The sequence below is a fragment of the Actinoplanes sp. NPDC049265 genome (assembly GCF_043197135.1).
Taxonomy (GTDB): Bacteria; Actinomycetota; Actinomycetes; order Mycobacteriales; family Micromonosporaceae; genus Actinoplanes.
On the sequence record NZ_JBICSP010000005.1, the window covers coordinates 225,615 to 281,067 of the forward strand.

The following is a 55,453-nucleotide window of genomic DNA, read 5'->3' on the forward strand; positions in this document are numbered from 1 at the left end:
CTCGGCCAACTGCCGGGCCAGCCACTCGTTGCGTGCCTGCTCGAACTGCGCGTAGACCGCCCGCCCCTGTTCGGTGGGCGCCAGGATCACCTGGCGTCCGTCGGTGGGGTGGGGCGTACGCACGACGAGCCCTTGATCTTCCAGCTTGCCCACGATCTTGGTCATCGTGGGCGGCTGGACCCGCTCGACGTCGGCCAGTTCACGTGGCGTCAGCGCGCCGGCCAGCTGGAGACTGGTCAGTGCGGACAGCTGACTGAACGTGAGGTCGCCGACCGGGCGGGCTTGTCGGACCCGTCGTTGCAGCCGGGTAATGGCATCACGCAGTGTCGCAGCCAGGTCATCGGCTGTAGTGCGCTCTGTCGTCACCGACCGCTCCATCACGTTCTTTAGCCTAGCTAATGAGCTTGGCTAACGACATCGATCAGCGCGGTGACCTAGGACATGTTCTAGGTTCTGTCCCGTCGTCCCGCCCCGAGAAGCGAAACTGGAACATGTCCTAGAGCACCAGGCTTTCCAGGGGCCCGCGCAGGAAGTACAGGACGAAGATAGCGGCTACCCCGTAGAGCAACGGATGCACCTCCCGTGCCTTCCCCTTCGCCAGCTTGATCACCACGTACGAGATGATCCCAGCCCCGATCCCGTTGGAGATCGAGTACGTGAACGGCATCAGCGTGATGGCCAGGAACGCCGGGATCGCGATCTCGTAGTCGGTCCAGTCGATCTGCCGCACCGCCGACATCATCAGGAACCCGACCAGCACCAACGCGGTCGACGCGGCCTCGAACGGCACCACCTGCACCAGCGGAGCGAAGAACATGGCCAGCAGGAACAGGCCACCGGTGACCAGGCTGGCGACGCCGGTCCGGGCCCCCTCGGCGACGCCGGAGGCGCTCTCGATGTACGAGGTGTTGCTGGAGACGCTGGCCACGCCACCGGCGGCCGCGGCCACCGAGTCGACGATCAGGATCTCCCGGGTACGCGGCGGCATGCCCTCGGCGTCGAGCAGGCCACCCTCCTGACCGACCGCGACCATCGTGCCCATGGTGTCGAAGAAGTCGGTGATCAGCAGCGTGAAGATGAACATGATCACGACCAGGACGCCGGCCCGGCTCCACGAGTCGAATACGTTGAACTTGCCCAGCAGCGACAGGTCGGGCAGCCCCACCACCTGGTCCGGCAGCGCCGGCACGTTCAGCGACCAGCCGCCCGGGTTCGGCTTGCCGTCCACGAAGGACGGTCCGGCGCCGGCGATCGCCTCGACGATGATGGCCAGCACGGTGCTGCCGAGGATGCCGATCAGGATCGCGCCGCGCACCTTCTTGACGAACAGCACGATGGTGAACAGCAGCCCGACCACGAACACGAGCAGCGGCCAGCTGGCCAGCTTGCCGCCGATGCCCAGCTCGACCGGCACGGTGGTGTTGGCCGCGTCCGGGATCCGCCGGACGAACCCGGAATCGACCAAGCCGATGATCATCAGGAACAGGCCGATGCCGACGCCGATCGCGGTCTTCAGCTGGGTCGGCACCGCCTTGAAGACCAGCGTGCGCAGCCCCGTGAGCACCAGGATCAGGATCAGCACACCCTCGATGACGACCAGGCCCATCGCGTCGGCCCAGGTCATCTCGGGCGCGATCTCGAAGGCGACCAGCGCGTTGACGCCCAGCCCCGCCGCCAGCGCCAACGGGAACCGGGCCACCACACCCATCAGGATCGTCACCACGCCGGCCACCAGCGCGGTCGCCGCGGCCAGGGCGCCGATCGGCAGCGAGTTGCCGTCCGCGTCCACGCCGCCGCCGAGGATCAGCGGGTTGAGCACGACGATGTAGGCCATCGTGAAGAACGTCGCCAGCCCGCCGCGCACCTCCCGGCCGACCGTGGAGCCTCGCGCGGAGATCTCGAAAAACCGATCAAAACCGTTCTTAGGCGTACGCGATGCCGGAGCGTCCGCATCGTGCGAGGTCGTGGCCATGCGCGCATCGTCGCAGAACCACTGTGACGGTGGAAGATCACCGATGTTACGAACCGGCCACCGCGTACCCTGGTCGCGTGACGAAGCCCCGCCCCGATCCTCTGGACCCGCCGATGGTGCCGTTCGCGCTGGGCGGCATGGCCCTGTTCGCGGTCGCCCTGCTCGTGGTCTGGCTGGCCGGGGCGCCCGCCTACTGGCTCTGGACCTGCGTGGCCGGCTTCCTCTGGGGCATTCCCGGCCTGCTCACCATGATGCGACACGACGCCAACCGCCGCCGCCGTCGAGCCCTGTCACACCCCGAGTTCCAGGTGCACCCCTGACCGGCCCGGCACACGCCTAACTCCTCGCATGACCGCCCCGCCCCACACGACCTGATCCCGTGGTCGCGCACGGAGCCGCCTCACCCCGGTCGCGCCTGCCCGCCACCCACCGCGCCTGAGCGAAACGAAACAGTTTCGTTCACGCCAGCCGCCGCTGCACACGAGCGACCGAAACGAAACAGTTTCGTTCACCCGAGCCACCCACGCCGTCCACGGCTCCGCACGAGCCACCGAAACGAAACAGTTTCGTTCACCCAGCCGCCCACGCCGGGCGCTGCGGCTCCGCACGAGCCACCAAAACGAAACGGTCTCGTTCACCAGGCAGCGCCGCAAACAGGCCCACCGAAACGAAACAGTTTCGTTCACTCAAACAGCCCCCGCCGGACAGCGCCGTGCGTGGGCCGCCTCAGGAGTGGCCGTACTCCTCAGCGGGCTCGCCCGACTCGACCGACCCGTGCGGCCGGCTAACCGCAACCGCCTCGACCTCAGAGTCGTCGTAGACCGTGTTCAGCTCCTCGACCGGCACCTCGGCAGCGTTGCCCAGCAGAGCCTCGGAGTGCGCGCCGCAGCCGTGGTCGGCGCTGACCGCCCGGGCGTCGTCCGGCGCATAGAGGTTGCCGCACACCCCGAACATCCCGCGCATCACACCGGCCAGCGGCAGATAGAAGCCGCAGGACCCGCAGCGGGCGTTGCGCGGCGCCGCGGTCGCGATCGCCGCCTCCGGGCCGGACTCGCCGTCGTACCAGCGCTGGGCGGTCTCCATCCGCCCTTCCTGGGACATCACCCGGGACCGGCCCAGGCCCAGTTCCCAGGAGACCTCCTCGACCGCCGGGTCGTCGCTCAGCACGTAGCCCTGTGCGAGCCGGTCGTCATCCGGCGCGGTCGGCATCAGGTCGCCGACGCCGAGGTCACCGGGCTGCAGTCGCTCGTTCCAGGGCAGCCAGCCCGGGGCCAGGAGCGCGTCGGGGCCGGGCAGCAGGACGGTCTCGCACACGGTCACGTGCCGGCTGCGCGGCACCCGGGTCACGGTCACCGCCCACCGCCAGCCGCGGTAGCCGGCCAGATGCGACTCGAAGAAGTGCGTCACCAGCCGATCGCCCTCGGCGATCGCTTCGAGGTGTTCGCCGATGTCCTCGGGATCGACCTCGGTGATCGCTCCCCGGGCCACACCGACAGCGTCGGCACAGACCTGGTCGAGCTTGGCCGCACGGGTGGTGGTCCTGGTGGTCACGCGCCCCATTGTCCCCTACCGGGACTGCCCCGGCACACCGACTCCCCCGGATTCGGCTGCCTCGGGGCGCGACGATGTCGCCTCGATCCGTCAGGATGGTTCCATGCCGCTGCTTCCCACGCTCGGGCAGACGTTCGCGACTGGGGTTCGCGCCGTCCGCGCGCTGGTGCGCGGGTCGGTTCGCGGCGGGGCGTGGGCGACCCGCCGGGTGGGCGACGCCCGGGCCCGCGGCGCCAACAACGAGGCCGGCATGGTCCGCCTGTTCGACCTGCATGCCCTGTCCTGTGCCGGCGACACCCTGATCGCGATCGGCCTGGCCGGCACGATCTTCTTCGACGTTCCGCTGGGCGAGGCCCGCAGCAAGGTCGCGATCTACCTGCTGGTCACCATGGTCCCGTTCGCGCTGCTGGCCCCCGTGGTCGGCCCGCTGCTCGACCACTGGCGGCACGGCCGCCGCTACGCCCTGGCCACGACCATGCTGGGCCGCGCCTTCCTGGCCTATGTGATCTCCGACAACCTGCTCGGTTTCGGGTTGTATCCGGCCGCCTTCGGCGTTCTGGCCCTGTCGCGCGCCTACGGCGTGGCGCGGTCGGCTGCCGTCCCCCGCCTGCTGCCCGCGGGCGTCGGCCTGTCGCAGGTCGGTGCCAGAGCAAGCGTTTACGGTACGTTCGCCGGCGCGCTCGTGGCACCGATCGGCCTGGCCGCCTTCTGGTTCGGCCCGCAGTGGTCGCTGCGCGTGGCCAGTGTCATCTTCATCATCGGCATGGTCGTCGCCCTGCGCCTGCCGGCCAAGGCCGATTCCGACCCGCCCGAGGAGATGCCGCGCCCGTTGCGGACGGTCCTCCGCCTGCGTCGGGGCAACGACCGCCCGCTCTCCGGTGCTCTGGTCATCAACACTCTGATCGGCAGTGCCTGCCTGCGCCTGCTATACGGCTTCCTGCTCCTTTACTTCGCCTTCGCCATCAAGGCCGGCCAGTTGGAGACCAGCCTCCTGGGCCGCGAGATCGGCAGCCCCACCGCGGTCGCTCTGGTCGGCGGCGCCCTGGCCACCGGCACTTTCCTGTCCACCGCGATCGGCACCCGCCTGCAGATCCGCCGTCCCGCCGCCCTGCAGTCGGCCGGCCTGACCATCACCGCCGGTGTCGGCGTCCTGGCCCTGATTTTCTACAACCTGGGCATGGTCGCCCTCCTGGCCCTGGTCGCGGCGACGTTCAGCGGCATCTCCAAGCTGGCCATCGACGCCAGCATCCAGGAGCGCGTCCCCGAACGCCTCCGGGCCAGTGCCTTCGGCCATTCCGAAACAGTCTTGATGATCGCCTGGGTCTTGGGCGGCGCCATCGGCATCATCCCCCTCTCCGGCCGCCTGGGTGTGGCCCTGGCCGCCGCTATCGCCGTGGCCGCCGCCCTGCGCGCGGCCTGGGTGGCAACCCGTCTGCGCACCGAACGCCTGCACGGCCGGCCCGACGCGGCCCCCGACCCCGCCGCCCCGACGTCGCCCGCGGCGCCGGCACCATCTCCATCACCGGGACCGGCGGCCCCCGCACGGCGGCCGTCCTGGCCCGACAAGTCGGACACATCCCGTCGAACGACCCCCACCGACCCCTGGCCCACGGCTCCCACCGTCGCGCCCCGCCAGGACGGCGCAATCCCCAATCCCCGCGACCGGGGCACCGACCAAACCACCGTCCGCCACCCCTTGGCCGAGCCCAGCACCGAACTCAACCCCACGCTGGTGGACGAACCGAAGACAAAACGCCGCCCCTGGCAGCGCAAGCCGAAGCAGCCCCCCAAACCCCCCAGGTCATCCACCCCACCGCCCACCGAGCCGCCACCCCCCGCGCGCCCCGACCCGGCTGTGGCTCCTCCCGGTTTCCACGTCTACCGCCCGTCATCCGCCGACGGTCCCACCCCCAACGGCGACGCGAAGAACGACCGATGACCTTCCTGATCATCACCGCGGTCGAGCCCGAGGCCGCGGCCATCCGCCAGGCCGCCCCACCCGGCGTCGACGTCGTAGCCGTAGGCGCTGGGCCGGCCGCGGCCGCCGCGGGCACCGCCCGCCTTCTGACCACAAAGCATTACGAGGCAGTCATCTCCGCGGGCATAGCCGGCGCTTTCCCGCACCGAGCGGCCATAGCCGACACGGTCCTGGCCACCCGGAGCATCGCCGCCGACCTGGGCGCCGAGTCCTCCGAGGGCTTCCTCCCCATCGACACCCTGGGCTTCGGCACCAACACCCTCTCCGCCGACCCCACTCTCCTGAAAACGTTGCGGGCGGCCCTCCCTCAGGCGATCACCGGCGACATCCTCACGCTGGCCACAGTGACCGGCACCGCCGCAACAGCCGAACGACTGGCCACAGCACATCCCGAGGCCATAGCCGAGGCAATGGAAGGCCACGGCGTAGCGACAGCCGCGGCAGCGGCGGGCATCCCCTTCGCCGAACTACGTACCGTGTCGAACTTCATCGGCCCAAGGGACCGCAAGGCCTGGCGCCTCGAGGAAGCCCTGGAGGCCTTGTCCCAAGCCGCGGCCAACTTCCCCAGCGAAGCCGTGACCCGATGAGCATCCCCGGCCCCGAAATCCCCCACCACAATCATCAACCAGCCGTGAGTGTGGCGTTGTAGACAGACCCGGGAGATGCACCTGGGAGAGGACTACCGTCGCCACCGTGGCACTCTCGATGGCGGTCTCCCCCTGTCCGAACGACACGTTCGTGTTCAACGCGCTGGTCCACGGCCGAGTCCAGGGCGCCCCACCCATCGACCTGACTTTCGCCGACGTCGACGTAACCAACACGGCGGCCGAGAAGGGCGAGTACGACCTGGTCAAGGTGAGCTATGCGGCCTTGCCGTGGCTGCTCGACGACTACCAGCTGCTCCCCTGCGGCGGCGCCCTGGGCCGGGGCTGCGGCCCGCTGGTCCTGACCAACGGCCGTACGGATCTCGAAGGCGCCACGGTCGCCGTGCCCGGCGATCGCACCACCGCGTACCTGCTGTTCCGCCTGTGGTCGGCGAAGAACCCGCCGGCGAACATCGAGGTCGTGCCGTTCCACAAGATCATGCCCGGTGTGGCCGACGGCACCTACGACGCCGGCCTGGTCATCCACGAGGCGCGTTTCACCTATCCCCGTTACGGCCTCGAGGCGATCCAGGACCTGGGCGAGTGGTGGGAACGGGACACGGGTCTGCCGATCCCGCTGGGCGCGATCCTGGCCAAGCGCGGCGTCGTCGACCCGAACGAGGCCACCGAGTGGATCCGGCGCTCGGTCAGCATGGCCTGGGCCGATCCGGCCGCGAGCGAGGAGTTCGTCCTGGCCAACGCCCAGGAGATGGAGCCCGAGGTCGTCAAGCAGCACATCGACCTGTACGTGAACGAGTTCACCCTCGACCTGGGCGCAGAAGGATACGCCGCCGCCGACGCCCTGCTCGGGCGCGCGGCGGCGGCGGGTATCACTCCTGCGGTAAAGGGTCTAGCCCTCTAGCTCGTTGGCCACCGCGTGCACGAGCTGCGCGATCTTTTGCGCCGCACGCTTGTCCGGGTATCGCCCTCGGCGCAGGTCGGGCTGCACCTTCGCCTCGAGGATCTTGATCATGTCTTCGACCATGCCGTGCAGCTCGTCGGCGGGCCGGCGCCGCAGCTCGGCCATGGACGGTGGGGCGTCGAGCACTTTCACGCCCAGCGCCTGTGCGCCCTTGCGGCTGTCGACCACGCCGAACTCGATCCGCTGGCCGGTCCGCAACTCGACCACCCCGGCCGGGAGCGCGCCCTTGGGCAGGAACACGTCGCCGCCCTCATCGCTGGTGACGAAACCGAATCCCTTCGCCGCGTCGTACCACTTCACTCGACCCGTGGGCACCGCTGACCTCAACTCACATCGCAAAATCGCCGGGGGGAGAACTAGGACTCCAGGCTATCCAAGGTGCCCGGCCGACTCCCAACCGTTATCTCCCGCAGGAGGGCGGGCAGACCGGTGAGGTCGGACAGCACGTAGGAGGCGCCGGCAGTGCGGAGATCAGCGGCGGAGCACGGACCGGTCGCCACGCCGATGCCCGGAATGCCCGCTGTGCGAGCGGCGACCATGTCACCCGTGTGGTCACCGACATACCACCGGACGCCGTGTTCGGTCAGGGCCGCCGCTTTGCCCTCGGCGAAGAGGTCGCCGGCCAGCTCGTCGTAGGGCAGGCCGAGGTGGGCGAGGTGCAGCTCGGCGAGGCGGCCGAGCTTGGAGGTGACGACGACCACGCGAAGGCCGAGGGCGCGCACGGCGGTGACCGCGGCGACGGCTCCGGGGGTGGGCCCTGTCGGTTCGATGGCGTACGCGGGGTAGAGCGCGCGGTAGGTGGTGACCGCCTCTTCGACCTGCTCGGGCGGGAACCACTCGCGGATCTCGGTGCGCAGCGGCGGCCCGAGCCGGGTGACCGCGAGCTCGGCGTCGATGGGCACACCGGTCTGTGCGCTGAGCGCCCGATAGGCCGCCGCGATGCCGGGCCGGGAGTCGATCAGGGTCATGTCCAGGTCGAACCCGACCGCCCCGACCGGGCCCCCGGAGTGAGCGACGGGGTATAGGTCAGCTGGTCGACCGGCAGAGGCGTCCGTCACGGAGTCAGGGTCGGCCTGTAGGTCAGCTGGTCGACCGGCAGAGGCGTCCGTCACGGAGTCAGGGTCGGCCTGTAGGTCAGCTGGTCAACCGGCAGGGGGAAAGTCTGGTCGTCACCGAACGGCGAGGGCGCCGCCGCCTTGTCCGAGGTGATTTCGGAGATGGCCAGGTGACCGTCCTTGGGCGGCCGCGCCCGGCTCGGATTGGCGCCACCGTCGCGCACGCCGGTGCCCGGCACCTTGAGTTCCTCGGCCACTCCACTGCCCCCTGAAGGTCGATATCGAAACCCGGCCACGCCCGGGCCCGCCACCATCGTCCCACGGCCAGTAACTTGGGAAGGGATGGCCACGACATTCGCCGATCAACTCCGGTCCCTGCCCGACGAAGCCCTGGGGGCGCTGATTCAGCTGCGCCCCGATCTCGTCGTGCCGGTCCCCTCGGATGTGTCCGCTCTGGCTGTACGCGCGCAGTCCCGGGGTTCGGTGGCCCGGTGCCTGGACTCGCTGGACGAGTTCACCCTGGCCATCCTCGACGCGGCCCGGCTCACCCGTTCCTCGGAAACGGCTCTGACCTCGGCCGATGCGATCGTGGAGCTGGCTTCGGCGTCGTCCGCGAACGACGTGCGGGTGGCGATCGGCCGGTTGCGAGCCCGCTTCCTGCTGCACGGGCCGGAGGAAGCGCTGCAGGTCGTCGGCGCGGTCGACGAGGTGACGTCGCCATACCCGGCGGGGCTGGGCCGGCCCGCCGATTATCTGGACCCGTCCGCGGCCGCGCTCTGCGCCGACCGGGCCAAGCTGCGGCGGACCGTGATGGAGGCCACGCCGGACGCCCGCAAGGTGCTGGACCGGCTGGCCGCGGGACCGCCGATCGGGGCGTTGGGCGGTCGCACCGCCCATGACGGGATCGTGTCCGAGCCGGTGCGCTGGCTGATCGACCATCTCCTGCTGGTGCGGGTGTCCGAGGCGGGCCGGGCGCCACGCCCGGACGGCGAGCTGGTCGAGCTGCCGCGCGAGGTGGGCATGCTGCTGCGCCGGGAGACCGGGCCGCTGGGCCAGCTGCGGCCGCACCCGCCGGCTCCGGAAAATCCGGTACGGGACGTGAAGGTGGCCGACGCGGCGGGCGCGGGTCAGGCCCTGGAGGCGGTCAGCGTCACCGAGAACCTGCTCGAGGCCCTGGCCGCTGATCCGGCGCCGGTGCTGAAGGCGGGCGGCCTGGGCGTACGGGATCTGAAACGCCTGGCCCGCGAGGTGAACGTCGACGAGCGCACGGCGGCGCTGACGCTCGAGGTGGCGCACGCGACCGGCCTGCTCGGCGAGGCCGACCGTTCCGGCATCAGCCGCGGCACCGGGTCCACCGGCGACGAGATCTTCCTGCCCACCGGCGCGTACGACCTGTGGCGGGCGCAGAGCATCGCCCAGCGCTGGACCGCCCTGGCCCGGGCCTGGCTGATGATGACCCGGCAGCCGGGCCTGGTCGGTCAGCGCGACGAACGGGACCGCCCGATCACCCCGCTGTCCCCGGAGGCGGAACGGCCGGCGGCCCCGCAGGCGCGGCGGGAGGCGCTGATGGCCCTGGCGGCGCTGCCGACCGGCACCGCGCCGCCGGTCGAGGACGTGCTGGCGCTGCTGTTCTGGCAGGCGCCGCGGCGGGCCCGGGGCCGCGAGGCGGTGCACCGGGACGCTTTGGAGAGCGCGGCGCTGCTCGGGGTGGTCGGGCGGGACGCGCTCACCTCGTACGCCCGGCTGCTCCTCGACCCGGAGGACGGTGACCCGCTGGGGGCCGAGCCGGCCACCGACGCCGTCCGGGCGCTCGACGGCCTGCTCCCGGCCCCGGTCGATCACGTGCTGGTGCAGGCCGACCTGTCGGTCGTGGTGCCCGGCCCGCCCGAGCCCGAGCTGGCCGCCGAGCTGGAGGTGCTGACCGAGAAGGAGTCGGCGGCGATGCGCCGGGTCACCGCGACCAGCGTGCGCCGGGCGCTGGATGTCGGGTACGCCGCGACCGACCTGCACGCGATCTTCCAGCGCCGCTCGCGGACGCCGGTGCCGCAGGCGCTGACCTATCTGATCGACGACGCCGCCCGCAAGCACGGCGGGCTGCGCGCCGGTTCGGCCGGTGGCTATCTGCGCAGCGACGACGAGGCGCTGGTGGCCGAGGTGCTGGCCGACAAGCGGCTGGGCAGCCTGGGGTTGCGCCGGCTGGCACCGACCGTTCTGGTCAGCCCGCATCCGGTGAGCCGGCTGCTGGGGGCGCTCCGCGATGCCGGCTACGCGCCGGTGGCCGAGGACGCGGGCGGGTCGGCCGTGCTGAGCCGGCCGAAGGTTCGCCGGGCTCCCTCCCGTACCCCCCTCTCCGTGAAGCTGGCCGACCACCAGGCCGGGCCTCCGCTGCTGGCCGGACCCCGCCTGGCCGGGGTGGTCGAGCAGATCCGCAAGGGCGACATCGCGACCCGGGCGGCCCGGCGCGCGCCGGTCAGTGTGCGCGCGGCCAACGGCCAGGGCGTGCCCGGTCTGACCTCGGTGCAGGCGCACGGTCAGGCGATGGCGGTGCTAGAGAAGGCGGTGCGCGAGAAGGCACGGGTCTGGGTCGGGTACGTCGACTCGCACGGCGCCACGCTGTCCCGGCTGGTCCGTCCGGTGTCGCTGAGTGCCGGCTATCTGCGCGCCGAGGACGACCGGACCGAGACGTTGCACACGTTCGCGCTGCATCGCATAACCGCGGCGGTCCCGGAGGAGCAGTAGACTTGAGGGTCTTTTACTTCCGTGGGAAGGCTGCCAAGTGAGTGGCGGACCGCTGATCGTCCAGTCCGACAAGACCCTGCTCCTGGAAGTCGACCACCCGGACGCGCAGGCGTGCCGGATGGCGATCGCGCCGTTCGCCGAGCTCGAGCGCAGTCCGGAGCACGTGCACACCTACCGCCTGACGCCCCTGGGCCTGTGGAACGCGCGAGCGGCCGGCCACGACGCCGAGGGCGTGGTCGACGCGCTGATCAAGTTCTCGCGCTATCCCGTGCCGCACGCGCTGCTGGTCGACGTGGCCGAGACGATGGACCGGTACGGCCGGCTTCAGCTGGTCAACGACCCCGGCCACGGCCTGGTGCTCCGCGGCCTCGACAAGATCGTGCTGATCGAGGTGGCGAAGAGCAAGAAGCTGGCCGGCATGCTCGGCGCCCGGATCGACGACGAGACGATCGCCGTGCACGCCTCCGAGCGTGGTCGCCTCAAGCAGGCGCTGCTCAAGCTCGGCTGGCCGGCCGAGGACCTGGCCGGGTACGTCGACGGCGAGGCGCACGACATCGACCTGGCCGAGAACGGCTGGACGCTGCGGTCGTACCAGCAGGAGGCCGTCGACGGTTTCTGGGCCGGTGGCTCCGGGGTGGTCGTGCTGCCCTGTGGCGCCGGCAAGACGCTGGTCGGCGCGGCCGCGATGGCCACGGCCAAGGCGACCACGCTGATCCTGGTGACCAACACGGTGGCCGGCCGACAGTGGAAACGCGAGCTGGTCGCCCGCACGTCGCTGACCGAGGACGAGATCGGCGAATACTCGGGCGAGCGTAAGGAGATCCGCCCGGTCACGATCGCGACGTACCAGGTGCTGACCTCGCGGCGCGGCGGCGCGTTCACCCACCTCGACCTGTTCGGCGCGCGGGACTGGGGCCTGGTCATCTACGACGAGGTGCACCTGCTGCCGGCGCCGATCTTCCGGTTCACGGCCGACCTGCAGGCCCGCCGCCGGCTCGGGCTGACCGCGACGCTGGTTCGCGAGGACGGCCGCGAGGGCGACGTGTTCTCGCTGATCGGCCCCAAGCGTTACGACGCGCCGTGGAAGGACATCGAGGCGCAGGGCTGGATCGCGCCGGCCGAGTGCACCGAGGTGCGGGTCACACTGACCGAGGCCGAGCGGATGGCGTACGCGGTGACCGACGCCGAGGAGCGCTACCGGGTGGCGGCCACCGCCCGCACCAAGCTGCCCGTGGTCCGGGCCCTGGTCGAGCGGCACCCGGACGAGCAGGTGCTGGTCATCGGCGGCTTCCTCGATCAGCTGCACGAGCTGGGCGAATACCTCGACGCCCCGATCGTGCAGGGTTCCACCACCAACAAGGAGCGTGAGCGGCTGTTCGACGCGTTCCGGGCCGGCGAGCTGCGCACGCTGGTGCTGTCGAAGGTCGGCAACTTCTCGATCGACCTGCCCGAGGCGGCGGTGGCGATCCAGGTGTCCGGGACGTTCGGGTCACGCCAGGAGGAGGCGCAGCGGCTCGGGCGGGTGCTGCGGCCGAAGGCGGATGGGCGGCAGGCGCACTTCTACACCGTGGTGTCACGGGACACCATCGACACCGAGTACGCCGCTCACCGCCAGCGGTTTCTGGCCGAGCAGGGGTACGCGTACACCATTGTGGACGCCGACGACGTGCTCGGCCCGCCGCTGCCGCAGGTCGACTGACCGGTTACTGGGTCGGTCGCGGGGCCGGCACCAAGTCTGGGGCGTCCGGGGCGTGCGGGGCGCCGGGAGCGTCCACCACGGCCGTCGCCGGTGCCGGCGCGCCGCCCACCCGGGCGAGGGCGAGGAAGCCGATCAGCCCGCCGATGATAAAGACGGCGACGACGCCGGCGATCGTGGCGATCACCCAGCCGGGCACACCACCGCTCGGCGGGGCGGACTCCGGCGGCGGAGCGGGCTGGAAGCGCGGCGGCTGCGGCCCGGCCTCCCAGTAGGCCGCGGCCGCGATGGCCTCGGGGCTGCCCAGCCGCTGCAGCACCTCGATCATCTCGCTGTCCGTGTACGCACCCTGTTCGCGCGCGGTGTCGATGTGGGCCCGGAGGTCGGCCAGCAGCTCGTGGCGCTGCAGCAGCGGCAGCCCGCTGAGCCGCAGGTCGACCTCGCGCAGGTATTCACCCACCACATCGATCTTGTTGATGCTGCTCATGCCTCAACCCCTACGAGTCGGTCGACGGTCTGCCGGAACGACGTCCATTCGGTGCGGAAGTTCTCCAGCGCCGCCCGGCCGCTGTCGGTGAGCGAGTAGTAGCGCCGGGGCGGCCCGGACGGCGACTCGCTCCATTTGCTGTCCAGCCAGCCGACGCGGCGGAGCCGGGACAGCAGCGGGTAGATCGTGCCCTCGGTGGTGGCGAGGCTGCGTTCCTCGCCGAGTCGTCGCACGATCTCGGTGCCGTAGATGTCCTCCCGCTCGACCATGGCCAGCACGCAGAACTCGAGGGTCCCGCGGCGCAGGCTGGTGGCGAGTTGGGCGACGTCGGTCATGCCGCACAGGGTACCTTGCCGCGCAAGGTACCGGCTACCGGATGCAGCCCTCCGCCCCGAGTACGACCTACCGGCGTTTCCATCCGCGAACCGCGGGGCCCGGTCGATACGAGCGCCGGTCAGGGCAGCCGGGGTCCCCGGTTGAGCAGCGGCTCCAGCAGGTCACCGAGCTCCTCGACCCGCTGGAGCACCTCGTGCGCGCCGAACTGCCGGGCCTCGGCCTCGCCCGTACCCATCGCCTCGACTTCTTCCCAGGTCAGCGGGGTGGAGGCGGTGGGCGAGGGCTGTGCCCGCAGCGAGTACGGCGCGACAGTGGTCTTGGCCGCGGCGTTCTGGCTCCAGTCGATGAAGATCTTGCCGGGCCGCAGGTTCTTCGCCATCTTCGCGGTGATCGACGCCGGGACCATCGCGGCCAGTTCCTCGGCCACCTTCCGGGCATACCGGGAGACCTCCTCGGCGTCCTGCGCGCCGGAGATCGGACAGCACAGTTGCATGCCCTTCTTCCCCGAGGTCTTCGGGTACGCGGCCACGCCGTCCGCCTCGAGCCGGTCGCGCATCAGCACCGCCACCCCGCAGCACTCCTGCAACCCGGCCGGCGCCCCCGGATCGAGGTCGACCACCATCAGGTCCGGGTCCGCGCCGACCCGCCACTGCGGCGTGTGCAGTTCCAGCGACGCCAGGTTGGCCACCCAGACCAGGGTGGCCAGGTTGTCCACGACGACGAAGTCGATGGTCTCGCGGGACTTGGTCGACCCGGGCACCGGCAGCCGTTCGGTGTGCACCCAGTCCGGCGTACCCCCGGGCTTGTTCTTCTCGAAGAAGTGCGCGCCGTCGACACCGTTGGGGAAGCGGATCCGGGTCAGCGCCCGCCCGCGCAGGTGCGGCAGCAGCACCGGGGCCAGCCGCGTGTAGTAGTCGATGACCTCACCCTTGGTGAAACCGGCGGCCGGATACATCACCTTGTCCAGGTTGGACAGCTCGAGATCCTGGCCCTCGATGGTGACCGGGAACACCGTCCGCCGCTCAGGAGCCATCGTCGTCCTCCTCGTAGCAGTCCGCCGGCCCCTTGTCCGGGCGCAACCGGAGGAATCGAGGGAACCGCAGCCGCCCGTCCGGCGTGCGGTTGCCGTAGCGAACCTCGACCACCAGGTCGGGTCGTACCCAGTGCGCGCCGCGCGCATCCTCCCGGGGCACCGCTCCCGCCGGAAACGGTGACCGTTCGGCCGCGATCGGGCCGAGCGCGTCGAGCAGTTCCTTCTCCGAGGCGCCGCTGATCCCGCCACCGACCCGGCCGCGGTAGCGCAGCCGGCCGTCCGGCCCGGGCGAGCCGACCAGCAGGCCGCCCAGCCGCCGGGCGCCGGGCCGCCAGCCGCCGATCACGTAGTCGCCGGTGTGCTCGAACTTGACCTTGACCCAGTCCGGCGACCGCAGCCCGGGCGTGTACGACCCGCCCGCCCGCTTGGCCACCACGCCTTCGAGCTGGTACTCCCGGGCGGCCGCGGTGGTCGCCTCGCCGTCGGTGAAGACCGGCGGCACCATCCAGTTCCGGCCGGCCAGGTCCAGACCCTCGAGGAGCTCGCGGCGGACGGCGTACGGACGCCGCTCGAGATCCTCGCCGTCCAGCCGGAGCAGGTCGAAGATCATGTACGTCACCGGCAGGGTGGCCGCCAGCGCGGACGCCTTGAGCTTGTCCCGGACGTGCATCCGCTCGGCCAGCGCGGTGAAGGACGGGCGCCCGCGCGCGTCCATCACGACCATCTCGCCGTCCAAAATCGTGTCCGGCGGCAGGCGTAAAGGTGCTATTTCGGGATATGCGACGGTCACCGTGGTGCCCGAGCGCGCGTACAGCCGGGGCGGTTCCGGGCCACACGCCGCGATCACCCGTACCCCGTCCCACTTGAACTCATAGCTCCACCCGGGCCCGCGCGGCAGCGGGCCCGCGGTCGCGAGCATGGGCGAAAGCGGAGCGGGCACCTGATCACCATAAGCACTTACCTCGGTTACAGCGGGCTGCCATCCTTGATCCGAGCAGGCCAAACAGGTTAGGTGGCAGTCATGCGAGCGATCTGGAAGGGCGCGGTCTCGTTCGGCCTTGTGTCGATCGCCGTGAAGCTCTACTCCGCGACCGAGGAGAAGGACATCCGGTTCCATCAGGTGCACCGCACCGACGGCGGCCGGATCAAGTACAAGCGCACCTGCTCGGTCGATGGCGAGGAGGTGACCTACGACGACATCGCCAAGGGCTACGACATCGGCGGCGGCGAGATGGTCATTCTCACCGACGAGGACTTCAGCGAGCTGCCGCTGACCACGTCCCGGGCGATCGACGTGCTGCAGTTCGTGCCGGCCGACGAGATCGACCCGATCATGTTCGCCAAGGCGTACTACCTCGAGCCCGAGGGACAGGCGGCCAAACCGTACGTGCTGCTCCGCGACGCCCTGCGGGACGCCGACCGGGTCGCCATCGTCAAGATCGCCATCCGCCAGCGGGAACAGCTGGCCACCCTGCGGGTCCGCGACGACGTCCTGGTCCTCAACACGATGCTCTGGCCCGACGAGGTCCGCGGCGTCGACTTCGGCTTCCTGGACGAGGACATCGAGACCCGGCCGGCCGAGCTGGCCATGGCCAGCTCGCTGATCGACTCGATGGCCGGCAGCTTCAAGCCCGACGAGTTCACCGACAACTACCGCGCCGCGCTGCAGGAGGTCATCGACGCCAAGGTCGAGGGCCGTGAGGTGGTCGCGCCCGAGGAGGCGGACGAGGAGCCGGCCGCCGCGGTCGACCTGATGGCGGCCCTGAAGGCAAGCGTCGAGCGGGCCAAAGCCGCGCGCGGCGAGACGTCGGCCAAGCCGGCGAAAAAAACCGCCAAGCGCGCGGCCAAGAAGTCTGCTTAATCTTGCCGCGTGGGATTGTCTTGGGCTGACTCGTACCTGGGCCGTCAGAGGGCCTTCGCCGGCGACGAGGAACGGCTGCTGTTCGTGGCCGCCCGCGGCGTCATCATCGACGACCAGAACCGTCTGTTGCTGATCCAGCGCTCCGACAACCACCGCTGGGCCATCCCGGCCGGTGCGATGGAGCTGGGCGAGAGCATGGAGGAGTGCGCGATTCGCGAGGTGTGGGAGGAGACCGGGCTGACCGCGACCTCGTTGACCCCGTTCGCCTTCTATTCGCGGGTCCAGTTCACCAACGACTGGGGTCACGCGTACCAGCAGATCCTGATGGCCTTCCGGATCCACACCTGGGAGGGCGAGCTGCTCGAGACCACCGACGAGACCGTCGACTCGGGCTTCTTCCCGCTGGACGCGCTGCCCGGCGGCCGGTCCTTCATCATCGAGGAGACACTGGCCGACCTGGCCACCTTCGAGTCGACCGGCAAGCTGGTGCTCAAGTAGCCCATGCTCGGAATGGACCTGTCGCCGCTACGCACGTCCCGTGACTTCCGGCTGATGTTCACGGCCGGCGCGGTGTCCGGCTTCGGGTCCTTCATCACCTACGTCACGATCCCGTTCCAGGTCGCCGCGATCACCCGGGACCCGCTGATGGTGGGTCTGCTCGGCCTGTGCGAGCTGGTCCCGCTGATCGTGATGAGCTTCGTCGGCGGGGCGCTGGCCGACTTCCTCGACCGCAAGCTGCTGGTCCGCGGGGCCGAGATCGCGCAGACCGCTCTGTGCGGCGTGCTCCTGCTCAACGCCCTGTCCGACGAGCCCCACCTCTGGCTGTTGTACGTGGTGGCCGCGCTCGCCGCCACGTTCAGCGGCCTGGCCCGGCCGGCCCTGGACGCGATGATCCCCCGGCTGGTCGAGCCGGAGCAGCTCCCGGCCACCATGTCGCTGCAGTCGCTGCAGTACAACGTGGCCCAGCTGGCCGGACCCGCCCTGGCCGGCATCCTGATCGCCAGCGTCGACCTGGCCTGGGTGTACGCCTTCGACCTGCTCACCTTCGCGGTGTCCCTGGTCTGCATCTCGCTGGTGCGCGCGGTCCCGCCGCCCGGCGACGCCGACCGTCCCTCACTGCGGTCGGTGGTCACCGGCCTGCGCTACGCCAAGAGCCGTCCCGAGCTGCTCGGCACGTACCTGATCGACGTCAACGCCATGTTCTTCGGCATGCCTCAGGCGCTCTACCCGTTTCTGGCCAACCAGCTCGGCGGGCCCAAGATCCTCGGTCTGCTGTACGCCGCCCCGGCCGCCGGTTCGATGCTGGCCACGCTCACGTCCCGCTGGTCGGGCAAAGTCCACCGGCACGGCCTGATGGTGGTCGTCGCCGCCGCCTGCTGGGGCCTGGGCATCCTAGGCGCCGGCCTGTCCCACTGGCTCTGGCTGACCCTGCTCAGCCTGGCCTTCGCGGGCGCCTCGGACATGATCTCGGGCATCTTCCGGGCCATCATCTGGAGCCAGACCATCCCCGATCACCTGCGCGGCCGGCTGGCCGGCATCGAGATGCTGTCGTACACCACCGGTCCGCTGCTCGGTCAGGTCCGGTCCGGCGCCATGGCCCGGACCGGCCTGGGCGTGGGCGGCTCGATCTGGGTGGGTGGCGCGCTGTGCATCGTGGGTACGGCCGTCCTGGCCGCCCTGTTGCCCAAGTTCGTCCGGTACGACGGTAAGGACGGCATCGCTCGCAAGAAGGCGGAGGATGAGGCGTGGCTGACACGGTCCGCGACGACACCCGGGTGAGAGCGGCGACCCGCGGCGTCTACATCGCGTTCATCGGTTCCGGCTGGGCCATGTCCAGCTGGGCCACCCGCATCCCCCAGGTCCGCGACGGGCTCGAGCTCACCCCCAGCCGCCTGGGCCTGGTCCTGCTGGCCATCGCGGCCGGCTCGATCGTCGCCCTGCCCCTGGCCGGCACGATTGTGACCCGCCTGGGTTCCCGCCGGACCATCACCGCGATGGCCGTGCTGCTGGCGATCTCGATGACCGGCATCGCCCTCGGCTACCACGCCGGCGTGGTGCCGGTGATGCTCGGCCTCTTCGGTTTCGGCTTCGCCCAGGGCGCCTGGGACGTGGCCATGAACGTCCAGGGCGCCGTGGTCGAACGCAAGCTGGGCCGCTCGATCATGTCCCGCTTCCACGCCGGCTTCAGCGTGGGTACGGTGGCCGGCGCTCTGACCGGCACCGCGACGATCGCCCTGCATATCTCGGTCACCGCCCACCTGATCTTCTTCGCCGTCGCCATAGCCGCATCCGTGATCGCCGGCGTCCGCTCCTTCCTCCCCGACACCGAGTCCTCGTCTCTTACCTCCGCTGCCTCGTCCTCCCCGTCCGTCCGGTCGGCCTGGGTCGAACCACGCACCCTCCTGGTCGGCCTGTTCGTCCTGGCCTTCGCCTTCGCCGAGGGCACCGGCGTCGACTGGATCGCCGTGGCCGTCATCGACGACTACGGCGCCGCCGCCACCAGCGGCACCCTGACCTACGCCCTGTTCCTGGCCGCGATGACCACCGGCCGCTGGTTCGGCCCCGGCCTGCTGGACCGCTTCGGCCGCGTACCGGTAGTCCGTGTCCTGGCCCTGATCGCCCTGACCGGCCTGCTCCTGTTCGTCTTCGGCCCGGCCCTCCCGATAGCCTTCGCCGGTGCCCTGCTCTGGGGCCTGGGCACATCTCTCGGCTTCCCGGTCGGCATGAGCGCCGCCGCCGACGACCCGTCCCGGGCGGCGGCCCGGGTGAGCGTGGTCGCTTCGGTCGGCTATTGCGCCTTCCTCGGCGGCCCCCCGTTGATCGGTTTTCTCGGCGACCACATCACCGTGCAACGGGGCCTGATCGCCGTGGCCGCGCTCCTAGCCATAGCCCTGATGCTCGCCAACGCCATCCGTCCCTTGGACCCGTCGCGTAAGAATTGATCCCACCCGCATCACCAGAGAAGTGACTGGTGGTGCGCGAGCGCAGCCATTTTCGGTGACCCATCTCGGGGCAGCCCGAGTATGGCTGTAAGGCAGCCGAGATATGGCCGCTCGGTTGGCCACGGCACGTTGAGGATCAGCAACAGTGGGAGAGCATCATTGCGCCCGGTAACAAGAAAGGCCCCCCTCAGTCATGACGTCTGAAATCCCCCAGTCAGGTTCTGACCGGGACGCGGCAACCCGAGTGACGGTCAAGCTGACTTCCAAGTCTGTCGACGCACTCAATCGCGCCTCCCGTCTCGCCGAGCTCAACCGCACCGACACCATCAACCGCGCGTTGCAGCTCTACGATTTCGTGGTCAGCGCAGTGGACGGAAACGAGAAAAACGTGCTCATCATCGAGCGCAACGGCAAGCAGGAACGCATCCTGTTCCGCTGATCAGGCGTCTTCTTTCCGATCCCCGCGGCCGAAATAGAAGCCGACCACCGAGCTGAGTATCGCCAGCACGGCGGTGAAGATGGTCAGAAAGATGTCCTTGGCGTCCTGGAACTCGATGTCGGTCAAGCGGTTGGTGGCGACGAGCAGGAGCCCACCGCCCAGGATGGCCGCGAGAAGCCAGAACAGGCGGCGCGCGAACGACGAGCGCGTGTCGGCCAGGTGTTTGGCCGAGTTCCACGGTTCTGTCGCGATGGCCTTGTCACTACGCTTGATGGGCTCGTCCAAGGACAGATCGAGATCCTGGTTGTACGGAACAAGCTCGATCGCTCGATCGCCGCGCTTGGACGGCCGGTCGAAACCCAAGTCCAAGTCCGCGTACCTGTTACTCATCTTGCTCCTGGCGCCATTGCTCGGGATGCGACGAAATTTCGTGCGGTCCCAGGACGATGATGAAGTCGGGGTCCACCGCCGGCTCATCCTCGAGATTGATCTCGGGTGGTACACGCGGTGCAGCGAGGCCGTCCTCCACTGGCCACCTCCGTCGCGGGCTCCGGACAACAGGGTAGCGCCGCGAATGCTGGCCTCACGAAAAACAACCAAATCGCACCCGCGCCGCAACCGGGCACTCGAAGCTGGTCCACAACTGGCTCTGATATGGCCTCAGCACGGCTCCCAGCCTGCCGAATAGCTAAGATGTGAATCGGGACGCAAGCATCTGTTGGAGGATCTCATGGGACTTCTGACCCGGACCAACGATCGTGCAGTCACCAAGCGCCAGGCCGTCGCCGAGCCCGCGCCGGACGACTTCACGAAGGTAACGGTGAAGTTCAGTCCCAAGACGGTGGACGCACTCATCAGCGCGGCAAAACTTGTCCACCTCAACAAGACCGACACCATCAATCGTGCCGTCCAGCTCTACGAATTTGTCCTGTCCGCGGTAAACGGCAGCGACGACGGCGTGCTGATCGTCGAGCGCGACGGCAAACAGGAACGCATCAAATTCCTCTGACGTCCGGCCAGCACCGACGCCGGCGGAGCCGTACGAAGTGGACCTCCGGAGCATCAGCCTGGACATGGGCGGGTGCCCGGGAAGAGTTCCGGGCACCCGCGGCGACTCAGACGGTCCAGGTCCCATGTGGATGGGACTCTTCGATCGATCTCCGCAGCGCGCGGGCAACCTGGTTGAACACCCTGGCGTTCGTGCTGGCGAAGAGGACGACCTCGCCGCCCCGGTAGGTGGCGTGCAGTTCCCACCGGCGCGGGCGGACCCGCCACCAGGCCGCGATGGCGATGGCCGGCACGGCGACGGCCAGCACGCCCAGCGCGATCATCGCTGGGGTCTCGACCGCGGGCCAGACGGCCACGGACAGGGCCACCGATCCGGCAGCGGCCGGTGCGGTGGGCGGCCGGCTGCGGTCGACGACGGTGCAGGTGATGCCCACGTTTCGCAGCTCGCGGATCGCGAAGATCCTCGTCGGCGTGGTTCGCCAGACGAAGAGTTCGCTGGTCACCACGGCGTCAGGCCCACGGTAGTAGGTGCGCATGGCGAACTCCTTCCCCGGACTCCTTGCGAGGAGGGGGAACAGCGAGCCACCATTGGCGCAGAGAGAATTCCCCGCCTCGCTCGTTGCGACTTGATGACGGTGCTGAGAGGCGACAAAGGCACCCGGTTGCCGCCGGGTGCCTTTGCTGTCGTTGCCTCTCGAGTCCCGCCCCTTGTCTACCCGTAGTACAGCACGGCTACCCGGCTGTCCGCTACACATCAACCTGCCACATTGCAGATTGCGTACAGGCGAAGTAAGCGTACGGTCGACTAGTAAGCCAGATGAGCTGGGCAAACGAGAACGGGTGAATTCTCTCGGACCGGTAGCCGACCGGTAGGAGAATGGATACGTGAGGCACACGACGTCGCGTTTCGCCAGAGAAGAGCCCGGGTACGGCCACTGACGACCTTGGATCGACCACAGCTGGGGAGGCTGATCAAGCCATGGAAAGTCGACTCCGGATCGCCGGCGAGGCTGTCCACCCCGTCCTGATGATGTTCCCGCTGGGACTCTTCACCATCGCCGTCCTCTTCGACCTGGCCAACGTGCTGGGCGGCCCGGACATCGTCGGACAACTCGCCTACTGGAACATTCTCGCCGGTCTGGCCGGAGGCGTGCTGGTCGTCCTGGCCGCCGCGATCGACGTGCTCTTCGTCCGCAACGGGCGCGCCAAGCGCGTCGGCATCCTGCGCAACCTCATGAACATGGGCGTTCTCTTCCTGTACGCCGTGGTGCTGATGCTGCGCATGCAGTCCCCGAACCGGGTGGCCGGCTGGGGCATCTTGGCCGTTGAGGTCCTGGCCTTGACCGGCGCCTTCTACGCCGCCTGGTTCGCCGGTGAGCTGGCCAACCGTCGTCGCGTCCCAGCACTCGCCCGCGCCTCGCGCCGCGCCTGAGTCCACTCAGGACGAGGTTTGTGCCCTTTCCTCCCGGGCAACGCACCAGGAGAAGCGAGGAGAGGAGCAGTTCGATGACCGCGTCGATTCAAGGCAAGCGAGTGGCGTTTTTGGCGACCGACGGCGTGGAGGAGGTCGAGTACACCGAGCCGCGGAAGGCGGTTGAATCCGCGGGCGGCACGGCCGAACTCCTCTCGATCAAGCCGGGCGAGATCCAGGCCGTCAACCACATGGACAAGGCCGGCACGTACCCCGTCGACAAGCAGGTCAGGAGCGCAGATCCCGACGAGTACGACGCCCTCGTGCTCCCCGGTGGCGTCGCCAACCCGGACTTCCTGCGGGCCGACCCCGACGCCGTCCGCTTCGTGCGCGACTTCGTCAACTCGGGCAAGCCGGTGGCGGCGATCTGCCACGGCCCCTGGACGCTGGTCGAGGCGGGCGTGGTCGACGGCCGGACCCTGACCAGCTGGCCGAGCCTGCGCACCGACCTGGCCAACGCCGGCGCCACCTGGGTCGACGAGCAGGTGTACGTCGACGGGACGCTTGTCACCAGCCGCAAACCGGACGATCTGCCCGCGTTCTGCGAAGCGCTGCTCGACCAGGTCCGGCAGCCCGCCAACGCATGATCGACCGCCCCCGGGGCCGGACTCCCGGCCCCGGGACAGCGGGCCATAGACTCCGGGTGTGATGGCTGAGCCGGACTTCGACGTGGCGGTCGTCGGCGCCGGACCAGCCGGGCTGTCGGCGGCCCGCGCCGCGGCGGCCACCGGCGCTCGCACGATCGTCATCGACCGGGCCGAGCACCCCCGCTACAAGACCTGCGGCGGCGGCCTGATCGGCACGTCGCTGGCGATGGCCGCGCCGCGCATCCAGGTCCCGGGCCGAGACGCGATCTCGGCGATCACCTTCACCGACGACGGCCACCGGGCCTTCACCCGGCAGTCCGCCACGCCGCTGCTCACGATGGTGCGGCGCAACGACTTCGACCACGCCTGGCTCGAGGCGGCCGCCGCCGCCGGGGCCAAGGTGCTGCAGAACGCGCAGGTACGCGGACTCGAGCAGGACGCCGACGCGGCCACCGTGCTGTTCGGCGACGGCGTCTCGCTCACCGCGCGGGTGGTGATCGGGGCCGACGGCTCGGCCGGCATCTCGTCCCGCTACGTCGGCGTCACCTTCGAGCAGCAAGATCTGGGGCTCGAGGTGGAGCTGGCGGCGACGCCGGAAGACCGGGCGGCCTGGCGCGGCCGGGTGCACCTGGACTGGGGTGCCGAGCCCGGCTCGTACGGCTGGGTCTTCCCCAAGATGAAGGGATGCGAGTCGCATGGCGCCCACTGCGCCTCAGCCGACTGCTGGACCACGGACGACGAGCTCACCGTCGGCGTCATCATGGCCAAGGGTAAGGGCGCCGAGACCAAGGACTATCTGACCAAGTTCCTGGCCGGGCTGGGCCTGACCGGCCGCGAGGTACGCCGCGACTCCGGCCACCTGACCCGCTGCCGCACCGACGACGCCCCGCTGGCCCGCGGTCGTGTGCTGGTCGCCGGCGACGCGGCCGGCCTGCTGGAACCGTGGACCCGCGAGGGCATCAGTTACGCCTTGCGCTCCGGCGCCTGGGCCGGCGAGGTGGCCGCCCGAGCCGCCGGGCAGGGCGTCGGCGCCCTCGACGGCTACCCCGCCCTGATCGGCAAGCATCTGGTGCCCGAGATGCAGGCCGGCCGCCGCCTGCTGAACGTCTTCTCCCGTCACAAGCGCCTGGTGCACGCCGCGATGGCCACGCCGATGGGCTGGCGCGCCTTCGAGGGCTTCTGCCGCGGCGAGCTGACCATGGCCGAGGTCATGCGCCGCTCCCCCATCCGCGTCGCGGTCAACCTCCTCGGCGGCGACCCCACCCCCAGTGGTAGCCCCGAGCGGCATCCGCCCCGCGCATAGCGTCCCGCACACAGCGCACAGCGCCCCGCGCACAGCGCCCCGCGCACAGCGCCCCGCGCACAGCGCTACCACCAAGACTCACCGCCCGGGCCCCGCCCCGCGACCCCGACAACAGTGGTAGCCCCGAGCGGCATCCGCCCCGCGCACAGCGCCCCGCGCTACCACCAAGACTCACCGCCCGGGCCCCGCCCCGCGACCCCGACAACAGTGGTAGCCCCGAGCGGCATCCGCCCCGCGCATAGCGCCCAGGGCTACCATCAAGGCTTACCCGACCGGGCCTCGGCCCGCCCCGCGACCCCGACAACGGTGGTAGCACGGGGCGGTATTTGACCGGCGGACAGCGCCGGGGGCTACCACTGGGGGTTGCCGGCTCGGTAGAGGTCGCGGAGCAGGCCGATCTCGCCGCCGTGGTGGAACGTCTCGCGGTTGATGTGCAGCGCGAGCTGGGCCATCGGCTGCTCGGCGAAGAACGAGCCGCGCGGCCCGAGCGGCGTTTCGAACTCCTCGGCGCTCATCGACAGCAGCCCGTCGCGCCACCACTCGTAGGAGCGCCGGAGGAAGTCGAGCGCCTCGGCCGCCGTCCCGGGCAGGGAGGCCGGCACGTGCCGCGGGTCGAACATGTCGGCGTCGGCGGGCCCGCTGCCGTCGCCGAAGAACGTGCTGGCCCGGATGTGGAAGCAGCCCACCGCGATGTGGTTGATGCGCCAGGCCAGGGTGGTCACCGGCGGCGGGTCGGGCTCCTGGCCGGGCGGCGCGTTGTCGGACACCAGGTTGCCCGCCGCGTCCGGGCGCACCGACCAGCAGCCGGGCACCGGCTCCCAGAAGTACTCGTCGTCGGTCAGACCACGCAATCGTGGCCAGAGCGTGTTGTCCCAGTAGAAGCCGAGTTGATCGACCGCGGTGGCGCGTATCCAATCCATGGGGTCAGGTTTTAGCACTGGGGTCCGACAATTTCAGGCGATCGACGACCGCCGAGGCCATGGCGCCCACTGCACGGCGGCGGCGAAGCCCTCGCGGCGCGCCGAACGGGCCGCGGCCGGGTCGAGCAGGGTCTCCCGGCGGAGGTTGAGGTCCGGGCCGATCAGCCGCACCTCGGACCAGGAACCACCGACACCGCGACGTACCCGCTCCCAGAGACCGCCCTCGACCAGCGCCGACGCCTGCGCCCGGAGAGTGCCGACGAGCGCGTCCGGCTCCTCGCCGCAGGCGTCGCACCCGCAGTTCGGCAGGCTCTCCTCATACCACCGCCCGAACCGCAGCAGCACGCTCGGGAAGTCGGTGAACGCGATGGCCAGCGGCGCGGCGGCGGGTGTGCGGGGAACCAGGCGGACCGTACGGTGCAGCTGATCGCCGAGGGGCTCCTTGGCCTCCCGGCGTTCGACCGTGTATTGGTCGGTCAGCTCGTCGAGCAAGGTTTCCGCCGTCTCGTGCAGCACGGCGAACCGCCCCGGATCAGTGACCCGGGAGTAGTCGTCCGGCTTGCGATCGCCGTCTCTCATCAGAGCAAGTATGCCGTCCCGGGTACGCCGTCCGGCCAGGTTCGACGCACGTCAGGCGGGCATACGATCAGCGGAACTCGTCGACTCCGGCGAGGAATGCGGCCCATTCGGCGTGGGAGAACGTCACCACGACCTCAGGCTCGGCGGAGTTGCGTACCAGAACGTGACCGTCGAGCTTCGCCACCTCGACGCAGTTGCCGCCGGTACATCTCCTGCTCCGACGCCAGACAGGATGTTGCCGCGACTCGATCATCGTGCCTCCTCCGTGACTCCGCGTTCCACGGTAAGCGACACAGTTCCGATCAAGCAGCGATAAACATGAATGAATAGACGGTTCTGTCAGGCTTTATGACAAAGACCCGCTATGCGCTTTTCTGCGGGCGTCCGATCCGCGTCTCCGACCGTGAATCGAGGTCGGACGCCCGTTGTGTGGAGCCTAGAAGCGGAACTCGCCGGCGTTGACGCCCTGGACGAACGCGTCCCACTCGTCCGCCGTGAAGTGAAGCGGCGCCATCTCCGGGTTTTTCGAGTCACGGATCAGGTATTCATCCGCGACCTTCGCAACCTCCACGCAGGTGCCCCCGCTGCAGCTGGAGCTCTTAAGCCATTTCGGCTCGGTAACGTTCACTCTGTGGTCTCCGGTTCAGGAGGGCGCCGGGACACGGGGACACGGCGCCAGGGTGTTTACAAAAGGAGGTTACGCCTTGTCACCGGCTTTGATCATGCTTTCGAGATATGTTATCCGGCGTCCCACGAACGAGATCGTGCTCTCCTCATCGAGTGATACATCCCAGAGCTGGTCGAAGCGCTGTAGATGACGTGTCGTCACGTTCTTGTCCTCGATGAGTTCGTCCGTGACCCCGTTCTCCCTGTACATGACCTCATTGCCGGGCCCGACCCCACCCAACGACAACAGATCGAAGCTGGCGTTGTTGGCGATGGGCACGTCAAGCGAAAAGGGCAGCATCCGCATGCGGATCAACTTTTCGTCCACCAGGCGACGCATTTCTTTGAGTTGCCTGGCGAACAGCGCCGGACCACCCTTGGAGCGCATGAAGACGCCCTCGTCCAGGAGGGTCTGGAAGCTCATCGACCCGAGTCGGCTCAGCAGCGCCTCACGACGCAACCGCCGAGCCGCGATCACGGCCTCGACCCGGTCCGCGGAAAGCGGATCCCCGGCGACCGGTTGCGCCTCGTCCGTAAACGGGCCGGTAAGGGCACGCGAATACTCGGGAAGCTGCAAACCGCCAGGGATGTACCAGATGTTGAAGCTTCGAACCGCGACTGCGACCGACTCGTATTCGAAGAACTGCCGCAACTGCGGGCTGATGTCACGGAAGGCGGCGTCCTGCCACCAAGCGAAATGCTGCCGCATCCGGGCGATCTTGGCATCGCCGATCAGCGCACTGATTTGCGTCCGATCCTTGATCTTGAGGTAACTCAGCAACGGCCGAAGATCGTTCGGTGAAATGCTGACATCGCCATTCTCGATACGAATGACTTTGCTGAGTGACCATTCCATCTCTTCGGCGACTTCGAGCTGGGTCAGGTTCGCGGCCTCCCTCGCCTCACGCAGCGCCAGCCGCACACGCCTGCGCGCGACGGTCGGTGAAACGTTTGGCTGAACGGCCTCGGCCATGACTCCTTCATCTTCGTCGTTGAAGAGATGCCTCAAACTGCCACCTCGCTGCTTGCCTGTTGGCAGGCAGCGAGGTCGCGCGTCACTTTACATGGAAACGAAGCGGAAGCTCGAAGGGTTCACCGAACCGAGATCAGTCACACGTCAGGGGCTGACAGTGATCATGAAGCCGGTGCCAGACGGTAATCGGAGTGGTCGCGCCGACCATTCTCGACACTCCGGCGTAGAGCCCGAGTGACCTGGTGGAACACCCGGACGTCACGGCTCTCGTAGATGGTCGCCCGAGCTCCGGAGAGGTTCGCCACAACGCGATAGTTCTTCGCACCCAAGATCTGTCGACTGCGGACGGCGACGAGCATCGCCGACACAGCGAGTATCGCTAGGGTCGCGCCGACCATCGGGCCGGCCGTGAACCAGCCCGCGACGGCGAAGACCGCGAGGCCACCGCCGGCGATCCGGAAGGTGTCGGCGAAGCGGGTGCGGGCCGCCTGCTCGACGAGCTGGACGTCGCGAAGCGCGCGTACCGGAACGATTCTGGGGGTGTCGTGGAGCCACACGAATTTGTCGTCGGTGATGAAGGCGTCGGGTCCCCGGTAATAAATGAGCATTGCCTTCCCTTTCGCTCCTGACACGAGGAAGGAAAAGGGCCGCTGGGGGCACGGAGAGAATTCCCACCTCGCTGATCGGCGGGCGGATCGGGTGCGGAGGCAGTAACGGCACCCGGTTGCCGCCGGGTGCCGCTCTTTTCTTCCCCCTCGATATACCGCCCGTTTGTGCCTGCAGTCAGTAGAGCACGACGGGTCGCTGATCGCCACCGTTCAATGTGCCACCTGGCAGATGGCGAACTGTCATCTGCTGCCGTGATCGTTGATCAAGCGCTGACCTGGGAAAAGACTGAAGCCCCGGTCATCGACCGGGGCTTCGCGTGGAGCCGCCTGACGGAATCGAACCGTCGACCTACGCATTACGAGTGCGTCGCTCTAGCCGACTGAGCTAAGGCGGCAGTGGCACCGGTTCGCAAGTGTACGGCATGTCAGGGCAACGTTCGGAGCGGGTTACCGCGGCCGGCGTACGGCGGGTCTAAAGTCCATCGGTGATGAGCGATCACCACACCCCCGAGGCCGAGCCGCCGACGTCCCGGCCGCGGCCGGCCGAGGCCGAGCGTCCTCAGCGCCGTCGGCCGCGCAGCCTCGACCCACAGGAGATCGGCTTCACGCCGGCCCGGCCGGTCGGCTGGCTGGCGCCGTTGCTGCTGCTCAGCACCGGCATCCGGACGCTCCTGGCGATCCTCTTCGGCGCCTATCTGGACAAGCGCGAGCTGCAGAACGCGCTGTCCGGTGACGTCTTCGAGCAGCCGGGCACCAACGGCGAGATCTGGCTCGACTACGTGGCCGACCTGGGCGACGGGTTTCCGGCCACCTACTCGGTGGCCTACCTGCTGGCCCAGCCCCGGCTCGAGGCCGGCGGGCAGGTGCTGCCCCGCGGCCAGGTGCTGCTGATGGGCGGCGACCAGGTCTACCCGCTGGCCAGCGGGGACGGTTACGACAACCGGATGAAAGGCCCGTACCGCGCGGCGTTGCCCGAGGCGCCGGCCGAGCGGCCGCCCACGTTGTTCGCGCTGCCCGGCAACCACGACTGGTACGACGGGCTGACCGCGTTCATCCGGCTCTTCGCGCGGCGCAAGGACGGCCACATCGGCGGGTGGCGGACGGCTCAGCGTCGCTCGTACTTCGCGGTGAAGCTGCCGTCGAACTGGTGGCTGTTCGCGATCGACGAGCAGTTCGGCGCGTACATCGATGATCCTCAGCTGTTGTATTTCGAAAAGGCGGCGGCCGGTCTGGGTCCGGACGATCGGGTGATCCTGATGACGCCCTCGCCGACCTGGGTCAAGGCGGCGACCAAGCCCGAGGCCTACGACGCGGTCGACTACTTCATCCGGACCATCCTCGGACCGACCGAGGCGCACGTCCGGCTGCTCGTCTCCGGCGACCTGCACCATTACGCCCGGTTCACCGGCGAGGATCGCGAGCTGATCACCTGCGGTGGCGGCGGAGCGTACCTGCTGGGCACCCACACCCTGCCGGCCGAGCTCACGGTCCCGCCCGAGGAGACCGTCACGCGCAGCGCCAGCCGCAGCCGGAAATACTCGCTGACCTCGACGTTCCCGTCTTTCGACACGTCCCGGCGGATGGGCTGGGGCGTGTTCCGCCGGATCACCATGCGCAACCCCGGCTTCGCCACCATGCTCGGCATCCTGCAGACGCTGACGATGCTGGCCATGTCCGGCGCGGCCAGCAGCAACGGCGGGCCGATCCAGCGGCTGTTCAGCATCCCGCTCGTACTCATGTGTGTGGTGATCCTGGCCGGCACCATCGCATTCGCCCAGCCGCCGAAGGCCGGCGCGCCCAACCATGCGGCCCACTGGATCCTCGGCATCATCCACGGTGGACTCCAGATCGCGCTGGCCGCCGGCGGCACCTGGCTGTGGCAGCACCTGCCGTTCCGCGACTGGACGTGGCCCGGCCCGCTGGTCGTCGCCGCCGTCGTCTACCTGCCCGTGATCGGCTTCGCGGCGACCCAGCTGTGCGCGCTCTACCTGCTGGTGGCCAGCCGTTTCAAGGTCAATGTCAATGAGTTGTACGCGGGGCAGGGCATCGAGGACGCGAAGAGTTTCCTGCGCATGCACATCGCCCCCGACGGCACGCTGACCGTGTACCCGCTCGGCATCGACAAGATCTGCCGGAAGTGGGTCGCCGACCCCGACGGCGCGCCCGACGCCTCGTGGATCCGGCCGGACGGGCCGTTGTCCGTACGCCTCATCGAGGAACCGATCCGCGTCGCCGGACCCCAGGCGGCGCCGCACCGGCAATAGTCGCCCTCATCGTGGCGCGTGCCGTTAGCTGGCGCCGTACTGCTCGTCGTGAGCCTGGCGGGGGCCGCACACCGATGCGCGGGAGCATGAGCAGCGGGAACCGTCAGCGTCCATGCGCACCACCACCGCATCGCGCGGGACGCTGTGCGCGACGACCCGGCCGTCGCCCTCCGGGGTGGTCACGCGGGTGCCGACGGCCGGCGCCGACGCCTGGAACTTCTGGTAGAGCGGGTGCTCATACTTGAGGCAGCACATCAGGCGCCCGCACGCCCCGGAGATGCGCAGCGGGTTGAGCGGCAGGTCCTGGTCCTTGGCCATGCGGATGGTGACCGGCTCGAAGTCGGTGAGGAAGGTCGCGCAGCACAGGTCGCGGCCACACGACCCGATGCCGCCCTGGACCCGGGCGGAGTCACGGGCCGACAGCTGACGCAGTTCGACCCGGCAGCGCAGGGTGGCGCCGAGGTCGCGGACCAGGGACCGGAAGTCGACCCGGTGCGGCGCGGTGAAGTAGATCGTCGTACGCGCGCCGCCGTTGCCGTTCTGCTCCAGCACATGATCAACCGCGACCACCTTCATCGGCAGCTCATGCGCCTTGATCAGCTTCTTGGCGGCGACCTTGGCCTCGGCCTTACGCTTCCGTAGCGTCTCGTCGCGGCGCAGGTCACGGTCGTCGGCCAGGCCGGCCAGCTTGGGGAAGCCGCTGGTGTCCTCGCTGACCCACTGTGCGGCCCAGACGCACTCCGCCACCTCGGGGCCGTCGTCCGTGGGCACGAGCACACGGTCGCCGACGACGGGCGTCAACTCACCCGGATCGAGGTAGTAGAGGCGGCCGTACCGGTTGAAGCTGACCGCGCACAGCATGCCCATGGCGCTGACTCTACGTCGTACCTCGGGGTCGGGCGAAATGTCCACGTTTGGGATACCCGCGGGGGTTGCGGCATTGATCCGACGCAACTCCGGTGATCGCCCCTCGTTGGGGAGTCCTGTAGATGCGGCTCGCTCGCGGCGATCTTCGTGTCGCTTCGTCTCGTCTCGGGTCGTAACGCGTTGCCTCGCTTCGTTTCGTTGCTTCGTGCCGCATCGCATCGCTTCTCTTTGCGGCGCTCGTTTCGCCGCCGTATTTCGCGCTGTTTTGTTCCGCTTCGGGGAGGACATCGTTCATGACGCCCGCCAAGCCGTTCGTCGCCAGTCTCGCCGCGCTCGGGGTTTCCGGGATCATCGCCGTGCCGGCGCCGGCCCTCGCGGCGGATCCCGGTTGCGCGCAGCCGGAACGCTATGGGGCCCAGTCCGGCGCCGAGTTGCTGGAGGTCACCAAGCTGACGCTCCGGAAGGCCGGTGGTGAACGACCGTCCAGTCGTGATCACACGCCGAGCGAGGGTGCCGCGCGTGATCGGACGGGCTCGGCGCCGGGCAGCGTGCGAGGGGCGGGTTCGGCCGTTGAGTCGCGCGGCGCTACTAACTCGGTCACCAAGCCGGCGCCTGTTGCCAAGGCGAGCAGAGGGCCGAAGCTCGGCGCCGGGGATGAGGTTGCCGGAGCAGGTGGCGCGGCGGGCGGTCAGGGCGGCGGAGCGGGCCAATCGATCTTGGCCGGGGCCGCGGGGGCCGCCGCCTCCCCCACCCCGGCACTGGGTGGGTCGAACGTAGCGGGTCGGAGCGACAAGAACGGTGAGTTGTCCACAAGGGAGCGCCGCGAGGTCAGTGTCAGCGGGGTGCATGTGGGCGAGGCGAGGTCGGCGATGGTCGGGGTGGCTCGGCCGAATGCCGCGGCCGTCACCCGGATGATCAACAGCGCGGAGACGTCACGGGCCAGTACGCCGTTGGTGCGGCAGGCGCCGCCGAACGGTAAGGCGAGCGAGCGGGACACGCCGGCGGCTGAGGCGGGGCCCGTTCTGTTGGACGAAGGGTCGCTGGTCGCCAACGCACGGTGGCAGGACGCGATGGCGTGCGGGGAAGCGTACGGCGACATTACCCGGGCGGCCGCCACGCTCGGCGCCGCACAGGTGAGCGGGATCGGCCGGGCGGCGCTGGTGGCCGTACCCGAGGAAGTGCGAAGCGTGAGCACGACGGCGCTGGAGCGGACCGCCCAGGGTGCCCGCGCGGTGGCCGCCGCGAAGATGAGTGCGCGGTCGTTCGAGCTGCTCGACGGAGCGGTGCAGATCGAGGTGCTGCGGTCGCCGACCCTCACGACGAGCATGTCCACCGTGGAGGGGGGTGACGTCACGTATGTCCCGGCGGCGATCCGGGTCTCCGGCGACGGCATCAAGACCACGAAGCTGGATGCGGCCGGTGACAGCATCGAGATGACGTTCAGTGAACGGCAGACGGAGTCGTTGAGACTGCCGGAGATGGGCGGCAAGACGCTCGGTGATCTGCCGGTGCCGGCGATCCCGGGCCTGCCGCGGCTACCCGACGGCGCGGCTCAGCCGGAGTCCGCGCCGGCACCGAGCTCCGGCACCAGCGTGAAGATCAGCCTCGGCCGGGTGCGCCAGGCCAGTCAGGGACGCGCGATCGCGGCGAAGGCTTCGGCGATCAGCGTCGGCATCGCGCAGGGCGGCACAACCCATGACGGGTACGGGCGCAACGCCGATGTGGCACTCGACATGGAGATCGGCGCACTCGAGTCGGCGTCGGTCGCCCCCGAACCGGTCGGCGGGGCGGTGTCCGGCGCGGAGCACGGCGGCCGTGGCGGCGGGCTGCCGGTCACCGGTCCGGGCGTCGGCGCGATCCTGGTCATCGGCGGCGCGCTGCTGGCCTCCGGCGTGGTCGCGTTCGTGCTCGGACGGCGTCGGCGCCGGTTCGAGGCCTGACTCTCACATCCTGGGAATTTGCCGTAGGCTGGCGTTCGTACCGGCATTCGTCCGGTTAGATCGGTCCGGGGCCGAAGATTTTCCACTAGCACTGTCATGGCCGTCGATGGAATCGGCCGGGCGGTGCGAGCTGGATCGGCTTGGGGGCACGGGCGGTTGACCGATGGTGCCGTCCTCGGTCGACCGTCCAGCCCTAACCACCGCGCGCCTGGCGACAAACCCGGCGCCGGCGCGTTGAGTGGACCTCAGACCTGCGGGGGGTGCAGGTGGCGGCGGCGCCGCATACGGAAACCGGTATCCGTATGCGGCGCTGCCGCGCTTTCCCCAAAGCAAGCCGCACTGCCCCCCGAACAGGCCGCGCTTCCCCCGAACAAGCTGCGCTGACCCCAACGCAAGCCGCGCTCCTCCCTGGGCACCCCGCGACTTCTCCCTGGGCACGCCGCGACTTCTCCCTGGGCACGCCGCGACTTCTCCCTGGGCACGCCGCGACTTCTCCCTGGGCACGCCGCGACTTCTCCGCACTGTAGCTTCACGCAATCCTGAGGAGGACTTATCCACAGGGCGCGCTTTGTCCACAGGGGATCTCGCTTCGGATCGCCTTGTTCGGTACCGTTCACCGAACGCAAGCACGGCGGTACGCCCGGTGAGGAGTGTGCATGCCCCGCGAGATCGACGAAGCGTGGATCGACGAGGCCATCGAGCGCTACCGCCGCATCGACACGCTACGCGCGGAGTACGAGAAAGCCGTCGCCGCGCATGTCGTCTCGGTGCACAGCCCGGACGATTCGGTGGAGATCCTGGTGACGGCAGCCGGAGAGATCACCGACGTGCGGATACGGGGCAGTCTGCAGCATCGCCAAGCCGCAGACCTGGCAAGGGAGGTGCAGGCGGTGGTGACCAACGCGACCGAGGCGGCCCGCTGGGCGCGGGAAAAGCTGCACGACGAGGTGTTCGGCGCGTTCCGTTCGCTGGGGGAACCGTGAGTACGGAAGCGATCCCCACCGGCTTGACGGCGGCCGCGCGCACACTGTCCACGATGGAACGCGAGCTGCCCGCGCTGGAGACGTCGGCGGCGGCCTTCGGTGCGGATGCCGGTGGCGTGCCGGGCCGAGTCGGCCGCAGCTTGCACGCGCACTGGGCCGCGGTGCTCGCGGCGCGAGCCCGCGAGGCGGCCGATGCGGCTGCGCGATTGACCGACCTGGCCGATTCGGTACGCACAACCCAGCACGACTACACCGACACCGACGACTCCGCCGCCCACCAGTTCAGACGAGCCGCGCCATGATGCCCGACCCGCGACGAGGAGCGACGCCGTGAACCGCCTCCCGAAGCCATGCACGCGGCGCGACGTGATGCGGCACCCTCGACAAGGCGCGACACCGTGAACCGCCTCCCGAAGCGGGGCTTGCGGGGTGCCGTGGGCTGGGGCCGTGATGACTGATCGGCTCGATGTGGTGCTGGAGACGGCGGCGCCGTTGCTCAAGCGGGCCGGCGATGTGTTGGCTGCGGCGGGGGCGCCGGCCGACCATGCGGTGTGGCCGTCGTTGCGGCGGGTGCGGCTGCTGCCGTGGGATGCCGTGCAGGCGGTGGCGGCGCTACGGCCGTATGATCTGGCCGACGCGGGGCCGGAGTTGCGCCTCGATGCGCGAGACTGTGCCGGCCTGGCGGAGACACTGCCGGCGCCGGGGATCTGGTCGGGTGCGGCGGCGGACGCCTATGAGACGTCGCGTCGGCGTATGGTCCGGCACCTGAGCGGTGGCGAGGAGAGTCTGGATGGACGGCTCTCCGCGACCGCGGCGCTGGCCGACGAACTGGCGGCGTGGATGGCGCGGGCTCGGGCTGAGCTGGCGGTGGCGCTGGCTGAGGTTTTGACTTCGGTCGAGGCACTGCCGCTGGCCGCGCAGGCACATAGCAGCGCGGTTGATCCGGCGGATACAAGCGAGGCGGAGGCGGCGGCCCAGGTCGCGGCCAGGGTTCTCGATGCGGTCGCCGCCGTCTACGAGGACGCGGCCGACCTGATGGCCGCCGCCGAACCCCTGGCCGAGGTCCGGTGGTCCTAGCGGCGCAACCGATGACAGGCGTGCGGCGCACGAAGGATCAACGCGAAGCGAATACAGCGGCGCGGAGGTGAGGCGCGCGCGGCAGGAAAGACGGCGCGCGGGCGAGACACGGCGCAAAGGAAGACGGCGCGCGGGCCAGACACAGCGCAAGGAAGACGGCGCGGGCCAGACACAGCGCAAGGAAGACGGCGCGCGGGCCAGACACCGCGCAAGGAAGACGGCGCGCGGGCCAGACACAGCGCAAGGAAGAAGAGGCACGCCATTAAGGACGCGGCACGGGCGAGCGCCACAGGAAGACGGCGCGCGGGCGAGACGCGGCGCAGGGAAGAAGAGGCGCGCCATAAGGACGCGACGCGGCGCAACGAAGATAACGCTGGGCGGGAGGTCAGGCGCGGGCATCGCATTGATGGCGCGGGGTCGCCACGTGGACGGCGAAGAGGTGGGAACGGCAGCTGCGCCGGGTGAAGGGATGAGTGGGTCAGCCGCGCCAGAGGTGGACCATCATTGCCTCTACGGCGATTTTGGGCTTTACGTTGAGGTCGATGGCCTCGCGGCATGCCAGGACGGCTTCGAGGCGGCGGAGGGTGCTTTCGGGGGTCCACTTTTCGGCGGCCGCCGCGGACTGGGCGGACGTGTCGGTGTGGACGACGGCGACGGGGGCCTTCAACGTGGTGATCAGCACGTCGCGGTAGAAGCCGGCCAGGTCGACCAAGGCGCGGTCGAGGGCGTCGCGCTGGGAGCGGGTGGCCCGGGAACGCTGGCGTTTCTCCAGGTCTTTGATCTGGCCGGCGGCGCCGCGCATAGCGCCGGCCGCGCCTCGGCCGGTGCCGCCGGCGCCCAAGGCCTGTTCCAAGGCCGCCTTCTCGGAAGCGTCGGTGTCGGACACCGCGGCGGCGGCCTCGGCCTCAGCCGCCTCGATCAGGGCCGACGCCGCGTCGAAGCAGGCGCCGATGCCGGTCAGGCGGCGCGGGACGGCCAGCACGGCCTCTCGGCGTTTGCGGGCGTCAGCGTCGGCGGCCAGGCGTTTCGCACGGCCGACGTGACCCTGCGCGGCGGCCGCGGCCCAGGCGGCCACATCTGACCGCACGCCGTCGCGGCGGGTCAGGACCTCGGCCACGGCGGCGGCGGGGGGCTGGCGCAGGGCGACCACGCGGCAGCGGGAACGGATGGTGACCGAGATGTCGTCGGGGTGGGTGGACGGGGTGCAGAGCAGGAACACAGTTCGCGGAGGCGGTTCTTCAATGGCCTTGAGCAGGGCGTTTCCGGCCTGCTCGGTGAGGCGATCGGCGTCCTCGACCACGACGGCCTGCCAGCGACCGTTCGAGGGGGCGCTGCTCGCCCGCAGGACCAGGGCGCGCATCTCGTTGACGCCGATGGACAGGCCCTCGGGCACGACGAAACGCACGTCTGCGTGCGTACCCCCTAGAGCCGTGTGGCATCCGTGGCACTCGCCGCAGCCGGACCCGTCGCGCTCGCACTGCAGGGCCGCGGCGAAGGCGCGGGCCGCGACCGAACGACCCGAACCGGGCGGGCCGGTGAAGATCCAGGCATGGGTCATCGCGCTCGGGCCGGTGAGCGTGCCGGCGACGATGCGGGCGGCCGAATCGGCGGCGCGACGCAGCACCTCGACTGCCTCGTCCTGACCGACCAGGTCGCCCCAAACCTCACTCACGGCGGCCATTCTTGCTCGTGCCCGGTGTATCGGCCAGGTCCTCCACCACTTCGGAAGGACTTTCCGGCTGAGCGACCTCCGAAGCGGAAGAAGCCGGCGCGGAAGAAGCAGTCGCGGCCGAAGGCGAAGCGGCCGAAGGCGAAGTGGTCGAAGGCGAAGTGGTCGAAGGCGAAGTGGTCGAAGGCGAAGTGGTCGAAGGCGAAGTGGTCGAAGGCGAGGCAGGGGAAGGCGAGGCAGGGGAAGGCGAGGCCGGGGAAGGCGAGGCCGGGGAAGAGGGGGTCGTGGAAGGCGGGCTGGGGGCAGGTGAGGGAGCCGGCGGAGGAGCGGCGGGCGGGGTAGAGGGAGCGGGCAGCAGGGCGTCGAGGCGGTGGGTGACCGACTCGGCGATCTCGTCCGGTGCGGAGGACGCGTCCAGGACCAGGTAACGCTTCGGGTCGGCGGCGGCCAGGTCGAGGAACGCGTACCGCACCCGGTCGTGGAAGGCTCGGGACTCGCTCTCCAACCTGTCCGCGCCCTGCCCGCGCGAGTCCACCCGGGCCAGCCCGACCTGCGGGTCCACGTCCAGCAACACGACCAGGTCGGGCTTGAGGCCGCCGGTCGCCCAGGACGACAGCCAGCTGATCTCCGAGACCGGCAGGGTACGGCCGGCGCCCTGGTAGGCGAGGGACGAGTCGACGTACCGGTCGCTGATCACCACCGCGCCCCGCGTCAAGGCCGGGCGGACGACGGTGGCCACGTGGTGGGCGCGGTCGGCCGCGTAGAGCAGGGCCTCCGCGCGGGGGGCGGGCGCGTCCCCCTTGTCCAGCAGTAGCCCGCGGATACGGGCGCCCACGTCGGTCGCGCCGGGCTCGCGGGTGACCACCACGTCGCGGCCCTGGGCGTGCAGGGCCGAGGCGAGGCGGGTGACCTGGGTCGACTTGCCGGCGCCCTCGCCGCCCTCGAAGACCACGAAGACGCCGTGCCGGGTGAACTCGTCGGGCGGCGACAGCGGGCGGCCGCGGATCGAACCCCACAGGTCGGCGAGGACGGGTACGCCCTTCTTGTCGTCCATCTGCCGGAACGCGCTGATCCCGCTCCACACGCCGAAGACACCCGCGGCCAGCAGCAGGATCCGGGTCGCGGAGATCGAAATGTCGACCGGGCCGACGTTGATGATGCGGGAGCCGCCCAGGCCGACCAGTACGCCGGACAGGGCGATGGCCAGCAGCAGCACCATCCGGGTGCCGATCTGGACCACCGCCACGACCCGGCCGCGCACGTCGTCGCCGACCTGGCCGCCGAGCAGCGTGAGGCCGGACAGGAAGGCCATGCCGGCTCCGGCGCCGACGAAGATCGCGCCGACCAGCGCCATGGACAGGTGGATGGCGACCGCCAGGAACATCACTGAACCGCTGGCCAGCACGATGCTCAGGCCGAACCAGCGGCGCCGGGACAGTTCCTTGACCACCATCGGGCCGAGGCCGATGCCGATCGCCAGGCCGATGAACAGGGTGGCGAAGAGCAGGGAGAACGCGGCGTCGCCGGCGCCGAGCGAGGCGGTGAAGAACCGGGCGGTGCCGATCACGATACCGGCGCCCGCGAATGCGCCGAAGATGCCGAGCACCAGGCCACGAACGAGGGGGGTGGTGCCGATGTACTTCCAGCCGTCGAGGAACTGCCGGAGCATGCTCTGCTCGGCGGCCTTCTGTTTACGTTCGCGGATGCCGAGGCTGATCTCGCGGATGCCGAAGTAGACGACCAGCGCGGTGGCCAGCCGGGAGCCGGCGTTGACCCAGAGGCCCAGTTGGGACGGTTCGGCCCAGGCCGGCATGTTGGGGAACGGGCCACGGACCAGGCGGTCGAGGGCGGCCAGGCTCAGGGCGGCGAAGATCGGGGTGATGCCGTACGTGGTGATCAGGGTCAGCTGGTTCGACACTTCGAGCCGGCTGCGCGGGATCAGGTTGGGTACCGCCGCCTCCTTGGCGGGAATCCACATCAGCGTGACGGTCTCGCCGATGAAGGTGGCGACGACCGCCCAGGTCACTATCAGGCCGCCGTTGTCGCTGATCAGGGCGACCGCGGGGATCGACCCGTACACGAAGAAGCGGATGATGTCGCAGATGACCATGGTGTAGCGGCGGTCGAACCGGTCGGCCATCACGCCGGCGATCGGGCCGAGGATCAGGGCCGGTACGAGCCGGATGGCGATCGTGCCGCTGAACGCGCCACCCTGGGCGACACTGCCGGTGACCTGCTGGGACGCGAAGAGGGCGGTGGCCAGCAGGCCGAGCCAGTCGCCGAACGACGCGACGCTGAGCACCAGCCAGAGCCGGCGGAACGGGCGTATTCGCAGCACCGAGCGCAGGGCCGCCACCCCGGAGAGGTCGACCGGCGCCGCGGCGTCGGAACGCGAGTCGGTGTCGATGGCCGTACCTCCCGTGGTCAATTACCGCTGAGCACTGTATCCGGCCGGTTGACATGCACTAACGGGTGGCGCATAGATGAACCTGTTTCGCATTGGGCGTGGAGGCGTTATGTTCCCCAAGTGACCGCCCCACGCCGCAACCTGCGCGAACGCCTGGATCGTGCCACCGCGCACCTGGAGACCCCGATCGCCGTGGTCGACCTGGCCGCCTTCGACGCCAACGCGGCCGCGCTCGCCTCCCGGTCCCGGGGCAAGCCGATCCGGGTCGCCAGCAAGTCGGTCCGGGTCCGGGCGCTGCTGGAGCGGGTGCTGGCCCGGCCGGGCTGGCGCGGGGTGATGGCATACACGCTGCCCGAGGCGATCTGGCTGGTCCGGGCCGGCGTCAGCGATGACGTGCTGGTCGCGTACCCGTCGGCCGATCGCTCGGCCCTCGCCGAGCTGGGGAAGGACGACGAGCTGGCCGCCGCGATCACCCTGATGATCGACAGCCCGGCCCATCTGGACCTGATCGACCAGGTCGCGCCCGCGAGCCGGCGGGCCGAGCTGCGCGTCTGCATAGAGCTCGACGCCTCATGGCGTCCCGCGACCCAAATTCACGTGGGGGTACGCCGCTCGCCCGTGCATTCGGCCGTTCAGGCGGGCGCGCTGGCCCGGCGCATCACGTCCCGCCCGGGCTTCCGCCTGGCCGGGATGATGTCGTACGAGGCGCACATCGCCGGCGTGGGCGACGCACCCACCGGCCGGGCCATCCGCGGCGGCATGATCAAGGTGATGCAGCGCCTCGCCCTGCCCGAGCTGATCGAACGCCGCCAGGCCGCCGTGTCCGCCGTCCGCGAGCACGCCGACCTGGACTTCGTCAACGGCGGCGGCACCGGCAGCATGGCCGAGACCGCCGCCGACCCGTCGGTGACCGAGATCGCCGCCGGCTCGGGCCTCTACGGTCCGACCCTGTTCGACCAGTACACGAACTGGCAGCCGACCCCGGCCGCGCTCTTCGCCCTGTCCGTGGTCCGCCGCCCGGCCCCGCGCATCGCGACGGTGCTGGGCGGCGGCTGGATCGCGTCCGGGCCGCCGGAGCCGTCCCGCCAGCCCACCCCGTACCTCCCGGAGGGTCTGAAGTTCCGGGGTGACGAGTGGGCCGGCGAGGTGCAGACCCCGCTACTCGGTGCGGCGGCGTCCGGGCTGCGGCTGGGTGACCGGGTCTGGTTCCGCCACGCCAAGGCCGGTGAGCTGTGCGAACACGTGAACGAGGTGCAGCTGGTCGACGGCGAGAGCGCGACCCCCACGCCGACGTACCGGGGTGAGGGCCATGCGTTCCTCGGGTAGGCCAGGCCCTCGCTCACTCCGAGACGTGGCGGTGCAGGTATTCCCGGATCAGCGCCTTCGCCTCTCTTATCACCGACTCGTCGCCGGTCAGCTCGCGCCGGAACGCCATCTTGATCAGGGCGTCGGCCGCCTCGACGGCGATCTGCAACGCGAACCGGAGCTGGCCGCGGTCCTGGATCTGGAACTGCTCGACCAGCAGGCCGGCCAGGCGCTCGGCGATGACCGCGTTGTTGTCCCGCTCGGCGTCCAGCAGGTGCAGGTCGACGACGTCGCCGAAGTGCAGCGTGCGGAAGCCGGGCACGGTGCGGTGCATGGTGATGAACGAGTCGATAGCCGCGTCCACCCCGTCCCACCAGTGCGCGAACGTCTCGTTGGCGAACCGCGCCGAGAGGGCCTGCAGGTAGGCGTCCATGTTGCGCATGGCCAGCGCCTGGACGATGGCCCGCTTGTCCGGGAAGAACTGGTAGACGGACCCGATAGCGACTTCGGCGCGCTCGGCCAGCAGCGTGGTGGTCAGGCCTTCATAGCCGACCTCATCGACGAGCTCGGCGCAGGCGTCCAGCATGCGCTGGACCCGGGCAACGCTTCTGCCCTGCACCGGGACCCGCCGCAGCGGCCCGGTGGTGACGGTTGGTGTCGACACGCGTCGCCACTCCCTCTCAGCAGTGATAATCGGAACGTTACTCGGATCAACGAGCGAGCAGCATCGACGGGACGCCGACGCGACATGGCATCACCAGATTTGTGCGACTGTCCGCTCGGTGGAGGGACATTGCCGTGACGACCAGTGACATCACCGCTCCCCCGCGCTCCACGAGATGGCGGAACTGGGGCGGCAACCAGCAGGCGGTGGCCCGCGAGGTGCGTACGCCCGGCAGTGTCGAGGAGGTGGCCGCGCTCGTCAAGGAGGCCGCAGACACCGGGCGGCGGACCAAGGTGGTTGGAAGCGGACACTCCTTCACGGCCATCGCGGTGGCCGATGACCTGCGCGTACTCCTTCCCGGCCTGTCGTCGCCGGTGTCCGTGGACGGGCATCTGGTCACCGTTCAGGCCGGTATGCCGATGTACGCGCTGAACGCGTACCTGGCCGCCAACGGGCTCGCCCTGCCCAACCTGGGCGACATCGACCGGCAGACCGTCGCCGGCGCGATTTCGACGGGTACGCACGGCACCGGCCGCAATCACTCGACGCTCGCGTCCTGCGTCGAATCGGTGACCATTGTCACCGGAACAGGTGACGTGCGACATTTCGACAAATCGGACGACGACTTCCCCGCGGTCCAGCTCGGCATCGGCGCGCTGGGCATCCTCGTCGACGTCACCCTGCGATGCGTGGACGCGTTCACGCTGCGGGCCGACGAATGCCCGATGGCCCTGACCGACGTGCTGGCCGGACTGGACGAGTGGATCGCCGCCGATGAGCACGTCGAGTTCTACTGGTACCCGTACACCGACCGCGCCCAGCTCAAGCGCAACACCATCGTGCCGGTGGCCGACCAGCCGCTGTCCCGGTTCCGGGGCTGGATGGACGACGAGTTCCTGAGCAACACCCTGCTCGGGGCGGTCTGCCGGCTCGGCCGCCGGGTACCGGCCGTGGTGCCCACGATCCAGGCGATCTCGGCCCGGGCACTGACCGCGCGCACCTACACGGCCCGCTCCGACGAGGTGTTCTGCACGCCGCGCAAGGTGCGGTTCACCGAGATGGAGTACGAGGTGCCGAGGGCCGCCATGCCCGAGGTGCTGGCCGCGCTCCCCCGGATCATCGAGAACCTGCCGTTCCGGGTGCAGTTCCCGGTCGAGGTGCGGTTCACCGGGCCGGACGACATCTGGCTCTCCCACGGGTACGGGCGGGAGTCCGCCTACATCGCGGTCCACCAGTACAGCGGGAGCCCGTACGAGCCGTACTTCCGGGCCGTGGAGGCGGTGTGCGAGCCGCTGGGCGGGCGTCCGCACTGGGGAAAGCTGCACTACCGGGAGGCGGCGTCGCTACGGACGGCGTACCCGAGGTTCGACGACTTCCTGGCCGTACGCGACCGGCTCGACCCGGCCCGGGTGTTCGCGAACGAATACCTGGACCGGGTGCTCGGGGCTTAGCCCTCGGTCTTGGTGGCCGTCGCCTTCTTGGGGACGGCCTTCTTCGCAACCGCCTTCTTCGCCGGCGTCGCCTTCTTGGCCGGGGTGGCCTTCTTGGCCGCCGTCTTCTTGGCCGCCTTCTTCGCCGGCTCGGCCTTCTTGGCCGCCGCCTTCTTGCGCGGCGCCGGGCCCTTCGCCCGCTTCTCGGCCAGCATCTCGGAGGCCTGCTCGATGGTCAGTTCCTCCGGGGTCTGACCGCGGCGCAACGACGCGTTGGTCTCGCCGTCGGTCACGTACGGACCGAAGCGGCCCTCCTTGATCACCAATGGCTTCTCGGTGGCGGGGTCGTTGCCCATCTCACGCAGCGGCGGAGCGGCGGCCCGGCGCTGGCGAGCCTTGGGCTGGGCCAGCAGGGCCAGCGCCTCGTCCAGAGTGACAGTGAACAGCTGGTCCTCGTTCTCCAGCGAGCGGTAGTCGGTGTCCCGCTTCACGTAGGGACCGAACCGGCCGTTGGCCGCCGAGATCTCCTTGCCCTCGGCGTCCTTGCCCAGGATGCGGGGCAGCTGGAGCAGTTTCAGCGCCTGTTCCAGGGTGAGGTCGTCGGGCGACTGGGTCTTGAACAGCGACGACGTACGGTCACCGGACTGCACGTACGGCCCGTAACGCCCGGACTTGAGCTGGACCGCCTCACCGGTCGCCGGGTCGTCGCCCAGGCTCCGCTCGCCCCCGCCGCCGAGGAACAGCTCGTCGACCTTTTCCGGGGTCAGCTCGTCGGGAGCGACGCCCTCGGGAATCGACGCGCGGTTCTCGGCCAGCTCCTCTTCCTGCCCCGGCATCTGCCGCTGCAGGTAGGGGCCGTACCGGCCGACCCGGACGACCACATGCCGGCCCTGGTCGTCGTCGAACAGCGGGATCGAGTTGACCAGGCGGGCGTCGATGTCGCTGAGGTTCTCGGTCACCATCTTCTTCAGGCCGCCGGCCTTGGCGATCGAGTCGTCCGTGCCGATGTCGGAACCGAAGTAGAAGGCGGTCAGGAAGTCCACCGCCGGGTGGTCGCCGCCGGCGATGTCGTCGAGCTGGGTCTCCATGGCCGCGGTGAAGTTGTAGTCGACCAGCCGGGGGTAGTGGCCCTCGAGCAGCTTGACCACGGCGAAGGCCAGGAACGACGGGATCAGCGCCTGGCCCTTCTTCACCACGTACCCGCGGTCCTGGATCGTCCGCATGATCGACTCGTACGTCGACGGGCGGCCGATGCCCAGCTCCTCCAGCGCCTTGACCAGCGACGCCTCGGTGTAACGGGCGGGCGGCGAGGTGTGGTGGCCGAGCGCGTTCAGCTCCTCGGGCGTCAGCGGCTGGTCCTTGACCAGGTTGGGCAGCCGGCGCTCGGCGTCCTCGGCCTCGGCGGTCTCGTCGTCCGACGACTCGACGTAGGCCCGCAGGAAGCCCGGGTCGGTGATCGTCTTGCCGGTGGCGCCGAAGTCGACCTCTTCGTTGGCGGTCGAGATGGCCCGGATCCGCACCGAGATCGAGTTGCCGATCGCGTCGGTCATCTGCGACGCCACCGTCCGGCGCCAGATCAGCTCGTACAGCTTGAACTGGTCGGAGGTCAGCTCCTTGGCCACCTCGCCCGGGGTGCGGAAGTTGTCACCGGCCGGGCGGATCGCCTCGTGCGCCTCCTGCGCGTTCTTCGCCTTGGAGGTGTAGCGGCGCGGCTGCGGCGGGACGTTGTTGGCGCCGTACAGGTCGGCGATCTGCCGGCGGGCCGCGGAGAGCGCCGTCTCGGAGAGGTTCACCGAGTCGGTACGCATGTAGGTGATGTAGCCGTTCTCGTACAGCACCTGGGCCGTACGCATCGTCTGCGACGAGGAGAAACGCAGCTTGCGAGCGGCTTCCTGCTGCAGCGTCGAGGTGATGAACGGCGGGTAGGGGCGGCGCCGGTACGGCTTCTCCTCGACCCGGGTGACGGTGAACGGGCGGTCCTCCAGGCGGGCGGCCAGCCCACGGGCGCCATCACCGTCCAGATGCACCACGCCCGCACCGGGCTTGACCTTGCCGGTGGTGGGCTCGAAGTCCCGGCCGGTGGCGATCCGGTCGCCGTCCAGCGCGATCAGCGTCGCGGTGAACTGGCGCGGACCCTCCTTGACCTGGCCCTGCACCGAGAGCAGGGCGTTGATGTCCCAGTACTCGGCCGACCGGAACGCCATGCGCTGACGCTCGCGCTCGACCACGATGCGGGTGGCCACCGACTGGACGCGCCCGGCGGACAGGCGGGGCATCACCTTCTTCCACAGCACCGGGCTGACCTCGTACCCGTACAAACGGTCGAGGATCCGGCGGGCCTCCTGCGCGTCGACCAGGTCGCGGTCGATGTCACGCGGGTTGGCCACCGCGGCCTGGATGGCCGACCGGGTGATCTCGTGGAAGACCATCCGCTTGACCGGGACCGTCGGCTTGATGGTCTCGACCAGGTGCCAGGCGATGGCCTCGCCCTCGCGGTCCTCATCGGTCGCGAGGAAGATCTCGTCGACCTCCTTGGCCAGTTTCTGCAGCTTGGCGATCTGCTGCTTGCGGTCCGCGGAGATCACATAGAGCGGGTGGAAGCCGTTGTCGACGTCGACGCCGAGCCGCGCCCACGGCATGCCCTTGTACTTCGCGGGCACCTCGTCGGCGTTTTTCGGCAGGTCACGGACATGGCCGATGGAGGCCTCGACGAAATAGTCGGGCCCCAGGTAACCGGCGATCGTCTTGGCCTTCGACGGAGACTCGACGATGACCAGACGGGTCGTCCTGGTGTCACTCGGCACGGCACTCCCACACTTCTTGCCAATTCCTGCGTTTCAAACTAACGCGCCGGATGGTCCCGCATTCCCGGGGGCACCGGAAGCCGGATGGTAACGGTCCGGCCACCGCATGCGTCCGACGGCGACACCGTACACCGGGAAACCGGAGTCGTGTCGCACACAATCCAGGAAGATCATGCACCAGCGCCGCCCGGCCAGACCTCTGCCGGTGCCGACGCGGGACGCTCGCCGACCAGCTCAGCCAGCCTGACGAGGGGTCGCCGGCGGGTGATCCGGTAGCGCCGTCCATGATCCGACAAACGGCCGTCGAGACCGGTCCGGGCCAGCGCGGCGGCGATCATGTCCGGCTGTACCTCCGGGTTCAGCTCCAGGGTGAAACCGTGCGGCCCGGCCGTGCCCGCGGCGGCGACCCACAGGCGAAGCCGGGGTCCGCTGAGGAAGAGGCCGTCGGCGGCCGCCGGCCAGCTGCGGGCCAGGGCGTTCAACCTGCTCGAGTACGCCGTCCGCACCTCGAACCGCGGCCCGGCCTCCTCCTCTTCTTCTTCCTCCACCTCCCCCCCGAGGGCCTCGTCGACCACCACGTCGTCACTCACCGACACCGGAACCGGCGCGGCCTCTTCACCCTCCGCGACCGGCGGGTCGGGCTCCTCGGGGGTGGCCAGGACCTCGAGCTCGCGTACCTCACGCTCGGGCTCGTCGAACGGGCGCCAGTGCACCACCAGGCCGCGGGTGAGCAACTCGGCCGCCAGCACGTGCACCCGCCAGGCCTCGTTCACCGGGATCGACACCCGGGCGGTGCCGCCCATCTTGTCCAGCCGGCCCGGGCCGACGAGCAGGCCGGCCAGGTCGAGGGGCGACGACTCGGTCGTCTCGGCACCGAAGATCGGAAGCTGACGACCCCCGGGCGTGGCGCGGGCGAGCGCCCGGCGGGCGCGGGAGGCAACCGGAACCGGCGCGGGCAGCAGCTCGCGCGGTATCAGCGGCCAGCCCGTCTCGGCCATGGTCAGCGGCACTCCGGTGCTTCGTCGAACGCCTGCTTCAGCTCCACCGAGCTCAGCTTGCCCGTGTCGAGCTCGCTCCGCTCGTACTCCTGCTGAAGTTTTTGCACCACCACGGTGACCTGGTCGTAGAACGCCTTCTGGGGGCTGGTGGCGAGCCCCTCGATGCCGCCGCGGGCCCGGGCGTAGGCGTCGCGCATGCCGGTCAGCGAGGCGGTGAAGCTGCTGGCGACCTGCTCGCCGTTGTCGACGTCGGGGACGCCGGCCCGCTCGACCCCGGCCCGCGCCTGCTCACTGGCCGTCTCAGCGCCGGCGAAGAGGCGGACCAGATTTTCCTTGGCCTGCGCCGGCGTGGTCTCCGCGGTCATCTGCTCCTGGGTGCGGTCGGTGAGCGTGCCGATCTCGGCCCGCCAGGGCGCGAGCGCGGTGCACACGGCCACCGCCCAGGTGCGCGGGCCGCTGGTGTGCGAGCAGGCCGCGAGCGACACACCGATGAGGAGGGAGACGACGATCAGCAACGGTCGGGCCGGGCGCATGGCGAAAAGGGTACGTGTTGGGTCCGACAGGCTTTTCATCGTCATCAACATGAGGAAGGGCACCCGGCGCGTGGCCGGGTGCCCTTTCTTGATCATCTAGCCGGACCCGGTCAGACGTTGACCTTCTCCGAGGCCGGAGCGGCCGGAGCGTCCTCACCCATCGAGATCGGCTTGCGCTTGCTGTTGATCACCGCCGCGACGATGACCAGAGCCGCCACGATCGCGATGATCAGCCGCAGCGGCGTGTTCGCGTCCTCGCCGATACTCCAGGCCACGACGGCCGGGGCGATCAGCAGCGAGACCAGGTTCATCACCTTGAGCAGCGGGTTGATGGCCGGGCCGGCGGTGTCCTTGAACGGGTCGCCGACCGTGTCGCCGATGACCGTCGCGGCGTGTGCCTCCGAGCCCTTGCCGCCGAAGTTACCGTCCTCGACCAGCTTCTTGGCGTTGTCCCAGGCGCCACCCGAGTTGGCCAGGAAGACGGCCATCAGAGTGCCGGCGCCGATCGCACCGGCCAGGTAGGACGCCAGCGCGCCGGCGCCCAGGCCGAAGCCCACCGCGATCGGGGCCATGATGGCCAGCAGGCCGGGGGTGAGCAGCTCGCGCTGCGCGTCCCGGGTGCAGATGTCGACCACGCGGCCGTACTCGGGCCGCTGGGTGCGGTCCATGATGCCCGGGAACTCGCGGAACTGGCGGCGGACCTCCATCACGACCGCACCCGCGGAACGGGACACGGCGTTGATGGCCAGACCGGAGAAGAGGAACACCACCGCGGCGCCGACCAGCAGGCCGACCAGGTTGCGCGGGTTGGAGATGTTCAGCAGGTTGAGAACCTCGGTCTCGATCTCCTTGACCTGGGCCTCGGCCAGCGAGGTACGCAGCGTGTTCACGTACGAGCCGAACAGCGCGGTCGCCGCGAGCACGGCCGTCGCGATCGCGATGCCCTTGGTGATGGCCTTGGTCGTGTTGCCGACCGCGTCGAGCTCGGTGAGGATCCGCGCGCCGTTCTCGTCGACGTCGCCGGACATCTCGGCGATGCCCTGCGCGTTGTCCGAGATCGGGCCGAAGGTGTCCATCGCGACGATGACGCCGACCGTGGTCAGCAGGCCGGTGCCGGCCAGTGCCACCGCGAACAGCGACAGGGTCAGCGACGAGCCGCCGAGCAGGAACGCGCCGTACACGGCGGCGCCGATCAGCAGGGCCGAGTAGACCGCCGACTCCAGGCCGACGCTGATGCCGGCCAGCACGACGGTGGCCGCACCGGTCTGCGACGACTTGCCGATGTCCTGCACGGGACGGCGCTCGGTCTCGGTGAAGTAGCCGGTCAGCGCCTGGATGGCGGCGGCCAGCACGATGCCGATGACGACCGCGCCGATGGCCACGAAGCGGGGGTTGGCGCCGCTGGCCACCACCTCCGGGTCGATCGAGGCGGCGTTGTCGAAGCCGGCGAACGTGGCCGGCAGGTAGATGAAACTGACCACCGCGACGATGACTGCAGCAAGCACCGCCGAGATGTAGAACGCCCGGTTGATCGCGGTCAGACCGTTCTTGTCGGAGGCCCGGAGGCGGGTGATGAACACACCCACGGTCGCGATGACCACACCGATCGTGGAGACGATCAGCGGGAAGATCAGGCCGTCCTGCCCGAACGCGGCCTGGCCCAGGATCAGGGCCGCGACCAGCGTCACCGCGTACGACTCGAAGAGGTCCGCGGCCATGCCGGCACAGTCACCGACGTTGTCGCCCACGTTGTCGGCGATCGTGGCGGCGTTGCGCGGGTCGTCCTCGGGGATGCCCTGCTCCACCTTGCCGACCAGGTCGGCGCCGACGTCCGCGGCCTTGGTGAAGATGCCGCCGCCGACCCGCATGAACATGGCCAGCAGGGCGGCGCCGAAGCCGAAGCCCTCGAGCACGGTCGGTGCGTCGGTGCGGAAGATGAGCACGACCAGCGCGCCACCGAACAGGCCCAGGCCCACGGTGAGGAACCCGACCACGCCACCGGTGCGGAACGCGATCGACATCGCCTTCTCGCGGCCGCCGGACTCACCGGCCGCCGCGGCCACCCGCAGGTTGGCCCGGGTCGCCAGGGCCATGCCCCAGCCACCGATCAGCGAACTGAACACGGCGCCCACGATGAAGAACAGCGAGCGGCCGATCTTGACCCAGGTCTCGTTGTCGGTGTCGTGCACCGGGAGCAGGAACAGCAGCACCACGGCGATGACGACGAAAATCGCGAGCGTCTTGAACTGGCGGAAGAGGTACGCGGTAGCACCCTCCTGCACCGCGCCGGCGATCTCCTGCATGTTCTGCGTACCGCGGCCATTGTTGAGCACGGCCTTGACGAAATACGCGGCGAAGGCCAGCGCCACCAGCGCGAACGCGATCGCGATGATGACGTACGTGACGTTCGAACCGCTCAGGGACGCCCCGCCGCCCTCCGCGGCGAGGAGTTCCAAATTACGGGACATCCAATGTCCTCCTGTAACCACAACCCCCGGCGGCGGACGTGGCCACCGGGTGCCTCCCCGCTCCGGCGGGGGTGACGACGACTAGGTCCCGCGGCCGCGGGACCAGGAGCAGTAGCTGATAACCCGCGTACTGTATAGGTCCGCCGTGTTTGTGGTCACACCCAGGCCCGGCCGTGTCGTGGTGATCTTTGCCGCTGTGCTAGTCGGCGTTCCGGGGTTTAAGAGTGATTAACGCCTATTTACCGGCCACGCCATCCGGACCTCGGTGCCGGTCCCGTCGTCCACGGGACGCACCTGGAGGTCGTCGACGAATCCGGCCAGGAGCGCGAACCCGACACCGGTGGTGAGCGCCTCGTCGGTCAGCGACTCGTCGGCCAGCTCGTCCGGCGGAAGCTTGGTCAGGCCGATGCTGGCGTCGATGGGCGCGTGGTCGATCACCCGGACCGCGTACGAGTCGGCGTCCGACATCTCGACGGTCACCAGGTCGGGCAGGCCGTACTGCCGGTGCAGGGCCACCGCCCGGGTGCACGCCTCACCGATGGCCAGCCGGACCTCGTCCAGGAGTTCCTCGGCCACCCCGGCGCGCCGGGCCACGGCCACGCCGACCAGCCGCGCCGTGCGGACATGCACGGGGGCGGGCGAGAAGGACAGCCGGACCGTCGCCATCATTGAGGACCGGCGCCGTCACCGCCGGCCCCGGTGGCCGCCTCGACCGAACCGAAGATCGGGAACACCTGGTCCAGCGCGGTGATCCGGAAGATCTTGAGCAGCGGCTCCTTGGCGCAGACCAGGCCGAACGTGCCGTCCGCGGCCCGGAGCCGTTTCAGCGCGCCGACCAGCACGCCCAGCCCCGTCGAGTCGAGAAAGTCGACCCGGCCGAGATCGACCACGACCTTGCGCTCGCCGCCGTCGACCAGCTCCACCAACCGCTCCCGCAGCCGTGGGGCGGTGTAGACGTCGACCTCGCCGCCGACCTCCAGCACCGTGTGCCCGGCGACGGTGCGGGTCGCCAGCGACAACTCCATCGTTCCTCCTCCGCCGATCTCCCCAGCGAATCTAACCATCGTGGGGAAGCCCTAGACGCGTGGCAACGTTCGTGGTACCCGTTTGGGGTTCGTCACATACCGATGCGAGAGTGCGATCGTGCCGGTCACCCACAACCTTCTCAGCGGATCAGCCGTGACGCACGTGGAAGAGGTGGCGGCCCGGGCCGGACGCACGGTGGCCTGGCCGGACTGGGTGCACGGCGACGTGCTCCGGGCGTACACCCGGATCGGAATCTCGCAACCGTGGGAACATCAGGCCAACGCCGCCACGATGGCCCACGACGGTCTACATGTGGTGCTCGCCACTGGCACCGGTTCCGGGAAGTCGCTCGGCTACCAACTGCCGGCGCTGTCCCGCCTGAGGTCCGACGAGCGGGCGACCGCCCTCTACCTATCGCCGACCAAGGCGCTGGCGGCCGATCAGTTGCGCGCCGTCGCGGGCCTGGACCTTCCCGGGGTACGCCCGGCGGCGTACGACGGTGACACACCGCGAGCCGAACGCGAGTGGATCCGGCAGCACAGCCGGTTCGTGCTGACCAACCCCGACATGCTGCACCACGCGATGCTGCCCGGACACACCAAGTGGGCGGCGTTCCTGCGCCGGCTGGCGTACGTGGTGGTCGACGAGTGCCACGCCTATCGCGGGGTGTTCGGCTCGCACGTCGCACACGTGCTGCGCCGGCTGCGGCGGGCCGCGGCCCGATACGGCGCCTCGCCCACCTTCGTCCTGGCCTCGGCCACCTCCGGCGACCCGGCCGACGCGGCCGCCCGCCTCACCGGCCTCGACGTGCACGCGGTCGTCGACGACGCGTCACCCCGCGGGGCGGTCACCTTCGCCCTGTGGGAGCCGCCACTCTCGGACGACGTGCCGCCGGTCCGGTCCTCGGCCCTCGCGGAGACCGCCGATCTGCTCGCCGCGTTCGTACGGGACGACACCCGCACGCTGGCGTTCGTGCGGTCGCGCAAGGCGGCGGAGCTGATCGCCTCGTTCGCCCGCGGCCGGCTCGACTCGATGCTGCCCGGGCTGGGCCGGCGGGTCGCCGCCTATCGCGGCGGCTATCTGCGCGAGGACCGGCGGGCGCTGGAGCAGGCGCTGCTGTCCGGTGAACTGCTCGGGCTGGCCTCGACCAACGCGCTCGAACTGGGCGTCGACCTGGTCGGCCTGGACGCGGTGGTGATGTGCGGCTACCCCGGCACACGCGCGTCGATGTGGCAGCAGGCCGGCCGCGCCGGGCGAGCGGGTGGTGACGCTCTGGTGGTGCTGGTCGCGCGGGACGATCCTCTGGACATGTACGTGGTGCATCACCCCGCCGCCCTGTTCGGCCGCCCGGTCGAGGCGGCCGTGCTGGACCCGTCGAACCCGTACGTGCTGGGTCCGCAACTCTGCTGCGCCGCCTTTGAGGGCCCGCTGACCTCCTCCGACCTGTCGCTTTTCGGCAAGGGCGCCGTCGAGGCGGCCTCCGCGCTGGCCGCGTCCGGGGCGCTGCGAAAACGGCCGACCGGCTACTACTGGACCCAGCGCGGCACCCCCGACGTCGACCTGCGCGGCACCGGCGGGGCGCCCGTCTCGGTCGTCGAGTCGGCCACCGGCAAGCTGCTCGGCACCGTCGACGCCGGCTCGGCCCACGCGATGCTGCATCCCGGGGCGGTGCACCTTCACCAGGGCGCGAGCTTCGTCGTCGACGAACTGGACCTGGCCGACGCGGTGGCCCTGGTGCACGCGGCCGACCCCACCTACTCGACCCATCCGCGCGACATCACCGACGTCTCGGTGGTGTCGGTCCGCTCCTATGTGGACGCCGGCCCGATCGGCCTGTTCCTGGGCGACGTCGACGTCACCAACCAGGTCGTGTCGTTCCAGCGCCGCCGGATCAGCACGGGCGAGGTCATCGACACCACGCCGCTGGACCTGCCGCCACGCGAGCTCCGCACGGTCGCGGTCTGGTACACGATCTCGCCGCGCGAGCTGTCCCGGGCCGGCGTGGCCCCCGCGGACATTCCCGGCGCCCTGCACGCGGCCGAACACGCGGCGATCGGGCTGCTCCCGCTGATCGCCACCTGCGACCGCTGGGACATCGGCGGCCTGTCGACGGCCAACCATCCGGACACGGAGGCGCCGACGGTGTTCGTCTACGACGGGCATCCGGGCGGGGCGGGTTTCGCGGAGCGCGCCTACGCCGCGGCGGCGACCTGGCTGACCGCCACCCGCGACGCGATCAACGCCTGCACCTGCGAATCCGGCTGCCCGTCGTGCATCCAGTCCCCCAAGTGCGGAAACAACAACAGCCCCCTCGACAAGCCGGCCGCCGTCACCGTCCTGAACGCGGTCCTCTCCCACCTGCCCGCCTAGAGCTTGCCCACACCCGCCCCCTGCTCACCGCTTGCCGGGGCCTCGATCACCTCTCGCCCGCCAGGCTCAGACCACAGTGGACCGGATTCCTGCCCCGGCGCGGAGAGCGGGCCGGCGCGGGCGGCCGCGCGGGCCGGCTTCGGGAAGTGGCGCGACGTCACCGTCACGTGGACGACGATCTCCAGGCCGTCTTGGCGGCAGGACTCCACGGCGGCGCCGTTGGCAGCGACCAGACGGGCGGCCTCGACGCACGCCGACTCCTCACCCTCGACCACCCGGGTGGCGCCGGCCAGCGCGCCGAAGTCCGCCGCCGCCCGCGCCTCGTGCCGGGCGACCCGGGCGTTGGCGACCATCGCCCCGGCCAGGCCGGCCGCCACCAGCACCAGGCCGATCGCGAGCAGCAGGATCGACGCCGCCCCGCGCTCGCCCGATCGCCGCCCCGGCGTCGCGCATCCGCCGAGGTCGGGCCGGCGCATCATGGGATCGGGTCGGTGGCGGCGGGCTCTCGGGCGGCCGTCGCCCCGGCGGTCACGGTCAGGGGTAATGGCAGGTCGCCGAGTGGGGTGGGGTGTGCCGTCACGGTCACCGTGATGAGGTCGGTGCCCGCGGCCACGTCGTAGGTCGCGCCCGGTGGGGCCACACGTGCGATCGCGGCGGCCGGGGAGTCGCCGCGAGAGGCGGCCAGGGCGGCCTCGCGGGCGGCGTCGACGCACTGGATCTTCGTGCTCACCACGGTCACCACCGACACACCGACATAGAGCAGCAGAAGGAGCGCCGGCAGCCCGGCGGCGTACTCAGCCGTGAACGACCCACGGTCGCCACCGGGCCACCGGCGCCGGCTCAACTCAGCGCCTTGTCAACGATGCCGGCCAGCGCCGCCTGCGTCTTCGCGCTGGTCACGACCTTGAGCAGCAGCCCCGCGAACGCGACCGCGGCAATCGTGCCCATGGCGTACTCGGCCGTGTTCATCCCGGCCTCGGCCGCATCCCGGGTCAACCTCACGATGCGGGCCTTGAGTCTGCGCACGATGGATCTCCTTACTGTGGTGGGGTGGTTCACAACACGTCGCCGATCAGGGCGACCAGCACCGGCACGAGGCCGGCGAGCACGAAGGCGGGCAGGAAGCACAGCCCGAGCGGCAAAACGATGAGCACCCCGGCCCGCTGAGCGGCGGCCTCGGCGGCGAACCCCCGGCCGGCCCGCAGATCGTCGGTGAGCCGGGTCAGCGCACCGGCCAGGGCACCGCCGCTCGCAGTGGACCGGATCGCTGCCGCTACCAGGCGATCCGCGCCCTCTATATCGGACAGATGTGCCCACGCCTCGTCCGGTCCGGCACCGAGCCGCATCGATCGGGCCGTCCGCTCCAGCCGTTCCCCCAGCGGCCCACCGAGCGCCTCGGCCACCGCGAACACGGCCCGATCGACCGGTGCCCCGGCCCGCAACGCGGCGGCCAGCAGATCGGCACACAACGGCAGGTCGACGGCCGCCCGCAGGCGCGCCTCCCGCACGTGGCCGGGCTCCCGCGTACCGAGAAACCGCCACACCCCGAACCCGGCGCCGATCCCCGGCGCGACCGCCCACCACGTGCCGACCAGCCCGGCAATGCCCGCACCAACCGCCACCGCCATGAGCAGATGCAACCGCCGCTCCCGCCGGCCCCCGGTCATGAGCGCCCACCGGAAGCGCCGACCGCGGCCTCGGCATCACCGGCCCCGCCCGGCCGTGCGGCTTTGGCCTCGGCGACGCCGGTGGCGGCCAGGCGCGCGGTCTTGGCCTCGGCGACGCCGGTGCCGGCCAGGCGCGCGCCCGTCGCCGGCCGGGTGCGGCTGGTGAGCTGCCCGGGTCCGGCGCAGATGAAGGGCGCGCTGGTTGCCTCCCCTTCGGCTGCGTGCAGGATCGCGGCCGCGCAGCAAGCCCTGAGGGGTACGCGCGAAGGCCCGCTGCTGCGCATGAAGCGTTCGGCCCCGCACACCTCGCGATCGGCGGTCATCGGGCCACCCCGGCCATCAGCCGGTCACACCACAGCAGCCCACCGGCCTGCAGCATGACCGCTATCACGGCGCACCCGGCGCCCACCCTCGTGCCGAGCAGCACCTGCAGCGGATCGGCGCCGATGCTGTAGCCGAGCCCGATCCCGGCCAGCGGCAAGGCTGCCAGGAGCAGGGCGGTCATCTGCGCCCCGGCCGCCTGCGCCTTCGCCGTGGCGGTGGCGCGGTCGGCCGCCCGGGCGTCGTCCTCGATGCGTTCGACCAGGTCGGCGGCGGGGGCGCCGGTACGTTCGGCGAGGCGCCAGACCGCGGCGGTCAGTTCGGCGAGCCGCCGGTCGGCGAGGTCCACGGTGCGGCCGGCGCTCGGTGGCAACCCGGCCCGCAGGTCTCCGGCCAGCGAGCACAGTTCGTCCAGGCTGGACGTACGCGCGGCCGCCACCGCCCGCCGCGCCATCCCTCGCGCAATCGCCCGCAGCAGCAACACCGCGTAGACGCCGGCGACGACAGCGGCAACCGGTCCCCCGGCGACGAACCCGAGCCCGGCCGCCGTGATCGTCCCGCCGAGCATCAGCCGCCGCGGATCCGACGCCGCGAGCCGGGTCACGTGCCGGCGCATCGCCTCGATGCCGGCCGCCTTCGGCGGGGCACCGCCGGCCGACCGGAGCCGCCGCAACGGCACCCGCAGCCGCCGGAACCGCAGCGCCGCTGCCGGCACAGCGACCAGCGCGACCAGCATCAGCAGGAGCGCCAAGTCTCGGAAGCCCGCGTTCATACCCGGCTCACCGCCAGCACACCCGGCCGCGCCTCCGAGCCGTCGGACGCCTGCATCCCGGCCAGCACCTCGACACCGGGGCGGCGCCGCACCGGCCGCTCGCCCGAAGCCTCGCGAG

58 protein-coding genes and 1 tRNA gene (1 of these 59 running past the window's edge) are annotated in these 55,453 nt (G+C 70.2%); 23 read left to right on the forward strand and 36 right to left on the reverse strand.

The genetic code is table 11. The annotated features are described in order from the left end of the window. Both ACGFIO_RS15610 and ACGFIO_RS15615 read right to left on the reverse strand, forming a co-directional pair. Positions 1-381: the 5' portion of a MarR family winged helix-turn-helix transcriptional regulator gene (locus ACGFIO_RS15610; RefSeq protein WP_392826753.1), read on the reverse strand. It extends 69 nt beyond the left edge of the window; only the first 381 of its 450 coding nucleotides appear in the window; it begins with the start codon at positions 379-381; the stop codon falls past the left edge of the window. A 115-nt stretch (positions 382-496) separates the two neighbouring features. Further along, positions 497-1,972, reverse strand: a complete 1,476-nt coding sequence (locus ACGFIO_RS15615; RefSeq protein ID WP_392826754.1) for an NCS2 family permease — start codon at positions 1,970-1,972, stop codon at positions 497-499. Positions 1,973-2,085: 113 nt separating this feature from the next. Here ACGFIO_RS15615 and ACGFIO_RS15620 point away from each other — a divergent pair, with 113 nt between their 5' ends. Beyond that, on the forward strand, positions 2,086-2,292 hold the full coding sequence (locus ACGFIO_RS15620) for a DUF2530 domain-containing protein (protein ID WP_392827077.1): 207 nt from the start codon (positions 2,086-2,088) through the stop codon (positions 2,290-2,292). Between the two features lie 406 nt (positions 2,293-2,698). On the opposite strand, the gene ACGFIO_RS15625 is transcribed toward ACGFIO_RS15620, so the two are convergent. Next, on the reverse strand, positions 2,699-3,532 hold the full coding sequence (locus tag ACGFIO_RS15625) for a DUF3027 domain-containing protein (protein ID WP_392826755.1): 834 nt from the start codon (positions 3,530-3,532) through the stop codon (positions 2,699-2,701). A 94-nt stretch (positions 3,533-3,626) separates the two neighbouring features. Here ACGFIO_RS15625 and ACGFIO_RS15630 point away from each other — a divergent pair, with 94 nt between their 5' ends. The 3 genes from ACGFIO_RS15630 (at position 3,627) to ACGFIO_RS15640 (ending at position 7,007) form a co-directional block, all read left to right on the forward strand. Further along, positions 3,627-5,462, forward strand: coding sequence for an MFS transporter (locus ACGFIO_RS15630; RefSeq protein WP_392826757.1), 1,836 nt, complete (start codon positions 3,627-3,629; stop codon positions 5,460-5,462). Next, complete coding sequence (locus ACGFIO_RS15635) at positions 5,459-6,088, forward strand: futalosine hydrolase (RefSeq protein ID WP_392826758.1); 630 nt, start codon at positions 5,459-5,461, stop codon at positions 6,086-6,088. Before ACGFIO_RS15630 ends, ACGFIO_RS15635 begins: the two co-directional genes overlap by 4 nt. A 106-nt stretch (positions 6,089-6,194) precedes the next feature. Further along, entirely contained in the window at positions 6,195-7,007 is an 813-nt protein-coding gene (locus ACGFIO_RS15640) for a 1,4-dihydroxy-6-naphthoate synthase (RefSeq protein ID WP_392826760.1), read from the forward strand. On the opposite strand, the gene ACGFIO_RS15645 is transcribed toward ACGFIO_RS15640, so the two are convergent. The 3 genes from ACGFIO_RS15645 to ACGFIO_RS15655 are packed head-to-tail and all read right to left on the reverse strand — an operon-like array spanning position 6,996 to position 8,379. After that, positions 6,996-7,382, reverse strand: coding sequence for a cold-shock protein (locus ACGFIO_RS15645; protein WP_392826761.1), 387 nt, complete (start codon positions 7,380-7,382; stop codon positions 6,996-6,998). The two genes, ACGFIO_RS15640 and ACGFIO_RS15645, sit on opposite strands and share 12 nt — an antisense overlap. Positions 7,383-7,423: 41 nt before the next feature. After that, the gene (locus ACGFIO_RS15650; RefSeq protein WP_392826763.1) at positions 7,424-8,125 is read right to left on the reverse strand and encodes an HAD family hydrolase; all 702 of its coding nucleotides are present in this window, start codon (positions 8,123-8,125) and stop codon (positions 7,424-7,426) included. 50 nt (positions 8,126-8,175) lie between these two features. Then, positions 8,176-8,379 carry a hypothetical protein gene (locus ACGFIO_RS15655; RefSeq protein ID WP_392826764.1) on the reverse strand — a complete coding sequence of 68 codons (204 nt, stop codon included), beginning with the start codon at positions 8,377-8,379 and terminating at the stop codon, positions 8,176-8,178. A gap of 85 nt (positions 8,380-8,464) precedes the next feature. Here ACGFIO_RS15655 and ACGFIO_RS15660 point away from each other — a divergent pair, with 85 nt between their 5' ends. Both ACGFIO_RS15660 and ACGFIO_RS15665 read left to right on the forward strand, forming a co-directional pair. After that, complete coding sequence (locus ACGFIO_RS15660) at positions 8,465-10,861, forward strand: helicase-associated domain-containing protein (protein ID WP_392826766.1); 2,397 nt, start codon at positions 8,465-8,467, stop codon at positions 10,859-10,861. Positions 10,862-10,898: 37 nt separating this feature from the next. Then, positions 10,899-12,560 carry a DNA repair helicase XPB gene (locus ACGFIO_RS15665; RefSeq protein WP_392826768.1) on the forward strand — a complete coding sequence of 554 codons (1,662 nt, stop codon included), beginning with the start codon at positions 10,899-10,901 and terminating at the stop codon, positions 12,558-12,560. A gap of 4 nt (positions 12,561-12,564) precedes the next feature. On the opposite strand, the gene ACGFIO_RS15670 is transcribed toward ACGFIO_RS15665, so the two are convergent. The 4 genes from ACGFIO_RS15670 to ligD (ACGFIO_RS15685) all read right to left on the reverse strand — a co-directional run bounded on the left by ACGFIO_RS15670 (position 12,565) and on the right by ligD (ACGFIO_RS15685) (position 15,332). Next, the gene (locus tag ACGFIO_RS15670) at positions 12,565-13,044 is read right to left on the reverse strand and encodes an HAAS signaling domain-containing protein (RefSeq protein ID WP_392826769.1); all 480 of its coding nucleotides are present in this window, start codon (positions 13,042-13,044) and stop codon (positions 12,565-12,567) included. Then, a complete protein-coding gene (locus ACGFIO_RS15675; RefSeq protein WP_392826771.1) occupies positions 13,041-13,379 on the reverse strand; it encodes a PadR family transcriptional regulator in 339 nt (112 codons plus the stop codon). The genes ACGFIO_RS15670 and ACGFIO_RS15675 overlap by 4 nt, the downstream gene beginning before the upstream one ends. 119 nt (positions 13,380-13,498) lie before the next feature. Beyond that, positions 13,499-14,413 (reverse strand): non-homologous end-joining DNA ligase, encoded by a 915-nt coding sequence (gene ligD, locus ACGFIO_RS15680; RefSeq protein WP_392826773.1) that lies wholly within the window; start codon positions 14,411-14,413, stop codon positions 13,499-13,501. Beyond that, the gene (ligD, locus tag ACGFIO_RS15685; protein WP_392827078.1) at positions 14,403-15,332 is read right to left on the reverse strand and encodes a non-homologous end-joining DNA ligase; all 930 of its coding nucleotides are present in this window, start codon (positions 15,330-15,332) and stop codon (positions 14,403-14,405) included. The genes ligD (ACGFIO_RS15680) and ligD (ACGFIO_RS15685) overlap by 11 nt, the downstream gene beginning before the upstream one ends. A 102-nt stretch (positions 15,333-15,434) precedes the next feature. Between ligD (ACGFIO_RS15685) and ACGFIO_RS15690 the strand changes: the two genes are divergently transcribed. The 5 genes from ACGFIO_RS15690 to ACGFIO_RS15710 all read left to right on the forward strand — a co-directional run bounded on the left by ACGFIO_RS15690 (position 15,435) and on the right by ACGFIO_RS15710 (position 19,655). Continuing rightward, positions 15,435-16,274, forward strand: coding sequence for a Ku protein (locus tag ACGFIO_RS15690; protein WP_392826774.1), 840 nt, complete (start codon positions 15,435-15,437; stop codon positions 16,272-16,274). A 9-nt stretch (positions 16,275-16,283) separates the two neighbouring features. Continuing rightward, positions 16,284-16,772, forward strand: a complete 489-nt coding sequence (locus ACGFIO_RS15695; protein ID WP_392826776.1) for an NUDIX domain-containing protein — start codon at positions 16,284-16,286, stop codon at positions 16,770-16,772. A gap of 3 nt (positions 16,773-16,775) precedes the next feature. Continuing rightward, positions 16,776-18,053 carry an MFS transporter gene (locus tag ACGFIO_RS15700; RefSeq protein ID WP_392826778.1) on the forward strand — a complete coding sequence of 426 codons (1,278 nt, stop codon included), beginning with the start codon at positions 16,776-16,778 and terminating at the stop codon, positions 18,051-18,053. Further along, on the forward strand, positions 18,020-19,216 hold the full coding sequence (locus ACGFIO_RS15705) for an MFS transporter (RefSeq protein ID WP_392826779.1): 1,197 nt from the start codon (positions 18,020-18,022) through the stop codon (positions 19,214-19,216). The genes ACGFIO_RS15700 and ACGFIO_RS15705 overlap by 34 nt, the downstream gene beginning before the upstream one ends. Positions 19,217-19,460: 244 nt before the next feature. Continuing rightward, positions 19,461-19,655, forward strand: a complete 195-nt coding sequence (locus tag ACGFIO_RS15710) for a hypothetical protein (RefSeq protein ID WP_392826780.1) — start codon at positions 19,461-19,463, stop codon at positions 19,653-19,655. Here ACGFIO_RS15710 and ACGFIO_RS15715 read toward each other — a convergent pair whose 3' ends face one another. Then, a complete protein-coding gene (locus tag ACGFIO_RS15715; protein WP_392826782.1) occupies positions 19,656-20,018 on the reverse strand; it encodes a hypothetical protein in 363 nt (120 codons plus the stop codon). A 19-nt stretch (positions 20,019-20,037) separates the two neighbouring features. After that, positions 20,038-20,184: a hypothetical protein gene (locus ACGFIO_RS15720; RefSeq protein ID WP_392826783.1), complete on the reverse strand. Its 147-nt coding sequence runs from the start codon at positions 20,182-20,184 to the stop codon at positions 20,038-20,040. Between the two features lie 201 nt (positions 20,185-20,385). On the opposite strand from ACGFIO_RS15720, the gene ACGFIO_RS15725 reads away from it, so the two are divergent. Further along, positions 20,386-20,664: a hypothetical protein gene (locus tag ACGFIO_RS15725; RefSeq protein WP_392826785.1), complete on the forward strand. Its 279-nt coding sequence runs from the start codon at positions 20,386-20,388 to the stop codon at positions 20,662-20,664. A gap of 106 nt (positions 20,665-20,770) precedes the next feature. On the opposite strand, the gene ACGFIO_RS15730 is transcribed toward ACGFIO_RS15725, so the two are convergent. Then, positions 20,771-21,199: a DUF6232 family protein gene (locus tag ACGFIO_RS15730; RefSeq protein ID WP_392826787.1), complete on the reverse strand. Its 429-nt coding sequence runs from the start codon at positions 21,197-21,199 to the stop codon at positions 20,771-20,773. Between the two features lie 443 nt (positions 21,200-21,642). On the opposite strand from ACGFIO_RS15730, the gene ACGFIO_RS15735 reads away from it, so the two are divergent. The 3 genes from ACGFIO_RS15735 (at position 21,643) to ACGFIO_RS15745 (ending at position 24,024) form a co-directional block, all read left to right on the forward strand. Continuing rightward, positions 21,643-22,095, forward strand: a complete 453-nt coding sequence (locus ACGFIO_RS15735; RefSeq protein ID WP_392826788.1) for a DUF2231 domain-containing protein — start codon at positions 21,643-21,645, stop codon at positions 22,093-22,095. A 74-nt stretch (positions 22,096-22,169) separates the two neighbouring features. Continuing rightward, complete coding sequence (locus ACGFIO_RS15740) at positions 22,170-22,721, forward strand: type 1 glutamine amidotransferase domain-containing protein (protein ID WP_392826789.1); 552 nt, start codon at positions 22,170-22,172, stop codon at positions 22,719-22,721. A 61-nt stretch (positions 22,722-22,782) separates the two neighbouring features. After that, positions 22,783-24,024, forward strand: a complete 1,242-nt coding sequence (locus tag ACGFIO_RS15745; RefSeq protein ID WP_392827079.1) for an FAD-dependent monooxygenase — start codon at positions 22,783-22,785, stop codon at positions 24,022-24,024. 350 nt (positions 24,025-24,374) lie between these two features. Here the strand turns inward: ACGFIO_RS15745 and ACGFIO_RS15750 are convergent, their stop codons facing one another. The 7 genes from ACGFIO_RS15750 to ACGFIO_RS15780 form a co-directional block, all read right to left on the reverse strand. Next, positions 24,375-24,944: a DinB family protein gene (locus ACGFIO_RS15750; protein WP_392826791.1), complete on the reverse strand. Its 570-nt coding sequence runs from the start codon at positions 24,942-24,944 to the stop codon at positions 24,375-24,377. A 33-nt stretch (positions 24,945-24,977) separates the two neighbouring features. Then, positions 24,978-25,523: a DUF6226 family protein gene (locus ACGFIO_RS15755; protein WP_392826792.1), complete on the reverse strand. Its 546-nt coding sequence runs from the start codon at positions 25,521-25,523 to the stop codon at positions 24,978-24,980. Between the two features lie 67 nt (positions 25,524-25,590). Beyond that, entirely contained in the window at positions 25,591-25,776 is a 186-nt protein-coding gene (locus ACGFIO_RS15760) for a DUF397 domain-containing protein (protein ID WP_392826793.1), read from the reverse strand. Positions 25,777-25,959: 183 nt separating this feature from the next. Continuing rightward, positions 25,960-26,151, reverse strand: a complete 192-nt coding sequence (locus ACGFIO_RS15765; RefSeq protein WP_392826794.1) for a DUF397 domain-containing protein — start codon at positions 26,149-26,151, stop codon at positions 25,960-25,962. Between the two features lie 69 nt (positions 26,152-26,220). Further along, on the reverse strand, positions 26,221-27,198 hold the full coding sequence (locus ACGFIO_RS15770; RefSeq protein ID WP_392826796.1) for a helix-turn-helix domain-containing protein: 978 nt from the start codon (positions 27,196-27,198) through the stop codon (positions 26,221-26,223). A 125-nt stretch (positions 27,199-27,323) separates the two neighbouring features. After that, positions 27,324-27,770, reverse strand: a complete 447-nt coding sequence (locus ACGFIO_RS15775) for a DUF6232 family protein (protein WP_392826798.1) — start codon at positions 27,768-27,770, stop codon at positions 27,324-27,326. A 318-nt stretch (positions 27,771-28,088) separates the two neighbouring features. Beyond that, a tRNA-Thr gene (locus tag ACGFIO_RS15780) sits at positions 28,089-28,165 on the reverse strand. Positions 28,166-28,258: 93 nt separating this feature from the next. Between ACGFIO_RS15780 and ACGFIO_RS15785 the strand changes: the two genes are divergently transcribed. Continuing rightward, positions 28,259-30,034, forward strand: a complete 1,776-nt coding sequence (locus ACGFIO_RS15785; protein ID WP_392827081.1) for a metallophosphoesterase — start codon at positions 28,259-28,261, stop codon at positions 30,032-30,034. 24 nt (positions 30,035-30,058) lie between these two features. Here the strand turns inward: ACGFIO_RS15785 and ACGFIO_RS15790 are convergent, their stop codons facing one another. Continuing rightward, positions 30,059-30,901 (reverse strand): stage 0 sporulation family protein, encoded by an 843-nt coding sequence (locus ACGFIO_RS15790; RefSeq protein WP_392826799.1) that lies wholly within the window; start codon positions 30,899-30,901, stop codon positions 30,059-30,061. A gap of 293 nt (positions 30,902-31,194) precedes the next feature. Between ACGFIO_RS15790 and ACGFIO_RS15795 the strand changes: the two genes are divergently transcribed. From ACGFIO_RS15795 to ACGFIO_RS15810, 4 genes are all read left to right on the forward strand, one after another. Beyond that, positions 31,195-32,841 (forward strand): hypothetical protein, encoded by a 1,647-nt coding sequence (locus ACGFIO_RS15795; RefSeq protein WP_392826801.1) that lies wholly within the window; start codon positions 31,195-31,197, stop codon positions 32,839-32,841. A 656-nt stretch (positions 32,842-33,497) separates the two neighbouring features. Then, a complete protein-coding gene (locus tag ACGFIO_RS15800; protein ID WP_364322488.1) occupies positions 33,498-33,824 on the forward strand; it encodes a YbaB/EbfC family nucleoid-associated protein in 327 nt (108 codons plus the stop codon). 53 nt (positions 33,825-33,877) lie between these two features. After that, positions 33,878-34,126, forward strand: a complete 249-nt coding sequence (locus tag ACGFIO_RS15805) for a type VII secretion target (protein ID WP_392826803.1) — start codon at positions 33,878-33,880, stop codon at positions 34,124-34,126. A gap of 148 nt (positions 34,127-34,274) precedes the next feature. Continuing rightward, positions 34,275-34,901 (forward strand): hypothetical protein, encoded by a 627-nt coding sequence (locus ACGFIO_RS15810; RefSeq protein ID WP_392826805.1) that lies wholly within the window; start codon positions 34,275-34,277, stop codon positions 34,899-34,901. A gap of 478 nt (positions 34,902-35,379) precedes the next feature. On the opposite strand, the gene ACGFIO_RS15815 is transcribed toward ACGFIO_RS15810, so the two are convergent. Continuing rightward, positions 35,380-36,573: a DNA polymerase III subunit delta' gene (locus ACGFIO_RS15815; RefSeq protein WP_392826807.1), complete on the reverse strand. Its 1,194-nt coding sequence runs from the start codon at positions 36,571-36,573 to the stop codon at positions 35,380-35,382. Further along, entirely contained in the window at positions 36,566-38,872 is a 2,307-nt protein-coding gene (tmk, locus tag ACGFIO_RS15820; RefSeq protein WP_392827082.1) for a dTMP kinase, read from the reverse strand. Before tmk ends, ACGFIO_RS15815 begins: the two co-directional genes overlap by 8 nt. Before the next feature lie 225 nt (positions 38,873-39,097). Here tmk and ACGFIO_RS15825 point away from each other — a divergent pair, with 225 nt between their 5' ends. Then, positions 39,098-40,303, forward strand: coding sequence for an amino acid deaminase/aldolase (locus ACGFIO_RS15825; protein WP_392826809.1), 1,206 nt, complete (start codon positions 39,098-39,100; stop codon positions 40,301-40,303). Between the two features lie 13 nt (positions 40,304-40,316). On the opposite strand, the gene ACGFIO_RS15830 is transcribed toward ACGFIO_RS15825, so the two are convergent. Then, the gene (locus ACGFIO_RS15830; RefSeq protein WP_392826811.1) at positions 40,317-40,946 is read right to left on the reverse strand and encodes a TetR family transcriptional regulator; all 630 of its coding nucleotides are present in this window, start codon (positions 40,944-40,946) and stop codon (positions 40,317-40,319) included. Positions 40,947-41,074: 128 nt separating this feature from the next. Here ACGFIO_RS15830 and ACGFIO_RS15835 point away from each other — a divergent pair, with 128 nt between their 5' ends. Continuing rightward, a complete protein-coding gene (locus ACGFIO_RS15835) occupies positions 41,075-42,397 on the forward strand; it encodes a D-arabinono-1,4-lactone oxidase (RefSeq protein ID WP_392827083.1) in 1,323 nt (440 codons plus the stop codon). On the opposite strand, the gene topA is transcribed toward ACGFIO_RS15835, so the two are convergent. From topA to ACGFIO_RS15865, 6 genes are all read right to left on the reverse strand, one after another. After that, on the reverse strand, positions 42,394-45,180 hold the full coding sequence (gene topA / locus ACGFIO_RS15840; RefSeq protein WP_392826812.1) for a type I DNA topoisomerase: 2,787 nt from the start codon (positions 45,178-45,180) through the stop codon (positions 42,394-42,396). The genes ACGFIO_RS15835 and topA overlap by 4 nt on opposite strands. A 170-nt stretch (positions 45,181-45,350) precedes the next feature. After that, on the reverse strand, positions 45,351-46,190 hold the full coding sequence (locus ACGFIO_RS15845; protein WP_392826813.1) for a hypothetical protein: 840 nt from the start codon (positions 46,188-46,190) through the stop codon (positions 45,351-45,353). After that, positions 46,181-46,711 (reverse strand): hypothetical protein, encoded by a 531-nt coding sequence (locus ACGFIO_RS15850; RefSeq protein ID WP_392826814.1) that lies wholly within the window; start codon positions 46,709-46,711, stop codon positions 46,181-46,183. Before ACGFIO_RS15850 ends, ACGFIO_RS15845 begins: the two co-directional genes overlap by 10 nt. Positions 46,712-46,821: 110 nt before the next feature. After that, the gene (locus tag ACGFIO_RS15855) at positions 46,822-49,179 is read right to left on the reverse strand and encodes a sodium-translocating pyrophosphatase (protein ID WP_392826815.1); all 2,358 of its coding nucleotides are present in this window, start codon (positions 49,177-49,179) and stop codon (positions 46,822-46,824) included. Positions 49,180-49,407: 228 nt separating this feature from the next. Further along, positions 49,408-49,848, reverse strand: coding sequence for an ATP-binding protein (locus ACGFIO_RS15860; protein WP_392826816.1), 441 nt, complete (start codon positions 49,846-49,848; stop codon positions 49,408-49,410). Next, positions 49,845-50,204, reverse strand: a complete 360-nt coding sequence (locus tag ACGFIO_RS15865; RefSeq protein WP_392826817.1) for an STAS domain-containing protein — start codon at positions 50,202-50,204, stop codon at positions 49,845-49,847. The genes ACGFIO_RS15860 and ACGFIO_RS15865 overlap by 4 nt, the downstream gene beginning before the upstream one ends. 115 nt (positions 50,205-50,319) lie before the next feature. On the opposite strand from ACGFIO_RS15865, the gene ACGFIO_RS15870 reads away from it, so the two are divergent. Beyond that, positions 50,320-52,575 (forward strand): DEAD/DEAH box helicase, encoded by a 2,256-nt coding sequence (locus ACGFIO_RS15870; RefSeq protein ID WP_392827084.1) that lies wholly within the window; start codon positions 50,320-50,322, stop codon positions 52,573-52,575. Here ACGFIO_RS15870 and ACGFIO_RS15875 read toward each other — a convergent pair. The 6 genes from ACGFIO_RS15875 to ACGFIO_RS15900 are packed head-to-tail and all read right to left on the reverse strand — an operon-like array spanning position 52,572 to position 55,314. Further along, the gene (locus ACGFIO_RS15875; RefSeq protein ID WP_392826818.1) at positions 52,572-53,054 is read right to left on the reverse strand and encodes an Rv3654c family TadE-like protein; all 483 of its coding nucleotides are present in this window, start codon (positions 53,052-53,054) and stop codon (positions 52,572-52,574) included. The genes ACGFIO_RS15870 and ACGFIO_RS15875 overlap by 4 nt on opposite strands. Next, entirely contained in the window at positions 53,051-53,419 is a 369-nt protein-coding gene (locus tag ACGFIO_RS15880; protein WP_392826819.1) for a TadE family type IV pilus minor pilin, read from the reverse strand. The genes ACGFIO_RS15875 and ACGFIO_RS15880 overlap by 4 nt, the downstream gene beginning before the upstream one ends. Beyond that, positions 53,416-53,601, reverse strand: coding sequence for a DUF4244 domain-containing protein (locus ACGFIO_RS15885; protein ID WP_392826821.1), 186 nt, complete (start codon positions 53,599-53,601; stop codon positions 53,416-53,418). The genes ACGFIO_RS15880 and ACGFIO_RS15885 overlap by 4 nt, the downstream gene beginning before the upstream one ends. Before the next feature lie 29 nt (positions 53,602-53,630). Further along, the gene (locus ACGFIO_RS15890) at positions 53,631-54,242 is read right to left on the reverse strand and encodes a type II secretion system F family protein (RefSeq protein WP_392826822.1); all 612 of its coding nucleotides are present in this window, start codon (positions 54,240-54,242) and stop codon (positions 53,631-53,633) included. Then, complete coding sequence (locus ACGFIO_RS15895) at positions 54,239-54,565, reverse strand: hypothetical protein (RefSeq protein ID WP_392826824.1); 327 nt, start codon at positions 54,563-54,565, stop codon at positions 54,239-54,241. Before ACGFIO_RS15895 ends, ACGFIO_RS15890 begins: the two co-directional genes overlap by 4 nt. Continuing rightward, a complete protein-coding gene (locus ACGFIO_RS15900; protein WP_392826826.1) occupies positions 54,562-55,314 on the reverse strand; it encodes a hypothetical protein in 753 nt (250 codons plus the stop codon). Before ACGFIO_RS15900 ends, ACGFIO_RS15895 begins: the two co-directional genes overlap by 4 nt. Between the last annotated feature and the right edge of the window lie 139 nt (positions 55,315-55,453).

Excerpts from the sequence above, each read along its gene's own strand:
- ACGFIO_RS15635 (WP_392826758.1), top strand. The coding sequence starts at position 5,459 with ATGACCTTCCTGATCATCACCGCGGTCGAGCCCGAGGCCGCGGCCATC.
- ACGFIO_RS15810 (WP_392826805.1), top strand. The coding sequence starts at position 34,275 with ATGACTGATCGGCTCGATGTGGTGCTGGAGACGGCGGCGCCGTTGCTC.
- ACGFIO_RS15800 (WP_364322488.1), top strand. The coding sequence starts at position 33,498 with ATGCCCCGCGAGATCGACGAAGCGTGGATCGACGAGGCCATCGAGCGC.
- ACGFIO_RS15855 (WP_392826815.1), bottom strand. The coding sequence starts at position 49,179 with ATGTCCCGTAATTTGGAACTCCTCGCCGCGGAGGGCGGCGGGGCGTCC.
- ACGFIO_RS15620 (WP_392827077.1), top strand. The coding sequence starts at position 2,086 with ATGGTGCCGTTCGCGCTGGGCGGCATGGCCCTGTTCGCGGTCGCCCTG.
- ACGFIO_RS15865 (WP_392826817.1), bottom strand. The coding sequence starts at position 50,204 with ATGGAGTTGTCGCTGGCGACCCGCACCGTCGCCGGGCACACGGTGCTG.
- ligD (WP_392827078.1), bottom strand. The coding sequence starts at position 15,332 with ATGCTCGCGACCGCGGGCCCGCTGCCGCGCGGGCCCGGGTGGAGCTAT.
- ACGFIO_RS15630 (WP_392826757.1), top strand. The coding sequence starts at position 3,627 with ATGCCGCTGCTTCCCACGCTCGGGCAGACGTTCGCGACTGGGGTTCGC.
- ACGFIO_RS15735 (WP_392826788.1), top strand. The coding sequence starts at position 21,643 with ATGGAAAGTCGACTCCGGATCGCCGGCGAGGCTGTCCACCCCGTCCTG.
- ACGFIO_RS15675 (WP_392826771.1), bottom strand. The coding sequence starts at position 13,379 with ATGACCGACGTCGCCCAACTCGCCACCAGCCTGCGCCGCGGGACCCTC.
- ligD (WP_392826773.1), bottom strand. The coding sequence starts at position 14,413 with ATGGCTCCTGAGCGGCGGACGGTGTTCCCGGTCACCATCGAGGGCCAG.
- ACGFIO_RS15740 (WP_392826789.1), top strand. The coding sequence starts at position 22,170 with ATGACCGCGTCGATTCAAGGCAAGCGAGTGGCGTTTTTGGCGACCGAC.
- ACGFIO_RS15760 (WP_392826793.1), bottom strand. The coding sequence starts at position 25,776 with ATGATCGAGTCGCGGCAACATCCTGTCTGGCGTCGGAGCAGGAGATGT.
- ACGFIO_RS15670 (WP_392826769.1), bottom strand. The coding sequence starts at position 13,044 with ATGAGCAGCATCAACAAGATCGATGTGGTGGGTGAATACCTGCGCGAG.
- ACGFIO_RS15745 (WP_392827079.1), top strand. The coding sequence starts at position 22,783 with ATGGCTGAGCCGGACTTCGACGTGGCGGTCGTCGGCGCCGGACCAGCC.
- ACGFIO_RS15850 (WP_392826814.1), bottom strand. The coding sequence starts at position 46,711 with ATGCGCCCGGCCCGACCGTTGCTGATCGTCGTCTCCCTCCTCATCGGT.
- ACGFIO_RS15895 (WP_392826824.1), bottom strand. The coding sequence starts at position 54,565 with ATGACCGCCGATCGCGAGGTGTGCGGGGCCGAACGCTTCATGCGCAGC.
- ACGFIO_RS15725 (WP_392826785.1), top strand. The coding sequence starts at position 20,386 with ATGGGACTTCTGACCCGGACCAACGATCGTGCAGTCACCAAGCGCCAG.
- ACGFIO_RS15785 (WP_392827081.1), top strand. The coding sequence starts at position 28,259 with ATGAGCGATCACCACACCCCCGAGGCCGAGCCGCCGACGTCCCGGCCG.
- ACGFIO_RS15625 (WP_392826755.1), bottom strand. The coding sequence starts at position 3,532 with ATGGGGCGCGTGACCACCAGGACCACCACCCGTGCGGCCAAGCTCGAC.
- ACGFIO_RS15875 (WP_392826818.1), bottom strand. The coding sequence starts at position 53,054 with ATGATGCGCCGGCCCGACCTCGGCGGATGCGCGACGCCGGGGCGGCGA.
- ACGFIO_RS15700 (WP_392826778.1), top strand. The coding sequence starts at position 16,776 with ATGCTCGGAATGGACCTGTCGCCGCTACGCACGTCCCGTGACTTCCGG.
- ACGFIO_RS15805 (WP_392826803.1), top strand. The coding sequence starts at position 33,878 with ATGGAACGCGAGCTGCCCGCGCTGGAGACGTCGGCGGCGGCCTTCGGT.
- ACGFIO_RS15795 (WP_392826801.1), top strand. The coding sequence starts at position 31,195 with ATGACGCCCGCCAAGCCGTTCGTCGCCAGTCTCGCCGCGCTCGGGGTT.
- ACGFIO_RS15755 (WP_392826792.1), bottom strand. The coding sequence starts at position 25,523 with ATGAGAGACGGCGATCGCAAGCCGGACGACTACTCCCGGGTCACTGAT.
- ACGFIO_RS15750 (WP_392826791.1), bottom strand. The coding sequence starts at position 24,944 with ATGGATTGGATACGCGCCACCGCGGTCGATCAACTCGGCTTCTACTGG.
- ACGFIO_RS15660 (WP_392826766.1), top strand. The coding sequence starts at position 8,465 with ATGGCCACGACATTCGCCGATCAACTCCGGTCCCTGCCCGACGAAGCC.
- ACGFIO_RS15690 (WP_392826774.1), top strand. The coding sequence starts at position 15,435 with ATGCGAGCGATCTGGAAGGGCGCGGTCTCGTTCGGCCTTGTGTCGATC.
- ACGFIO_RS15775 (WP_392826798.1), bottom strand. The coding sequence starts at position 27,770 with ATGCTCATTTATTACCGGGGACCCGACGCCTTCATCACCGACGACAAA.
- ACGFIO_RS15860 (WP_392826816.1), bottom strand. The coding sequence starts at position 49,848 with ATGATGGCGACGGTCCGGCTGTCCTTCTCGCCCGCCCCCGTGCATGTC.
- ACGFIO_RS15890 (WP_392826822.1), bottom strand. The coding sequence starts at position 54,242 with ATGACCGGGGGCCGGCGGGAGCGGCGGTTGCATCTGCTCATGGCGGTG.
- ACGFIO_RS15790 (WP_392826799.1), bottom strand. The coding sequence starts at position 30,901 with ATGGGCATGCTGTGCGCGGTCAGCTTCAACCGGTACGGCCGCCTCTAC.
- ACGFIO_RS15615 (WP_392826754.1), bottom strand. The coding sequence starts at position 1,972 with ATGGCCACGACCTCGCACGATGCGGACGCTCCGGCATCGCGTACGCCT.
- ACGFIO_RS15730 (WP_392826787.1), bottom strand. The coding sequence starts at position 21,199 with ATGCGCACCTACTACCGTGGGCCTGACGCCGTGGTGACCAGCGAACTC.